The organism is Citrobacter sp. Marseille-Q6884 (assembly GCF_945906775.1).
In the GTDB taxonomy this organism is placed as follows: domain Bacteria; phylum Pseudomonadota; class Gammaproteobacteria; order Enterobacterales; family Enterobacteriaceae; genus Citrobacter.
On sequence record NZ_CAMDRE010000002.1, the window covers coordinates 800,308 to 854,486 of the forward strand.

General features: G+C 52.2%; 69 protein-coding genes, 3 tRNA genes and 1 pseudogene (2 of these 73 only partly in view). 50 read left to right on the forward strand and 23 right to left on the reverse strand.

What is annotated here, in order from left to right; genetic code table 11:
• The 5 genes from tcyJ to sdiA all read left to right on the forward strand — a co-directional run.
• Positions 1–187 carry the 3' end of a cystine ABC transporter substrate-binding protein gene (tcyJ, locus tag N7268_RS18970; RefSeq protein ID WP_260864066.1) on the forward strand. The gene continues 614 nt to the left of window position 1, outside the view, so only the last 187 of its 801 coding nucleotides appear in the window; the start codon falls outside the window, past its left edge; it ends in the stop codon at positions 185–187.
• A 107-nt stretch (positions 188–294) separates the two neighbouring features.
• On the forward strand, positions 295–1,281 hold the full coding sequence (dcyD, locus tag N7268_RS18975) for a D-cysteine desulfhydrase (protein WP_260864067.1): 987 nt from the start codon (positions 295–297) through the stop codon (positions 1,279–1,281).
• 21 nt (positions 1,282–1,302) lie between these two features.
• A complete protein-coding gene (gene tcyL, locus N7268_RS18980; protein ID WP_198903801.1) occupies positions 1,303–1,971 on the forward strand; it encodes a cystine ABC transporter permease in 669 nt (222 codons plus the stop codon).
• On the forward strand, positions 1,968–2,720 hold the full coding sequence (tcyN, locus tag N7268_RS18985) for an L-cystine ABC transporter ATP-binding protein TcyN (protein WP_260864068.1): 753 nt from the start codon (positions 1,968–1,970) through the stop codon (positions 2,718–2,720). Before tcyL ends, tcyN begins: the two co-directional genes overlap by 4 nt.
• A 229-nt stretch (positions 2,721–2,949) precedes the next feature.
• Positions 2,950–3,672, forward strand: a complete 723-nt coding sequence (gene sdiA, locus N7268_RS18990; RefSeq protein ID WP_260864069.1) for a transcriptional regulator SdiA — start codon at positions 2,950–2,952, stop codon at positions 3,670–3,672.
• A gap of 66 nt (positions 3,673–3,738) precedes the next feature.
• On the opposite strand, the gene N7268_RS18995 is transcribed toward sdiA, so the two are convergent.
• Together N7268_RS18995 and N7268_RS19000 are read right to left on the reverse strand one after the other, a co-directional pair.
• Positions 3,739–3,963, reverse strand: coding sequence for a DUF2594 family protein (locus N7268_RS18995; protein WP_198903804.1), 225 nt, complete (start codon positions 3,961–3,963; stop codon positions 3,739–3,741).
• A 19-nt stretch (positions 3,964–3,982) separates the two neighbouring features.
• Positions 3,983–4,126, reverse strand: a complete 144-nt coding sequence (locus tag N7268_RS19000; RefSeq protein WP_260864070.1) for a hypothetical protein — start codon at positions 4,124–4,126, stop codon at positions 3,983–3,985.
• A gap of 296 nt (positions 4,127–4,422) precedes the next feature.
• On the opposite strand from N7268_RS19000, the gene uvrY reads away from it, so the two are divergent.
• From uvrY to N7268_RS19030, 6 genes are all read left to right on the forward strand, one after another.
• Entirely contained in the window at positions 4,423–5,079 is a 657-nt protein-coding gene (gene uvrY / locus N7268_RS19005; protein WP_198903805.1) for a UvrY/SirA/GacA family response regulator transcription factor, read from the forward strand.
• Positions 5,076–6,908, forward strand: coding sequence for an excinuclease ABC subunit UvrC (uvrC, locus tag N7268_RS19010; protein WP_260864071.1), 1,833 nt, complete (start codon positions 5,076–5,078; stop codon positions 6,906–6,908). The genes uvrY and uvrC overlap by 4 nt, the downstream gene beginning before the upstream one ends.
• 55 nt (positions 6,909–6,963) lie before the next feature.
• Entirely contained in the window at positions 6,964–7,512 is a 549-nt protein-coding gene (gene pgsA / locus N7268_RS19015) for a CDP-diacylglycerol--glycerol-3-phosphate 3-phosphatidyltransferase (protein ID WP_003030490.1), read from the forward strand.
• A 151-nt stretch (positions 7,513–7,663) separates the two neighbouring features.
• Positions 7,664–7,739, forward strand: a tRNA-Gly gene (locus N7268_RS19020).
• Positions 7,740–7,790: 51 nt separating this feature from the next.
• Positions 7,791–7,864, forward strand: a tRNA-Cys gene (locus N7268_RS19025).
• 12 nt (positions 7,865–7,876) lie between these two features.
• A tRNA-Leu gene (locus N7268_RS19030) sits at positions 7,877–7,963 on the forward strand.
• 128 nt (positions 7,964–8,091) lie between these two features.
• Here the strand turns inward: N7268_RS19030 and N7268_RS19035 are convergent.
• From N7268_RS19035 to N7268_RS19050, 4 genes are read right to left on the reverse strand one after another with little or no spacing between them, the layout of a single operon-like run.
• Entirely contained in the window at positions 8,092–9,099 is a 1,008-nt protein-coding gene (locus N7268_RS19035; RefSeq protein ID WP_039268413.1) for a tyrosine-type recombinase/integrase, read from the reverse strand.
• The gene (locus tag N7268_RS19040) at positions 9,096–9,962 is read right to left on the reverse strand and encodes a BRCT domain-containing protein (RefSeq protein WP_101701024.1); all 867 of its coding nucleotides are present in this window, start codon (positions 9,960–9,962) and stop codon (positions 9,096–9,098) included. The genes N7268_RS19035 and N7268_RS19040 overlap by 4 nt, the downstream gene beginning before the upstream one ends.
• Positions 9,963–9,978: 16 nt before the next feature.
• Positions 9,979–10,608, reverse strand: coding sequence for a membrane protein (locus tag N7268_RS19045; protein WP_039268412.1), 630 nt, complete (start codon positions 10,606–10,608; stop codon positions 9,979–9,981).
• 13 nt (positions 10,609–10,621) lie between these two features.
• Positions 10,622–11,011 (reverse strand): helix-turn-helix domain-containing protein, encoded by a 390-nt coding sequence (locus tag N7268_RS19050; protein ID WP_101701044.1) that lies wholly within the window; start codon positions 11,009–11,011, stop codon positions 10,622–10,624.
• A 310-nt stretch (positions 11,012–11,321) separates the two neighbouring features.
• Here N7268_RS19050 and N7268_RS19055 point away from each other — a divergent pair, with 310 nt between their 5' ends.
• From N7268_RS19055 to N7268_RS19105, 11 genes are all read left to right on the forward strand, one after another.
• Complete coding sequence (locus N7268_RS19055; RefSeq protein ID WP_024142410.1) at positions 11,322–11,525, forward strand: hypothetical protein; 204 nt, start codon at positions 11,322–11,324, stop codon at positions 11,523–11,525.
• A 70-nt stretch (positions 11,526–11,595) separates the two neighbouring features.
• Positions 11,596–11,736 (forward strand): DUF4761 family protein, encoded by a 141-nt coding sequence (locus N7268_RS19060; protein ID WP_239509506.1) that lies wholly within the window; start codon positions 11,596–11,598, stop codon positions 11,734–11,736.
• 175 nt (positions 11,737–11,911) lie between these two features.
• Complete coding sequence (locus N7268_RS19065; protein ID WP_260864073.1) at positions 11,912–12,145, forward strand: phage filamentation protein Fil family protein; 234 nt, start codon at positions 11,912–11,914, stop codon at positions 12,143–12,145.
• Positions 12,146–12,358: 213 nt separating this feature from the next.
• On the forward strand, positions 12,359–12,631 hold the full coding sequence (locus tag N7268_RS19070) for a hypothetical protein (protein ID WP_057063507.1): 273 nt from the start codon (positions 12,359–12,361) through the stop codon (positions 12,629–12,631).
• Between the two features lie 67 nt (positions 12,632–12,698).
• Positions 12,699–12,923, forward strand: a complete 225-nt coding sequence (locus N7268_RS19075) for a hypothetical protein (RefSeq protein ID WP_149691540.1) — start codon at positions 12,699–12,701, stop codon at positions 12,921–12,923.
• The gene (locus N7268_RS19080) at positions 12,920–13,471 is read left to right on the forward strand and encodes a 3'-5' exonuclease (RefSeq protein WP_260864074.1); all 552 of its coding nucleotides are present in this window, start codon (positions 12,920–12,922) and stop codon (positions 13,469–13,471) included. Before N7268_RS19075 ends, N7268_RS19080 begins: the two co-directional genes overlap by 4 nt.
• A gap of 10 nt (positions 13,472–13,481) precedes the next feature.
• Positions 13,482–14,447, forward strand: coding sequence for a DNA adenine methylase (locus N7268_RS19085; protein ID WP_016155220.1), 966 nt, complete (start codon positions 13,482–13,484; stop codon positions 14,445–14,447).
• Positions 14,447–14,653 carry a hypothetical protein gene (locus N7268_RS19090; RefSeq protein ID WP_003835835.1) on the forward strand — a complete coding sequence of 69 codons (207 nt, stop codon included), beginning with the start codon at positions 14,447–14,449 and terminating at the stop codon, positions 14,651–14,653. Before N7268_RS19085 ends, N7268_RS19090 begins: the two co-directional genes overlap by 1 nt.
• Complete coding sequence (locus N7268_RS19095) at positions 14,650–14,823, forward strand: hypothetical protein (RefSeq protein WP_016155221.1); 174 nt, start codon at positions 14,650–14,652, stop codon at positions 14,821–14,823. Before N7268_RS19090 ends, N7268_RS19095 begins: the two co-directional genes overlap by 4 nt.
• 74 nt (positions 14,824–14,897) lie before the next feature.
• The gene (locus N7268_RS19100; RefSeq protein WP_260864075.1) at positions 14,898–17,537 is read left to right on the forward strand and encodes a replication endonuclease; all 2,640 of its coding nucleotides are present in this window, start codon (positions 14,898–14,900) and stop codon (positions 17,535–17,537) included.
• A gap of 112 nt (positions 17,538–17,649) precedes the next feature.
• On the forward strand, positions 17,650–18,348 hold the full coding sequence (locus N7268_RS19105; RefSeq protein WP_260864076.1) for a DNA adenine methylase: 699 nt from the start codon (positions 17,650–17,652) through the stop codon (positions 18,346–18,348).
• Between the two features lie 392 nt (positions 18,349–18,740).
• Here the strand turns inward: N7268_RS19105 and N7268_RS19110 are convergent, their stop codons facing one another.
• Together N7268_RS19110 and N7268_RS19115 are read right to left on the reverse strand one after the other, a co-directional pair.
• Positions 18,741–19,793 carry a phage portal protein gene (locus N7268_RS19110; protein WP_260864077.1) on the reverse strand — a complete coding sequence of 351 codons (1,053 nt, stop codon included), beginning with the start codon at positions 19,791–19,793 and terminating at the stop codon, positions 18,741–18,743.
• A 2-nt stretch (positions 19,794–19,795) separates the two neighbouring features.
• Complete coding sequence (locus tag N7268_RS19115) at positions 19,796–21,517, reverse strand: terminase large subunit domain-containing protein (protein WP_260864078.1); 1,722 nt, start codon at positions 21,515–21,517, stop codon at positions 19,796–19,798.
• Positions 21,518–21,677: 160 nt separating this feature from the next.
• On the opposite strand from N7268_RS19115, the gene N7268_RS19120 reads away from it, so the two are divergent.
• From N7268_RS19120 to N7268_RS19195, 16 genes are all read left to right on the forward strand, one after another.
• Positions 21,678–22,511 (forward strand): GPO family capsid scaffolding protein, encoded by an 834-nt coding sequence (locus N7268_RS19120; protein ID WP_008500366.1) that lies wholly within the window; start codon positions 21,678–21,680, stop codon positions 22,509–22,511.
• A 23-nt stretch (positions 22,512–22,534) separates the two neighbouring features.
• Positions 22,535–23,584 (forward strand): phage major capsid protein, P2 family, encoded by a 1,050-nt coding sequence (locus tag N7268_RS19125; protein ID WP_000430111.1) that lies wholly within the window; start codon positions 22,535–22,537, stop codon positions 23,582–23,584.
• A gap of 46 nt (positions 23,585–23,630) precedes the next feature.
• Positions 23,631–24,494 (forward strand): phage terminase small subunit, encoded by an 864-nt coding sequence (gene gpM / locus N7268_RS19130; protein ID WP_131445423.1) that lies wholly within the window; start codon positions 23,631–23,633, stop codon positions 24,492–24,494.
• 103 nt (positions 24,495–24,597) lie between these two features.
• The gene (locus N7268_RS19135; protein ID WP_023305074.1) at positions 24,598–25,095 is read left to right on the forward strand and encodes a head completion/stabilization protein; all 498 of its coding nucleotides are present in this window, start codon (positions 24,598–24,600) and stop codon (positions 25,093–25,095) included.
• Positions 25,095–25,295 carry a tail protein X gene (locus N7268_RS19140; protein WP_000864915.1) on the forward strand — a complete coding sequence of 67 codons (201 nt, stop codon included), beginning with the start codon at positions 25,095–25,097 and terminating at the stop codon, positions 25,293–25,295. The genes N7268_RS19135 and N7268_RS19140 overlap by 1 nt, the downstream gene beginning before the upstream one ends.
• On the forward strand, positions 25,286–25,567 hold the full coding sequence (locus tag N7268_RS19145) for a hypothetical protein (protein ID WP_000420349.1): 282 nt from the start codon (positions 25,286–25,288) through the stop codon (positions 25,565–25,567). Before N7268_RS19140 ends, N7268_RS19145 begins: the two co-directional genes overlap by 10 nt.
• Positions 25,564–26,115 carry a lysozyme gene (locus tag N7268_RS19150; protein WP_204192080.1) on the forward strand — a complete coding sequence of 184 codons (552 nt, stop codon included), beginning with the start codon at positions 25,564–25,566 and terminating at the stop codon, positions 26,113–26,115. The genes N7268_RS19145 and N7268_RS19150 overlap by 4 nt, the downstream gene beginning before the upstream one ends.
• Positions 26,112–26,507 (forward strand): hypothetical protein, encoded by a 396-nt coding sequence (locus N7268_RS19155; protein ID WP_039268396.1) that lies wholly within the window; start codon positions 26,112–26,114, stop codon positions 26,505–26,507. Before N7268_RS19150 ends, N7268_RS19155 begins: the two co-directional genes overlap by 4 nt.
• A 141-nt stretch (positions 26,508–26,648) precedes the next feature.
• The gene (locus tag N7268_RS19160) at positions 26,649–27,098 is read left to right on the forward strand and encodes a phage tail protein (RefSeq protein ID WP_260864079.1); all 450 of its coding nucleotides are present in this window, start codon (positions 26,649–26,651) and stop codon (positions 27,096–27,098) included.
• Positions 27,095–27,736 (forward strand): phage virion morphogenesis protein, encoded by a 642-nt coding sequence (locus N7268_RS19165; RefSeq protein ID WP_010835078.1) that lies wholly within the window; start codon positions 27,095–27,097, stop codon positions 27,734–27,736. Before N7268_RS19160 ends, N7268_RS19165 begins: the two co-directional genes overlap by 4 nt.
• Positions 27,736–28,320 carry a phage baseplate assembly protein V gene (locus N7268_RS19170; RefSeq protein ID WP_260864080.1) on the forward strand — a complete coding sequence of 195 codons (585 nt, stop codon included), beginning with the start codon at positions 27,736–27,738 and terminating at the stop codon, positions 28,318–28,320. The genes N7268_RS19165 and N7268_RS19170 overlap by 1 nt, the downstream gene beginning before the upstream one ends.
• On the forward strand, positions 28,317–28,685 hold the full coding sequence (locus tag N7268_RS19175; protein ID WP_010835080.1) for a GPW/gp25 family protein: 369 nt from the start codon (positions 28,317–28,319) through the stop codon (positions 28,683–28,685). The genes N7268_RS19170 and N7268_RS19175 overlap by 4 nt, the downstream gene beginning before the upstream one ends.
• Positions 28,672–29,568: a baseplate J/gp47 family protein gene (locus tag N7268_RS19180; protein WP_260864081.1), complete on the forward strand. Its 897-nt coding sequence runs from the start codon at positions 28,672–28,674 to the stop codon at positions 29,566–29,568. Before N7268_RS19175 ends, N7268_RS19180 begins: the two co-directional genes overlap by 14 nt.
• Complete coding sequence (locus N7268_RS19185) at positions 29,561–30,175, forward strand: phage tail protein I (RefSeq protein WP_008500379.1); 615 nt, start codon at positions 29,561–29,563, stop codon at positions 30,173–30,175. The genes N7268_RS19180 and N7268_RS19185 overlap by 8 nt, the downstream gene beginning before the upstream one ends.
• Entirely contained in the window at positions 30,165–31,499 is a 1,335-nt protein-coding gene (locus tag N7268_RS19190; protein ID WP_260864082.1) for a phage tail protein, read from the forward strand. Before N7268_RS19185 ends, N7268_RS19190 begins: the two co-directional genes overlap by 11 nt.
• The gene (locus tag N7268_RS19195; RefSeq protein WP_260864083.1) at positions 31,499–32,092 is read left to right on the forward strand and encodes a tail fiber assembly protein; all 594 of its coding nucleotides are present in this window, start codon (positions 31,499–31,501) and stop codon (positions 32,090–32,092) included. The genes N7268_RS19190 and N7268_RS19195 overlap by 1 nt, the downstream gene beginning before the upstream one ends.
• On the opposite strand, the gene N7268_RS19200 is transcribed toward N7268_RS19195, so the two are convergent.
• Both N7268_RS19200 and N7268_RS19205 read right to left on the reverse strand, forming a co-directional pair.
• A complete protein-coding gene (locus tag N7268_RS19200) occupies positions 32,064–32,489 on the reverse strand; it encodes a tail fiber assembly protein (protein WP_177711822.1) in 426 nt (141 codons plus the stop codon). The genes N7268_RS19195 and N7268_RS19200 overlap by 29 nt on opposite strands.
• Position 32,490: 1 nt before the next feature.
• Entirely contained in the window at positions 32,491–32,844 is a 354-nt protein-coding gene (locus N7268_RS19205) for a phage tail protein (protein ID WP_260864084.1), read from the reverse strand.
• Between the two features lie 123 nt (positions 32,845–32,967).
• On the opposite strand from N7268_RS19205, the pseudogene N7268_RS19210 reads away from it, so the two are divergent.
• Positions 32,968–33,536, forward strand: a pseudogene (locus tag N7268_RS19210) (recombinase family protein).
• 7 nt (positions 33,537–33,543) lie between these two features.
• On the opposite strand, the gene N7268_RS19215 reads toward N7268_RS19210, so the two are convergent.
• Genes N7268_RS19215 through N7268_RS19240 form a run of 6 tightly spaced genes read right to left on the reverse strand, consistent with a single transcriptional unit; the run spans position 33,544 to position 38,978 of the window.
• Positions 33,544–34,032: a phage tail protein gene (locus N7268_RS19215; protein WP_260864085.1), complete on the reverse strand. Its 489-nt coding sequence runs from the start codon at positions 34,030–34,032 to the stop codon at positions 33,544–33,546.
• Between the two features lie 9 nt (positions 34,033–34,041).
• On the reverse strand, positions 34,042–36,765 hold the full coding sequence (locus N7268_RS19220; protein ID WP_260864086.1) for a phage tail tape measure protein: 2,724 nt from the start codon (positions 36,763–36,765) through the stop codon (positions 34,042–34,044).
• Positions 36,755–37,003, reverse strand: coding sequence for a GpE family phage tail protein (locus N7268_RS19225; RefSeq protein ID WP_149022286.1), 249 nt, complete (start codon positions 37,001–37,003; stop codon positions 36,755–36,757). The genes N7268_RS19220 and N7268_RS19225 overlap by 11 nt, the downstream gene beginning before the upstream one ends.
• On the reverse strand, positions 36,928–37,227 hold the full coding sequence (locus N7268_RS19230; RefSeq protein WP_010835089.1) for a phage tail assembly protein: 300 nt from the start codon (positions 37,225–37,227) through the stop codon (positions 36,928–36,930). The genes N7268_RS19225 and N7268_RS19230 overlap by 76 nt, the downstream gene beginning before the upstream one ends.
• Before the next feature lie 53 nt (positions 37,228–37,280).
• Positions 37,281–37,796 (reverse strand): phage major tail tube protein, encoded by a 516-nt coding sequence (locus N7268_RS19235; RefSeq protein ID WP_010835090.1) that lies wholly within the window; start codon positions 37,794–37,796, stop codon positions 37,281–37,283.
• A complete protein-coding gene (locus N7268_RS19240; protein WP_010835091.1) occupies positions 37,797–38,978 on the reverse strand; it encodes a phage tail sheath subtilisin-like domain-containing protein in 1,182 nt (393 codons plus the stop codon).
• A gap of 151 nt (positions 38,979–39,129) precedes the next feature.
• Between N7268_RS19240 and N7268_RS19245 the strand changes: the two genes are divergently transcribed.
• A complete protein-coding gene (locus tag N7268_RS19245; protein ID WP_010835092.1) occupies positions 39,130–40,284 on the forward strand; it encodes a phage late control D family protein in 1,155 nt (384 codons plus the stop codon).
• Between the two features lie 45 nt (positions 40,285–40,329).
• The gene (locus N7268_RS19250; RefSeq protein WP_008500389.1) at positions 40,330–40,578 is read left to right on the forward strand and encodes an ogr/Delta-like zinc finger family protein; all 249 of its coding nucleotides are present in this window, start codon (positions 40,330–40,332) and stop codon (positions 40,576–40,578) included.
• Between the two features lie 291 nt (positions 40,579–40,869).
• Here N7268_RS19250 and N7268_RS19255 read toward each other — a convergent pair whose 3' ends face one another.
• On the reverse strand, positions 40,870–41,766 hold the full coding sequence (locus N7268_RS19255) for a LysR family transcriptional regulator (RefSeq protein ID WP_260864087.1): 897 nt from the start codon (positions 41,764–41,766) through the stop codon (positions 40,870–40,872).
• Between the two features lie 104 nt (positions 41,767–41,870).
• Between N7268_RS19255 and N7268_RS19260 the strand changes: the two genes are divergently transcribed.
• Entirely contained in the window at positions 41,871–43,286 is a 1,416-nt protein-coding gene (locus N7268_RS19260) for an aldehyde dehydrogenase family protein (RefSeq protein ID WP_260864088.1), read from the forward strand.
• Between the two features lie 36 nt (positions 43,287–43,322).
• On the opposite strand, the gene N7268_RS19265 is transcribed toward N7268_RS19260, so the two are convergent.
• The gene (locus N7268_RS19265) at positions 43,323–43,667 is read right to left on the reverse strand and encodes a hypothetical protein (protein WP_260864089.1); all 345 of its coding nucleotides are present in this window, start codon (positions 43,665–43,667) and stop codon (positions 43,323–43,325) included.
• 165 nt (positions 43,668–43,832) lie between these two features.
• Here N7268_RS19265 and N7268_RS19270 point away from each other — a divergent pair, with 165 nt between their 5' ends.
• A complete protein-coding gene (locus tag N7268_RS19270) occupies positions 43,833–44,540 on the forward strand; it encodes a LolA family protein (RefSeq protein WP_260864090.1) in 708 nt (235 codons plus the stop codon).
• 12 nt (positions 44,541–44,552) lie between these two features.
• Positions 44,553–45,023, forward strand: a complete 471-nt coding sequence (locus N7268_RS19275) for an SRPBCC family protein (RefSeq protein WP_260864091.1) — start codon at positions 44,553–44,555, stop codon at positions 45,021–45,023.
• Positions 45,024–45,051: 28 nt separating this feature from the next.
• Here the strand turns inward: N7268_RS19275 and N7268_RS19280 are convergent, their stop codons facing one another.
• Positions 45,052–46,290, reverse strand: coding sequence for a patatin-like phospholipase family protein (locus tag N7268_RS19280; protein ID WP_260864092.1), 1,239 nt, complete (start codon positions 46,288–46,290; stop codon positions 45,052–45,054).
• Between the two features lie 135 nt (positions 46,291–46,425).
• Between N7268_RS19280 and N7268_RS19285 the strand changes: the two genes are divergently transcribed.
• The 4 genes from N7268_RS19285 to N7268_RS19300 all read left to right on the forward strand — a co-directional run bounded on the left by N7268_RS19285 (position 46,426) and on the right by N7268_RS19300 (position 49,031).
• The gene (locus N7268_RS19285) at positions 46,426–47,568 is read left to right on the forward strand and encodes a transglutaminase-like domain-containing protein (protein ID WP_260864093.1); all 1,143 of its coding nucleotides are present in this window, start codon (positions 46,426–46,428) and stop codon (positions 47,566–47,568) included.
• Complete coding sequence (locus N7268_RS19290; RefSeq protein ID WP_260864094.1) at positions 47,546–47,902, forward strand: hypothetical protein; 357 nt, start codon at positions 47,546–47,548, stop codon at positions 47,900–47,902. The genes N7268_RS19285 and N7268_RS19290 overlap by 23 nt, the downstream gene beginning before the upstream one ends.
• Entirely contained in the window at positions 47,899–48,180 is a 282-nt protein-coding gene (locus tag N7268_RS19295; protein ID WP_260864095.1) for a heavy-metal-associated domain-containing protein, read from the forward strand. The genes N7268_RS19290 and N7268_RS19295 overlap by 4 nt, the downstream gene beginning before the upstream one ends.
• Before the next feature lie 185 nt (positions 48,181–48,365).
• The gene (locus N7268_RS19300) at positions 48,366–49,031 is read left to right on the forward strand and encodes a YecA family protein (protein ID WP_260864096.1); all 666 of its coding nucleotides are present in this window, start codon (positions 48,366–48,368) and stop codon (positions 49,029–49,031) included.
• Between the two features lie 30 nt (positions 49,032–49,061).
• On the opposite strand, the gene tyrP is transcribed toward N7268_RS19300, so the two are convergent.
• Complete coding sequence (gene tyrP / locus N7268_RS19305) at positions 49,062–50,273, reverse strand: tyrosine transporter TyrP (RefSeq protein WP_198903846.1); 1,212 nt, start codon at positions 50,271–50,273, stop codon at positions 49,062–49,064.
• 234 nt (positions 50,274–50,507) lie between these two features.
• Here tyrP and N7268_RS19310 point away from each other — a divergent pair, with 234 nt between their 5' ends.
• Complete coding sequence (locus N7268_RS19310; RefSeq protein ID WP_198903847.1) at positions 50,508–50,747, forward strand: YecH family metal-binding protein; 240 nt, start codon at positions 50,508–50,510, stop codon at positions 50,745–50,747.
• A gap of 45 nt (positions 50,748–50,792) precedes the next feature.
• Here the strand turns inward: N7268_RS19310 and ftnA are convergent, their stop codons facing one another.
• Positions 50,793–51,290, reverse strand: coding sequence for a non-heme ferritin (gene ftnA, locus N7268_RS19315; protein WP_260864097.1), 498 nt, complete (start codon positions 51,288–51,290; stop codon positions 50,793–50,795).
• Between the two features lie 196 nt (positions 51,291–51,486).
• Entirely contained in the window at positions 51,487–51,822 is a 336-nt protein-coding gene (locus tag N7268_RS19320) for a YecR-like lipofamily protein (protein ID WP_198903849.1), read from the reverse strand.
• Between the two features lie 269 nt (positions 51,823–52,091).
• On the opposite strand from N7268_RS19320, the gene N7268_RS19325 reads away from it, so the two are divergent.
• A complete protein-coding gene (locus tag N7268_RS19325; protein ID WP_260864098.1) occupies positions 52,092–52,730 on the forward strand; it encodes an RpiB/LacA/LacB family sugar-phosphate isomerase in 639 nt (212 codons plus the stop codon).
• Positions 52,731–52,765: 35 nt separating this feature from the next.
• On the opposite strand, the gene N7268_RS19330 is transcribed toward N7268_RS19325, so the two are convergent.
• Positions 52,766–54,179 carry the 3' portion of an MFS transporter gene (locus tag N7268_RS19330; protein ID WP_260864099.1) on the reverse strand. The gene runs 8 nt beyond the window's last position, so 1,414 of the gene's 1,422 nt are visible here — the last part of the coding sequence; its start codon lies off the right edge, out of view — the gene reads right to left on this strand; its stop codon occupies positions 52,766–52,768.

Here is a 54,179-nt window from a genome sequence, read left to right on the forward strand (position 1 = left end):
GAAGAAAACTAAAGATACGCTGGCCGTGACCGGTGAAGCCTTCTCCCGCCAGGAATCAGGTGTTGCGCTGCGTAAAGGCAATGACGATCTGCTGAAAGCGGTAGATGCGGCGATTGCGGATATGCAGAAAGACGGAACGCTGAAAGCCCTTTCTGAAAAATGGTTCGGGGCTGATGTGACGAAATAATCGTCATCCAGATAAAAAAGGCGCCTTTAACAGCGCCTTTTTTTATTTCATTGCGCCTGAATGTGCATAATAAAAAGAACATCACAACAACGAATACCGGAGGCTGTATGCCGCTGCATAACTTAACGCGCTTTCCACGTCTGGAATTTATTGGCGCGCCAACACCGCTCGAATATCTCCCACGCTTTTCTGATTATCTTGGTCGCGACATTTTTATCAAACGCGATGATGTCACGCCGATGGCTATGGGCGGCAATAAGCTGCGCAAGCTGGAGTTTCTGGCTGCCGATGCGCTGCGTGAAGGCGCCGATACGCTGGTCACCGCGGGCGCCATTCAGTCTAACCACGTTCGTCAGACGGCGGCGGTGGCGGCAAAGCTGGGGCTGCACTGCGTGGCATTGCTGGAAAACCCGATTGGCACGACTGCGGAAAACTATCTCAGCAACGGCAACCGCCTGCTGATGGATCTGTTCAATACGCAGATTGAAATGTGCGATGCGTTGACGGACCCGAATGCACAACTCCAGGCGCTGGCGACGCGATTAGAAGCGCAAGGGTTCCGCCCGTACGTGATCCCGGTTGGTGGCTCTAACGCGCTGGGGGCATTGGGTTACGTCGAAAGTGCATTAGAGATCGCTCAGCAGTGTGAAGGGGCGGTGGAACTCTCTTCGGTGGTGGTGGCGTCAGCCAGTGCGGGTACGCATGCGGGCCTGGCGGTCGGCCTGGAACAACTGATGCCGGGTACTGAGCTTATCGGTGTCACCGTTTCGCGCAGTGTTGCTGATCAAAAACCCAAAGTTGTCGCATTGCAGCAGGCTATCGCCCAGGAACTGGAGTTAACGGCGTCAGCCGATATTCTGTTATGGGATGAGTATTTTGCGCCGGGCTACGGTACGCCTAATGAAGAAGGCATGGAGGCAGTAAAACTGCTGGCGCGTCTGGAAGGGATCTTGCTGGATCCGGTCTATACCGGTAAAGCGATGGCGGGTCTGATTGATGGCATCAGCCAGAAGCGCTTCAAAGATGAAGGGCCAATCCTGTTTATTCATACCGGTGGGGCACCAGCGCTGTTTGCCTACCATCCACACGTATAACGGCAAGGTAGAAAAACACGCATGCAAGAAAGTATCCAACTGGTCATTGATTCGCTGCCTTATTTGCTTAAAGGCGCGGTCTTTACGCTCCAACTGAGTATCGGCGGGATGTTTTTCGGCCTGGTGCTGGGGTTTATCCTGGCGCTGATGCGCCTGTCTCCGCTGCTGCCTGTCCGCTGGCTGGCGCGTTTTTATATCTCTATTTTCCGCGGAACGCCGCTGATAGCGCAGCTGTTTATGATCTACTACGGTCTGCCGCAATTTGGCATTGAACTGGACCCGATCCCGGCGGCGATGATTGGTCTGTCGCTGAATACCGCAGCTTATGCGGCTGAAACGCTGCGCGCGGCCATCTCCTCCATTGATAAAGGGCAGTGGGAAGCAGGAGCCAGTATCGGTATGACGCGCTGGCAGACTATGCGCCGGGCGATCCTGCCGCAGGCTGCGCGTGTTGCGCTGCCGCCGCTGAGTAACAGCTTTATCAGTCTGGTGAAAGACACCTCTCTGGCGGCAACGATCCAGGTACCAGAACTGTTCCGTCAGGCGCAGCTGATTACCTCGCGGACGCTGGAGGTGTTCACGATGTATCTGGCGGCCTCGCTGATCTACTGGGTGATGGCGACGGTGCTTTCCGCACTGCAGAACTATTTTGAAGAACAGTTGAACCGCCAGGAGAAAGAGCCGAAATGAGTGCTATCGAAGTCAGAAACCTGGTGAAAAAATTTCACGGGCAAACGGTGCTGCACGGTATCGATCTTGACGTTAAACCCGGTGAAGTGGTGGCGATTATCGGGCCGAGCGGCTCGGGGAAAACCACACTGCTGCGTAGCATTAATTTACTGGAGCAGCCGGAGGCCGGGACGATCAAGGTCGGTGAGATTACCATTGATACCGCGCGTTCGTTAAATCAGCAGAAAGGGCTGATTCGCCAGCTGCGCCAGCATGTGGGGTTTGTGTTCCAGAACTTTAATCTGTTTCCGCATCGCACGGTGCTGGAAAACATCATTGAAGGTCCGGTCATCGTAAAAGGGGAGCCGAAAGCCGAAGCGACAGCCCGCGCGCGTGAGCTTCTGGCGAAGGTCGGACTGGCAGGTAAAGAGACCAGCTATCCACGGCGTTTATCCGGTGGTCAGCAGCAGCGTGTGGCGATTGCCCGGGCACTGGCCATGCGCCCTGAGGTCATTCTTTTTGATGAGCCGACCTCCGCGCTCGACCCGGAACTGGTTGGCGAGGTGCTCAGCACGATTCGTCAGCTGGCGCAGGAAAAACGCACCATGGTGATTGTGACGCATGAAATGAGTTTCGCGCGCGATGTTGCGGACCGGGCAATCTTTATGGATCAAGGACGCATCGTCGAGCAGGGACCGGCGAAATCGTTATTTACTAACCCTCAACAACCCCGCACTCGCCAGTTTCTTGAAAAATTTTTGATGCAATAAACTGTGCTTAAGCACTCACTGAAATCGTTTTCGGTGAGTGCTAATCGCATAACTATTTATAATTATTGCTTTAATATTAAGCTGAAACGCTGATGACATTATCTTGCGTAGAGTCAGGCTCAAGTAATTTCATTCATGTCCGATAATTTGCATATATAAAATACATTTATGTGTTAGCGTGTTCATACATTCGTGATGATTATCAATCTCAGGGGCATTACCACTTAGTATGCAGGATCAAGATTTCTTCACCTGGCGACGGAGCATGCTGTTACGCTTTCAGGAAATGGCGACGGCAGAGGATGTCTATAATGAATTACAGCACCAGACGCAACATCTGGAGTTCGATTTTTACGCACTCTGTGTCCGTCATCCCGTCCCGTTCACCCGACCCAAAACGTCATTCCACACGACGTATCCCAAAGCTTGGGTCGCGCATTATCAATCGGAAAACTATTTCGCTATCGACCCGGTTCTGAAACCAGAGAATTTCAATCAGGGGCATTTGCCCTGGAATGACTCTTTATTCCGCGATGCTCAGCCACTGTGGGATGCCGCGCGTAATCACGGTTTACGTAAGGGGATGACGCAATGCTTAATGTTGCCAAACCGGGCGTTAGGCTTTTTATCCGTCTCGCGTGCGAGTGTGCGCAGCAGTCGTTTCGCACAAGATGAAATAGAGCTTCGGATGCAATTGCTGGTACGTGAAAGTCTGTCAGTGTTAACGCGGCTGGAAGATGACATGGTCATGGCGCCGGAAATGCGTTTTAGCAAACGGGAAAAAGAGATTTTAAAATGGACAGCGGAAGGGAAAACGTCTTCAGAGATAGCGATGATTCTGTCGATTTCTGAAAATACCGTTAACTTCCATCAGAAAAATATGCAGAAGAAGTTTAATGCGCCGAACAAAACACAGATAGCCTGCTACGCGGCAGCAACCGGACTTATCTGAGTATATTATCGTTCTGAGTGTCAGACGCAAAACCGGCTGAGAGCATCGCTGTCAGCCGGTTTCTTATTACTGACGGTAGGCCTGTTTAATTTGTTTAACAGTGCTGGAAAATACTGCAGCCTGTGTTTCGTCCTCAATCAGCGAGATCTGTTTTTCCATCTTAAGAATCACGCGTCCTGCATCAGCTTGTCCCATTGCCTGCAGCATCAGCGTTAACATGGCTTTCAGGCAGGTAACTTCATTAGCCAGTTCTTGGTTATTCTCGGCAGTGGAAAAGTCAGGCGTACTCATTTATTTTCCTCGTTATGTTTCAATGAAAAAGTGCGATGGCAAATGTCAAGGCGCGGGAGTATACCATAAGCTTTGCTAAAAATAGGAGTGGTTGTTTTTTGTGCAAGCCAGAGACGGCGGCATTAAAATAAACAACAAGCGGCAGCGCATATATTTTCCCCATCCTTTGTATATTTTGAGTTTTTTACTCGTTAATTATTGTTACAACTTTTCTCTTCTATTTAGCATTCCGTGGCTGAATATGAATTTTTTGTCACTATTCTGAAACTGTTATGCAGATATAACCCCGGCAGCAGGCTTTATGCGGTGAAAGTTTCCACGCGTCGTACAATCTAATTTCCAAAAACGAGAGCAAAATCGAATGACAAGCGTTTTTTACAATTCAAAGTTGAGATAAAACCCGTTAACATAGGAGAGATTAACCATCGGTAGCGTTATCCCTATTCTGGAGATATTCCTTTGATCAACGTTTTTCTTGTTGATGACCACGAACTGGTGCGCGCAGGGATACGACGCATTCTTGAAGATATTAAAGGCATTAAAGTTGTCGGCGAAGCGTGCTGCGGTGAAGATGCGGTTAAATGGTGCCGCTCCAATTCCGTAGACGTCGTGCTAATGGACATGAATATGCCTGGTATTGGGGGGCTTGAAGCAACCCGTAAAATTGCGCGTTCAACGGCTGACATTAAAGTGATCATGCTGACCGTCCATACCGAAAATCCGTTGCCGGCCAAAGTCATGCAGGCAGGCGCGGCGGGGTACCTCAGTAAAGGGGCGGCGCCTCAGGAAGTGGTTAACGCGATTCGTTCGGTTTTTTCCGGGCAACGTTATATTGCATCCGATATCGCCCAGCAGATGGCGCTCAGCCAGATCGAGCCTGAGAAAACGGAAACGCCGTTTGCCAGTTTGTCTGAACGCGAGTTGCAGATTATGCTGATGATCACCAAAGGCCAGAAGGTCAATGAGATCTCAGAACAGCTGAATCTCAGTCCTAAAACGGTGAACAGTTACCGCTATCGAATGTTCAGTAAATTAAACATTCACGGCGACGTTGAGCTGACTCACCTGGCAATTCGCCATGGCCTGTGTAATGCGGAGACATTAACAAGCCAGTGACCGATCAGTTTGATGCAAAAGCTTTCCTGAAAACCGTAACCAGTCAGCCCGGCGTTTATCGCATGTATGATATCGCCGGGACGGTTATCTATGTCGGTAAAGCGAAAGATCTGAAAAAACGACTTTCCAGCTACTTCCGTAGTAACCTCGCCTCGCGTAAAACCGAAGCGCTGGTGGCGCAAATTCAACAGATTGATGTCACGGTGACGCACACCGAAACCGAAGCATTATTGCTCGAGCACAATTACATCAAGCTGTACCAGCCACGCTACAACGTGTTGCTGCGTGACGATAAATCCTATCCGTTTATTTTTCTCAGTGGCGATACCCATCCGCGTCTGGCGATGCATCGTGGAGCGAAGCATGCCAAAGGCGAGTACTTTGGCCCGTTTCCCAACGGCTATGCCGTGCGCGAGACGCTGGCGCTGTTGCAGAAAATTTTTCCGATTCGCCAGTGTGAAAATAGCGTTTATCGCAATCGCTCGCGTCCTTGCCTGCAGTACCAGATTGGCCGTTGCCTCGGTCCCTGTGTGGCGGGGCTGGTGAGCGAGGATGAGTATGCGCAGCAGGTGGATTACGTCCGGTTGTTCTTATCTGGCAAAGACGATCAGGTTTTAACGCAATTGATCGCCAGGATGGAGAAGGCCAGCCAACAGCTTGAGTTTGAAGAGGCCGCGCGTATCCGCGACCAAATCCAGGCCGTACGCCGCGTAACAGAAAAACAGTTTGTGTCTAATACTGGTGATGATCTGGACGTCATCGGTGTGGCGTTTGATGCCGGGATGGCCTGCGTACACGTTCTGTTTATCCGCCAGGGTAAAGTTTTAGGAAGCCGTAGCTACTTCCCGAAAGTGCCGGGTGGAACGGAACTGGGCGAAGTGGTGGAAACCTTTGTTGGACAATTCTATTTACAGGGCAGCCAGATGCGCACCTTACCCGGTGAGATCCTGCTTGATTTTAATCTTAGTGATAAGACGCTGCTGGCGGACTCGTTGTCTGAGCTGGCCGGACGGCGAATCAACGTACAGACGAAACCGCGTGGCGACCGCGCCCGTTACCTGAAGCTGGCGCGTACCAATGCGGCAACCGCGCTAACCACGAAACTGTCACAGCAGTCCACCATTACGCAACGCCTGACAGCGCTGGCGTCGGTTCTGAAATTACCTGCCGTTAAACGCATGGAGTGTTTTGATATCAGCCACACCATGGGTGAACAGACGGTGGCGTCCTGTGTGGTTTTTGATGCGAACGGACCTCTGCGTGCGGAATACCGCCGCTACAACATTACGGGTATTACGCCCGGTGATGATTATGCCGCGATGAATCAGGTTCTGCGTCGGCGCTACGGTAAGGCGATCGAAGAAAGTAAGATTCCGGACGTTATTCTGATCGATGGTGGTAAAGGCCAGCTAGGGCAGGCAAAAGCCGTTTTCGCGGAGCTGGATGTCGCGTGGGATAAACAGCACCCGTTACTGCTCGGTGTGGCGAAAGGAGCCGACCGTAAAGCCGGTCTGGAAACGCTGTTTTTTGAGCCGGAAGGCGAGGGGTTTAGCCTGCCGCCTGATTCGCCGGCATTACACGTTATTCAGCATATTCGCGATGAATCCCACGATCATGCCATTAGCGGGCACCGTAAAAAACGGGCGAAAGTGAAAAGCACCAGTACGCTGGAAACGATTGAAGGCGTTGGACCTAAACGCCGGCAGATGTTGTTAAAGTACATGGGCGGGTTGCAAGGCCTTCGTAACGCGAGTATTGAAGAAATTGCAAAAGTGCCGGGTATTTCGCAAGGTCTGGCAGAAAAGATCTTCTACTCGTTGAAACATTAGGCCCTCTGTAGCAACATAGGGGTAATTTCTCTGACAACAGATAGTTATCCGCCCTATGCAATTTAATATCCCTACATTGCTCACGCTGTTTCGCGTCATTCTGATCCCATTCTTTGTATTGGCGTTTTACCTGCCATTCACCTGGGCACCTTTTGTCTGTGCGCTGATTTTCTGTATCGCGGCGGTCACTGACTGGTTTGACGGTTTTCTGGCGCGTCGCTGGAACCAGAGCACGCGTTTTGGCGCCTTTTTGGATCCGGTTGCCGATAAGGTGCTGGTGGCTATCGCGATGGTGCTGGTGACGGAACACTATCATAGCTGGTGGGTAACATTACCCGCCGCCACGATGATCGCGCGTGAAATCATTATTTCAGCTCTGCGTGAATGGATGGCTGAACTCGGCAAGCGCAGCAGCGTGGCAGTCTCCTGGATCGGTAAAGTGAAAACCACATCACAAATGGCGGCGTTAGCATGGCTGTTGTGGCGTCCGAATATTTGGGTTGAGTACGCCGGGATCGCACTTTTCTTTGTCGCCGCGATACTGACATTATGGTCAATGTTCCAGTATTTGAGCGCTGCACGTGGAGATTTGCTTGATCAGTGATCGTTTCGCCGCAAATTTCAGCAAACGATCATCGGTGGTGAAAAATATCGTTGACTCATTGCGTCAGGTAAGTAGAATGCAACGCATCGAACGGCAGCACTGATTGCCAGACGATAACAAAATCAAGTGATTAACAAAGTTACTTGGTGATGCGGGAATAGCTCAGTTGGTAGAGCACGACCTTGCCAAGGTCGGGGTCGCGAGTTCGAGTCTCGTTTCCCGCTCCAAATTAAAAGCACTGGCGTTTGCGGGTGCTGGCTGAAAAGCCTGAAGATTTCGGCGCGTTAGCAAAGCGGTTATGTAGCGGATTGCAAATCCGTCTAGTCCGGTTCGACTCCGGAACGCGCCTCCAATTTCTTCCCGAGCCCGGATGGTGGAATCGGTAGACACAAGGGATTTAAAATCCCTCGGCGTTCGCGCTGTGTGGGTTCAAGTCCCACTCCGGGTACCATGGGAAAGAATAGAATAATCAAAGCAATAAGCAGTGTCGTGAAACCACCTACGGGTGGTTTTTTTGTTTTTGTCGTTTGCCAGTGGCAGCAAAATGGCAGCAGCGTGGCAGCATATTTTTGTGTTTGTCTATTTTGCCTCTTGGCGGTTATCGAACGGGTTAAGTGCTACCGCAGCATCAAGGTGGTTTGGGGCAAAATGCGCATACCTCATTGTCATCATGATCGTGCTGTGCCCGAGAATTTGCTGTAACACCAAAATATTCCCACCTCGCATCATGAAGTGACTCGCGAATGTATGACGTAGTACATGGGTACGCTGTCCTTTGGGTAGCTCTATACCTGCGCGTGCGAGAGCTGCCTTAAAAGCCTCGTATGCGGGTGAGAAGAGGGCACCACGCTTTTTAGGGAGCATCGCCTGTAGTTGTTGTGAAATTGGCACTGTGCGGTTCTTCTTGCTTTTGGTTTGCGTAAACGTCAGACGACCAGGAAGGATTTGAGATTGCTTTAAGTCTTGAGCCTCGCTCCATCGTGCACCGGTCGCCAGACAAATCCGTACGATAATCCCTAAATCTTTATTTGCGGACTGGTCGCATGCTGCAAGCAATCGGTCAATTTCTTCCTCATACAGAAAAGCCAGCTCCTGATCACCTTCTTTGAACTGCCTGATTCCAGACAGCGGGTTATCTCCTTCCCATTCCCCCAGCCGCTTCATTTCCGAGAATACTGCATGCAGATAAGACTGCTCGCGGTTTACTGTCGCTTCACTCAGCTTCTTCTTGCCTTTCTGATTCCATTCACCACTCAAACGCCGTTCCCGGTATACAGCGAAAGTGTTTTTATCAAAGTGAGAAGCCAATGGATCACCAAGACGTTCGCATATGGCCAGTAATTTCACCTTTCTTTCATCACCAGATGAGAGCGTTTTGCCATGCATCTCGTACCAGCGTTCAACGAATGCCGAAAGAGTCACAGCGCTGTCGTTTACCGGCTGGTTTGCAGCGTTATTCATTAAACGGCGCTCATGGGAGAGCGCCTCCCCTTTGGTAGCAAATTGCTTACGTATGCGTTTCCCATCACGCCCGTAAGGGAAGCACTGACAAAGCCATTTACCGGAGGGTAGTTTTCGGACGGTCAATTACTCACCTCTGCATCATCATCAGATCCTGCATACGCGAGTGAAATGAACATTTCCGCAGCGTTATCAAGATGTGCATAGGTTGATGTAAATTCGATATCTCGACACCTACAGACGAATGGGCGCGTTTGATTTTCTGGTTGGAAGGATAAACTTACAACTGGAGTTTTGCGTGGTTTACCATTTTTGAAAAAGTCACAGACATCCAAACGATTGCAAAGGCCTGCATCATCTTGATAAGTAGCAACATGCCACCCCATACCATGAAGTGTATCGGCAAATGCTAAATGCACTTCTTCGATATTTTTATATAAGCCAACGGAGTATTGTTTTTTCTTACTCTCATTACGTTTTCTTGGCAGGGATGGGAGCCTTGCTACACCAGGTATTTCAATTTTTTCCAAGCTGAATGTTTTTACCGGGTGAGTCGGAGATGATAGGTCCGCTGCTCGCAGCGTAAAGTTATCAAGCAATGTCAGAGGAAGGATATCTCTTGCTGCTCCGGATCGTTCACCTCCGTGATAAATGATTGATAAATTATCTTTGGTATCAATTGACGACCAGATCAGGTCCAGAAGAGGGTGTTCATCATGGATTGTAAATGTTGGTGTATTGCCCTTTTGACCTTCTATATTTTGCGCATCCGACAAGGGGGATAGGTTAAGAAATTGCTCGGTCGACAGCACCTCTGAACCTTGCTGAGATGCCTTTTTTATTTTGCTCGGACCAGCATTTTCACCGCAACAGAGATAGTTAAGATCCTTGGTGACATCACTTCTAACGACATATCCACGAGCCTTAGCAATTTCAATAAGCTCATTTTTGTCTTTTTTCCCAAAACCTGTAAAACAAATAGTCCTCATATAAAACCCCACGAAGTCAGAAAAATAATGAACCTAACAGGAAACCAATTAAGAAGATGACAATGAATTCTTTAGCGTGGGATCGCAGCAATGTAGTGACATCCAATGGAGAGTGATTCTCTCTCGGGGGAGAAGGCGGAATATCTTGTGTTTGCTGGTCCAGCCACGATAAACACATTTGAAGCTGGTTGCGTGTTAGGTCATTCAGTCGACCAGTTCCGAAGTTAACATGGCAATAACGAATCAGTTTCTGCCTCAATTCGCTGTCTTCACTATTTCGAAGGAGAAGGCTAACAAGTGCTTTACTTGCATCTTTATCCTTAGCGCGTTCGAGCATGGACTGCAAAAAGCTAACTGCAGTCTGATATTGGTTGACGGTCATTTCTTCGATACTCGAAACGCCAATCTCTGCATGCAGCTTTTGCCAGATCTCATATGCTTCATTGCCGTAGGAATCAGAAACAAGCGCTACTAGGGCATTAAGTTCTTTTCTCTGCGCCCTAACCAAAGGACGCTCATCGTGAGTATCTGAGGGAATCGCAATGTTGATGGTGTGACGACCATCAAATTTATCGATCTGAACGCGGTTTTCTGTGAAGTCGCGTCCAGCGGTGCGGTTTTGATCTCCAGAGGAATTCACTTCCATACTGCTTCCCTATTTATTTTTTTTCGTTGTAATCCCTGCCAGCCACTCGGTTGCCATTTCCTGACACATTGACTGAGTTTGAGACGGAGTTGCCAGCCGTTAAGGCTGCAAATACAGCAGCTTTGATGGCTAATGGGGCGTTTCTGAAATGATTAATTAGATCATGCTCGTCCCGTGTTAGTGCAACACCACCAGATTCTTGCCCTGTCAAAATGAACTGGACGTTAGCCCCATTGAGGGCGAAGGAACACAAAACATTGCCGCCGGGAACGGCAGCGCCTCGCTCATACTTCCCCCAAATTTCTCTGGATATACCGCAAAGTTCTGCAATGGAGGCTTGATTAAAGCCCAATCTTTTCCGTTCATTTTTCAATCTGATAGCGCATTGAGAATCAAAGTTCATAAAACACCGTTTGACAATGAGAACTACTGTTCTCATAATGTTTTTCACAGACACTTAGCAGATCACAATATACCACTATGACACAAGCACAAAACACACAGCGGGCGCGTACGCCCAAAAACAGCGTAGCGGGAGGGTCTTTACCGCTACGTCTGTCACCTGAAGAACGCACTGAAATTGAAGCAATGGCAGAGGCTGAATGTCGATCTGCTTCAAACATGGTTCGCATAGTTTTTTTGCGCGGGCTTGAGTGCATGAAATCCACACATTTTCCGCAATCTGGTAACTGATACTAGCGTGTGAGGTAGAAATGACGGGCGTGACCATTAATATGAATGTTGCTGCTCCTTATGTATCTCTCAAGGAGTATTCCAGACTAACCGGCATTCCATTTGACACATGCAGGTTAATGGTTCGCGACGGAAGGATAATTATCAGACCTAAAGAGCTATCAGGGGGCAAGGTGGAAGTAAACATGATAGCCATGCTCAAGGATGCCATCGCAAACAGTTGACAGGAAAATCATGAATCATCTAATCCAACTGAGTCGACATAGTTATGTATATCGGGGATTCACTATCCACATGTGTCCTAAAAACTCCAGAACAATGCAGCGCGCATATCGCGTGATGAATGATGGGAATTATTTCGGCAGAGACTTTGCATTAGCAGAGGCAATGCGAACCATTGATAAACTAAAAAATGGTGGAAGAAATGAAACTTGAAATGGCTATCGGGCTTTTTATTTTTGCCGTGTTTGTTTTGAGCCTGATTCAGATCCTGATAAGAATGCACTGTAAAAAGATAAAGCAGAAAAAAGATTAAGCATTATCTGAATTTAGGTCGCGACGTGAAGAAGTGGAGCGCAAGGCGCGAAGACAATTGTAATAGGGGCATTTTATGAACGATAACACGCCGTCACTTGCCAGCCTGTTAAAGCATGGTTGTCAGGTTACGCATTACAGTAACACTCGCGGATGGATTGAAACTCCTGACGGACGTTTCTTTAAGCCAGAACCTAATAAGGTTCGTTTTATTAAAGAAATGAATAAACCGTTTGTTTACACGGTAAAAATAAATAAGGGTTTATTGAGTGCTGTAATCCACCTTTTTAAAAAGTGGGGCTGTAAATGAGTCTGATCGGAGCGCACCAGCTTTCGCAAGCTACCCAGCAAGCAATGCGGAAAGCTCGAAGAGTTAGAGTAGCAAAGGCGGAACTTGCACTACTGAGGATTCAATCGCTTCTTGGCCTGAGTGATAACGAGCTGGTGCATGCCGCTAAAAGAGTGGCAGAACTGGATGTAGTTGCTGAACCATGTATGCCACCAAACAAACCATGAGGTTTATATGTTTACAGAAGAGAAAACATCGTGGGAACGGGAAATGCTGATTCGCGAAGCAGTGGAGAACGCGGAGAAAGGCTTTACTGTTAATTTAAAAAATGGTGCGCGCATTGTTGTAACTCCTGACAGCCCATCAATTGATTTAATCATTTATGGTCTTGAAAAAACAATTCGCGGGAATCATGAGCGGGCGCGAATGACCTTTATTGATTTTCTTTATTACTGGCACGAAAGGTTGTTTAAACAGGTTAAAAGAAAACCTCGCCCTAACCACTAATTAAGCAGGCTTAAATTAACGGCATTTATTTTGCCGGGGATTCGTTTTGCCTTTTTCAGGAGGTTGCATGTCGGTTAAGTCAATAAAGCTGGATGGCGAAATAAGTGATCCGGAGTTTGTAGAGATAAGCACCAACGCACGAAAACACGAGCGCGCCCACCTTTTGGGGTTGCTTCGTATTTTTGTTAGCCAGCTGAAAAAGGAAAGCGCCACACCAGAAGAGATTTATTCATCAGTCGAGCGGTGGATCGCAAGCCGCGAATTAACCATTAACGAGGGTAACAAACAATGAATAACTTCATGTTAGATATTCGCGCGCTGGGGAAAGCGCCAGACTCACCAATCTTTGCTGTTGAGTGCGTTTTCTTCGAGCCCTCGACAGGTCAGATTGGCCCGCAGTTCTATCGCGCCATAAATATCAGGACGGTAGGGGGCATTTATCCTGAAGCTGTTTTGCAGCTCATGAAGGGAGACAACGCGCAGCGCGCTGAGGTTATCAGTGCAACTTGCAGCGAGATTGACGCCATACAGTCCGCCTGCCGGTTTATTAATACCACTGCATCAAAACACGAAAAACTCTATTGCTGGTCTGCGAGCAATTCAGCTGATGTGGCTACGCTGGCTCATGCTCTCTCCCGCTATGGAATCCCAGACCAGGTTCTGCCGCCTTTCGAGATTCGGCATCTCTCTACGTTAATCCACATCGCCGGTATCACCGGATATACGCCGCACCCGCGCCGCTCGACGGCAACCTACATGCTGACCGATGCGGTATATCGGGCTGAGCAGGTTTGCGAGGTCTGGCAGCGCCTGACTTCCCCACACCTCGAATCGTTGTGAGGGCAAGATAATGATCAGATCACCAATCAAATGGGCGGGCGGTAAAACTCGCGTTATGCCGCAGCTGCTGGAGCACTTGCCGAAGGCCGATTGTCTGATTGAGCCATTCGTTGGCAGCGGTACCGTATTTATGAATACGGATTACCGCCGTTATGTTCTCTGCGATAGCAATCGCGCGCTGATTAACTTCTTTCTTCAGTTGAGGGATGACACAGAGCGCCTGATCGCTGTTGCTAGGGACATGTTCAAGCACGGCAACAGTAAAAGCTGGTATTACGGCGAGCGTGACCAGTTCAATACTCTGTCATGGGATGACTCGGAAAGGGATTGTTACGCGACGTTGTGGGCGGCGTCTTTCTTGTACCTGAATCGTCATTGCTACAACGGCCTGTATCGTACGAATAAAAAGGGCGGCTTCAATGTCCCGTTTGGCAGCTTCAAGGCACCCTATTTTCCAGAAGTTGAAATGCGCATGTTTGCCGAAAAGGCGCGGGACACTCACGCAATCTTTCTTTGTAATGACTTTCGCACCTCCATTCCATACATCGCGAAGAACAGCACTGATTCTGTAATTTACTGCGATCCGCCGTACATCCCGACCAGCAAAACAGCCAATTTCACCGCCTACGGCAAGCCGTTCACGTTAGATGACCACCGCGCGCTTGTTTCAATCCTGCTTGATGTTAATCGCCAGCACGACACGCGATCGGTGATCTCCAACAGCGATACCCCGGAAACCCGCGAGATCTATTCCGCTTTCAATCTCCACGCCCTCAGCGTTCGTCGCTCTGTTAGCGCCAAAAGTCGCGATATGGCTGGCGAAGTTATTGGCGTTCTTCGCGTGTGTGATGGTTGCGGCCGTGCTGGCGGTGGTTTCTGCCCGGATTGTGGCCCGGTAATGGGGAATGCGACTTACGACGAGATGTTTTTAGGATTCGACCCTGCCAAAGGCTGTGAAACACAGGAGCCTTTCTGATGACCATCAAAAAGACTCATACGGGCATAGTTATTACCAAAGACGGCCCGCAGCGCAAGAAGTTGCACCAGACGGAATCCATGTGGGTAGTCGGTAAAACAGAGTGCTACCGGAAAGACACTGGCAAACGTCACTTTGCCGAACGTACCCGCCGTCGACTGCTGCTTGATTCAATCGAAGAGATTCGGGAGGTCGCCACCCGATGAACACAGTTGATGCAGTGATCACTCGCGTGCTCGACGTTCGCCCATACCGTCATTTCTGGATCGTTGAGGTGGAGGTGTTGAGCTGGGGCAGGTACAGCAGCACGACCATTATCCGTGATACCGAAAAAGACGCCCGGCAGGTTAAGCCCGGCGACACCGTGACGGTGTAGGTGGTGCGCGATGACGGCTTATTACAACGAAGCGGCGGCGGCATTCATAAGTGCTTATATGGCGACGGTGAGTTATGTCTGATCTCGCCGCGCTAGCATGGGAATGGAATACCAAACGGCAGGCCATCAACCCCCATAAAACCGAAAGTTCAGCCATTGAGTATCTGACACCGAAAGGCGAGCGCAGAGCGCTCGCTTATGGCGATCTGGTTGATACGGTCTACCGCGCACCATTGCGCCCGCGCGAGGGCGAGGCGTGTGAGGCATTTGATCGCAATGGCCGCGCTAACTACCTCCGCCGCCGGGTGCAGGCGCTCCCGGCGTTTATCCGTAAGCGCTTCTCGCAGCACCTTGAAAACCTCGAACGCAGCAAGCCAAAAGACGTTGTGCGCTGGCTGTTCGGTACGTTTGAGCGGCATGTTTTACGCCGTGTTGATGCGGTTAACGCGCAATACCTCCCACAAAGTACGCTCCCGGCGATCCTTCTCCCACTGCGCGATGACTTCCACCTGTTGCCATGGGCAGACAAAAAACGCCTGAAAAGACTGGCGTATAAGCTTGCGAATCTGATGAAAAGCGAGTTTATGCGCGAGTTTGATTTTCAGTATGAGCAAACATCCGATCTCGATTTTTCGTCGATTTACGCGTATGGGGCTATAGCGAGCAAAGCGGCGACGCTCAATATCGCGATCCCCGGATGGGCGCGTTATTGCGATGAAGAGTTGGACGCCGACGAGGCCCTGCGTGCCGCTGGCAGACTTCATTCCGAAAAATGGTGGCTTAACAAAATCCGCCGCATCCATGACTGCTGGCGCGAACATCTAATGATCGCGACCGGCTACGTCAGCAAAGTGGCTTCACCATATTGCTCTGATCCCTGCTTCAGAGAATGGGTGGCGCAGAAAAAAGCGAACTTCGAATTCCTTCAGGCGATGGAGCTGGAAGACCAGGACACCGGCGAGCGCAGCTCATTACTGGATAAGGTGATGGGTAGCGTTTCCAACCCGAAGATAGCGCGGCATGAGCTGATGGTGCGCATGCGCGGGTTTGAGGATATGGCGAATGAAATGGGGCTGGTTGGCATGTTCTACACGGTGACAGCGCCGTCGCGTTACCACTCAACGCATGTCCAGTCAGGCAGACGAAACGATAAGTACCAGCACGCCAGTCCGCGTCAGACGCAAAAATACCTTTGCAAAGTCTGGGCGCGCGTCAGAGCCAAATGGAGTCGCGAAGGTATTCGCACGTTTGGTTTTCGTGTTGCAGAGCCTCACCACGATGGAACCCCTCACTGGCATCTGTTGCTCTTCCTCCGTCCTGAGGAAGTAGAGAATGCAACAGCCATTTTCCGCAAACACGCCATGAAAGAGGACGGTAACGAGAAAGGTGCTTCAGAGCACCGTTTTACCGTTACGCCGATGGACGAGCAATTTGGGTCTGCAACAGGCTATATCGCGAAATACATCTCGAAAAACATCGATGGCTACGGCATGGATGGTGAAGTGGATCTTGAGTCAGGCCAGCCGGTCAGGGAGATGGCAAAGCGTGTACGCGCCTGGGCTTCACGCTGGAACATCCGCCAGTTTCAGCAGATTGGCGGCGCGCCGGTGACCACCTGGCGGGAGCTGCGCCGGTTAGGTGACCGTGAGTTGGTATTGCATCCGGAGCTGGAAGCGGCACGCGCCGCAGCCGATGCACCAGACTGGCCGGGATATACCAACGCTCAGGGCGGGCCATTTGTCGCGCGCGATTGCCTGCGCGTTCGGCTTAACTATGAATTCACCGAAAACGGCAATGATTATGGTGACACGGTCGCCAAAATTACTGGTGTTTATTGCCCTTATACGGGCAGCGAATCCGTCATTTTCACCCGCACCACCGATTACAAGATTGTGCCGAAGCGTAAGCCGTCGCCGGTCGAGATTTTGACCTTAGAAGGCCGCGCAGCGGCCCCTCGGAGTTCTGTCAATAACTGTACGGGGCGCTCCGGAACGGACGAAAAACCACCGTTAAAAGTGGCGGTGCCAGCTGGTACCACACCGTCAAAACCGACGATGCATGCCGGTATTGATCACCCGGACAGTCAGATGACAGAACTTCCGCTGAATATCGAAGATTTGCGCCGATATTCACGCCAGCAACGGCAGGAAATCACCAGCAGACTGAAAAACTTTGGCCGCGAAAGCTCAGATCAAGCCTTCGAGCGTACCGCGCGCGGTCTGCGCACGTCTGTTGATGATGAAACTGCGTTGACGTGGGGGCCAAAAGTGGCCGCAGCGAAAGATATGAGCCTGACACCAGAAGAGGCAGAACAGCGTTGGCGACAACAGCTGCGGACCGAAGCGGAGCTGCGTGCGGATAACTATGCCGCCGCAGTTGCGGAATACCAGAAGAAAAAAGCCGAAGCGGCGCTGCGGCAGGTACAGAAAAGAGAGGCTGCGAAACAAGGCGGGGTCAGCCAGGAAACCATCGCCAGCATCGGCGCGCAGCTGCGTAGTTGCAGGATTTTCGTCAGCGATGATGTTGTGAGGTCGATTGCTGGCGGTGCCCGCGTTCGCCACGGCGGCGGACTGCTCGCCATGAATAATGGCCGGTTGCAGGAAGTGAAGGCATGGCGTGCCGGTGAGAAAGATAAACTGACGTCTGAATACGTGGCGGTGTGTGACCTGGTCACGCGCTGGAAGAAGGCGGCTAAACGAAAAAGACAGGATTGAAGCAGTGAGTGAGATGGTCAGCCATGGTCGCTTTTGACGGTTCTGGCCATTCTATCGAGCAACGTCATTTTAGGCGGTGCTGCAGGTTGGTTTTTTTGGGAACGAGAAAGTTATGAGCTATCTGGGAAGCAAAGCGGCGAGCGGTGTTTATCAAAAAATTATTGCCGAGATGCCACCGCATGACACGTACATCGAAACTCACTTGGGCGGTGGCGCTGTCATGCTACGTAAGCCACCGGCGAAAGTCAGTTGGGGGATTGATATTGATCCGCTGACCATTGAGGCATTTAACCAGAGTAATCATGAATTTCTGGATGCTCTGGGCGATAGTCTGTTTATTGACGTCGGCGACGCGGTGACGTTTTTGGAGCGCTTTGATTATTCTTATGCTGGCCGGGTGCTGATCTACGCTGATCCGCCTTATCTGCATGAAACGCGAAGCAGCTCTGCGCGCTATCGGTGCGAGTATTCTGTTAAAAACCATGAACGATTGCTGACGCGTTTACGCGATCTCCCGGATAACGTCAGCGTAATTTTATCGGGCTATCCGTCAGGATTTTATGACCGCATGTTACATGACTGGCGCGCCCGAGAGTTTCAGGCAATGACGCGCGGCGGGGTGAGGACAGAGAAGATCTGGATGAACTACCAAGAGGGGCGCGCTTATTCGCATACTTTTGCAGGTAAAAATTACAATGATCGCTATCGAATCAAGCGAAAGGCGCAGCGCTGGAAGGAAAAATTTGCAGTGTTACCGCCTGCTGAGCGCCTGGCGATTATGGTGGCGCTCGGCGAGGTTGATCAGGTGTAAAAATGGGGGCCGCGCGGATGCAAAAAGATGCACAAATTTGCACAATTTTTGAAACAACGTTTTTTCCATGCCGCCCCAGCACTGGCGGGGCTTGGGCGGACTGCACAAAGTGCACAAAAAGAGGTTGGTTTAGCGCGCAGGCGAGGCGGGGGAGCAAGCGCGCGCAAAGGGGGTCAGGCAGGGGGTCATATCATCCGCCATTCGCCGCCTGTCGGGCGCTCATGTTGATGGTTGAGCGAAGCGGCAGCGCGAGAGAAGTCGCGCCAGAAGCCCGCTGGCTGCGTCTGGTAGGGGGTGTGGTTTATTTGTGTTTCGCGAGTGGCCGATATGGCCGGAAATGATGGTGCTGCGGGTGGTACCGCACCGCCAGAAATGACGATGCGGCCAGGAGATCACTTCGTGGGTTCAAGCAATGCGTAAGGGTTGAAGCGAATCACCTCCTCACCCAGCCAGTCGTTAACATGCTTCATGGCCTCCATGCAGGGTGTCAGCTCGTTGACGGCGAACACGCGAGCCGCTTTCTCAATATCACCGAATGAACCGTTCCCTTCCGGAATGGCTCCCATCAGTTGCGGCGGCACCCGGTGCGCTGCCAGCATGTCATCGCGGGTGGAAGACTTCACCCCCACAAACTCATCCTTAGCCGATATCTGGCTGAATGGCAGTATTTGCACGGAGTCTTTGCCGCCGTTAGGTGCGTGCAGAAGGATGTTCTTAAACGCCCCGCCGCGCCGGGTATCCGTCAGCGTCTTTTTGAGCTTATCAAGGCTCTCCTGGTCGGCCATCGCGCTGTTAACGTAGACGATGCAGCCAGCGTGCGAGCCGTTGTCGTAGTAGAGCTTTCTGAACTTGTCAGCAGAATGGGCCAGGTTTGCAGACAGCAGGCCAGCGAAATACTCAGGCATGCCGTATATTTCCTGGTGAATATCCGGGCTGAGAACGTGACATACCGAACCCGTTGAAAACATGTGATCCTGTAGCCCGGCCTGAATAAACCAGTAAGTGTCCAGGTCAGAACCACGGCGTGTGTATTTCGCCAGCGAGTGACGAAAGCCAAAGGAACCACCAAGCCGGTTTTTTCGCATCTCAAGATAGCCATTCCCGAAGACAAACCAGTCCAGTGCGAAGGCGGAGAACACCTGGCGGGAAAGAAGTTTGTGCGGGATAAAGCATCCGGCAAGGACATTGCGCTTGAAATAAAGCGCCGACTGGTGCCAGCTCGCATAGCCAAACTGACGGGCGAGGCCATACCAGTCAATAGGGGTTTCGTAGTATCGCCCGTTGTCTGCGCAATACATGTTATCAAGCAGGTCGCTGGCACCACTCACCGGCCATGGGCCGTCGAAGGTGAATGAGTTCATCTCCGGTGACGCTTTCAGTGAGGCGGCGAGATCTGCCTGCTCCCTGGCATACTTCCTGCCGCGTGTGGGTCTTTGTTTGCTCAAGGTTAATACTCCGTAACTGTCATACTGCTGCCGCCTTCTTGTCCCAGCGGTTCGTTAATGGTGGCAAGCATCGTCGCCCATGCGAGATCGCCATGACTGACGCCGCGAGAGCGGTCCGTGTCGTAAGTGACAACGCCTCCAGGGGTAACGATCTTGCGGACAGAGTTGAATGCACCAACCAGGTCAAGCTCACCACGATCAAACTCCCAGCGCCCGCCACGAATCAGCTGTTGCATCTTCAGCACGAGCATTCGCTTGCTGGACGGTGAGAACTGGTAACAAACCGCTGCCGGGAAATGCTTTTTAACCAGCTGATAAACCGCTTCACCAATACCGGTGCCATCGATCCCAATGTGCTGCACGTTGTACCGGGTGAGCATGCCGATAATTAGATTGGCCTGCTCTTCGAACTCCATCCCTCGTATGCGTAGTGTCTCAATCGTGCGGAACTTGCCGCCGGGCACCATCGGCACAGCGTTAACGGATATGGCTCCACTGTCCCCCTTGCCGCTGGCGCCGTTCGGGTCATAGCCAATCCAGACGGGACGATCAGCCATGGGGCGGGCCGCATATGGCCGCCAGTCGGGCCAGTCGTCATAACCATCAGCGCCGCATGCCAGTAGCCTGTTATAGTCAAAGGCGCTTTCACCGCTTTTGATGAACTGGCATCCGTACAGGTTGTCGTATTCCTCCGGGCTGTTCTCTTCCCGGATTTCGTCGATATCAGTCAGATCCCATCCATGGTCGATAGCATCCTGCAACGTGACAATCTGCCTCCAGATCTTGTCCGGGCACATCAGGCCGCTGTTAAGCGTTTTCCAGGATGTATCAAATTCAATGCGCTTGCCATGGCTGCGACCTTTGTTAAATGCTTCACCTGTCCAGAATGGATAAGCCTCATGGCTTTCTGCTGAAGGGGTGGAGAAATAGGTACGCGTTAGACCTTTTAGCGTTGCCATGGCGCCCGCGACTTTTTTCAGGTTGGCAAACTGGCCTACCCAAAAGAATTCGTCGAAATACAGGTTGCCCGTGTATGACTGAGCGGTAGCCGCTGACGTGCCAAGAAAATGCAGCTCGGCGCCGTTGAACAGCTGGATCATGTCGCCGCCCTTGAGCTCCACGTCAACTTCTTCGGCGGCCGAGCGAATGAAACTACGAAACTGGTACGCCTGGCGGCGGCTTGCCGATAAAAAGATTTGGTTGCGCTGATGCTTATATTTCACATCCTCAGACAGGGCGCGCACGAGAGCTTCACGTGCGAAATACCACGTCGCGCCAACCTGACGGCTTTTCAGGATCATGCGATTGCGCCAGTGGTGATTGTCATACCACCCTTTCTGGTGCCAGTGCAGAGAGCCGAGAATGTTCTCCCGCAGCGCGGCAATCTGCGACTCTGAGAAATAGTTTTGCTTTTTGCGGATCTTTTTCTTCGGCTGGGTGGCTGCTGTGCCGTTATCCAGCTTTTTTAGCTGCCGGGTGAGCAGGTCAATCTCTTTGAAATCACCGCCGGTCTTTTTTTCTTTGCCAGTGAGCTGAATTAGCCTGGCATCAATGGATGTTGTCACGCGCTGGATCGGCGGTGTGGTGTCCCATTCATCTCGCTTTTTCCATGAGTAAACCGTGTTCTGGTTGATCCCCATCAGGCGTGCGATCTCTGCTGGCGGGTAGCCCTGCCAGTAAAGCTGTCGTGCACGCTGCATGATGAATGCTTCTTCAATCGCCATTAATCCTCCTCGCTTCCTGCCGGGGAGATTAACCCGCGCGCGCGTACCCTTGCGCTCGCTTTAGGTTGTGGTGCTCCGCTCACAACAACAACGCGTTGAGGGGGGATGCGTCCCCCTGCCATCATCTCCGGGAACTCAGAAAACAAGCGAGTAAACGAACATGGCAGGCACAGCAAAACCACGTAAGAAGTTTCGCGTGGCCGTCTCCGGAAATACCGTTGACGGGCGCGAAATTCAACCGCAGCACCTTCGCGATGCGGCAGCAAATTACAACCCTGAGGTGTATGGCGCGCGGGTCAACATTGAGCACTATCTCTCTATGTTCCCGAATAGCGATTTTGGCGCGATGGGGGATGTGGTAGCCCTCAGCACCGAAGACATCACCGAAGGTGCACTGGCGGGGCGTACCGCGCTTTATGCCGAAATCGAACCATCCGAGCGCATGGTGCAGATGACCGACAAAGGGCAAAAAGTCTATTCCAGTATTGAGCTGCATCCGCAGTTTGCCCTCAACGGCAAAGCCTATGTTGTCGGGCTGGCAATGACCGATACCCCGGCGAGCCTGGGTACTGAGCGTCTTAAATTTGCCTCACAGCAGCGTGCATCGGTGATGGCCTTCAATAACCAGCAGGGTGAGGCGCCGATGTTCACCGAAGCGCTTGAAGCAGAGGTGATCGAGCTGACCGCCCAGCGCAGCGATGAGGGTGCCAAGTGGTTTAATCGCGTGATGAGCATTATTGGCAAAGGTCAGAAAACGGACGATCAGCGCTTCAGTCAGATGCATCAGGTCGTTGAGGCAGTAGCGCAATCGCAATCCGAGCAAATTGATCGCTTCAGTGCCGCAGAGCAGGAGCGACAGGAGGATAAGGCCGCTATCCAGAAGCTGACCACTGAGCTTGCGGAGCTGCGCCAGAAGCTGGGGAGCACTGAAGCTTCCTTCAGTCAGCGACCACCTGCGAACGGCGGCGCCAACGCGCAGCTGGCTGATTACTGATATCCACTACGAGAGCAGAGAACATGGAAAACAATACCCGCCAGCTGTTTGATCAGTACATTGCGCGCCAGGCGCAGTTAAACGGCGTATCGACTGCGGCAGTCGCTGCGAAATTTGCGGTAGACCCGGCGCGTCAGCAGCGCCTGGAGCAGGCCGCACAGGAGAGTGATTCTTTCCTGAGCAAAATTAACGTGTTTGGCGTTAACCAGCAGATTGGTCAGAAAGTGCTGATTGGCAGCAAAGGCCCGATGGCTGGCGTTAACAACAGCACCACCAACCGTCGTAATCCAGGGGCTAACCATTCAATGGAGCCGTTTGATTACATGTGCCGCAAGGTCAACTACGACTACGGGATCAGCTATGAACAGCTTGATGCCTGGGCGCATATGCCGGAATTCCAGCCCCTGATCAGCAAGGCGATGGCTCGCCAGATGTCACTTGACCGCATCATGATTGGTTTCAACGGCACCAAATACAGCGATCCATCAGACCGCGCGGCTAACCCACTGTTGCAGGATTGTGGCATTGGCTGGCTGGAGAAAATCCGTACTGAAGCCTCACACCGCGTGATTTCCGGCGTCACGATCACTTCCCGTGATGAAGATAACAAGGTTATTGCGAAAGGGACTTACGGCAACCTGGGTGCGGCGGTGTACGACGCCAAAAACAGCCTGATGGATGAATGGCACAAACGTAATCCTGACAACGTGGTGATCCTGGCAGGCGACCTGTTGACCACCGGCAACTTCCCGGCGATTAACGCCATGAGCCAGACCAACCCGAACACCGAAATGCTGGCCGGTCAGCTGATTGTTGCGCAGGAACGTGTCGGCAACATGCCGACCTTCATCGCGCCGTACTTCCCGGTCAATGGCGTACTGATCACGCCGTTTAAAAACCTGTCCGTGTACTACCAGCGCGGTGGACTGCGCCGGACGATCAAGGAGGAGCCGGAATACAACCGTATTGCGACTTATCAGTCATCGAATGATGACTTTGTGATCGAGGACTACGGCAACGTCGCATTCATTGACGGCATTACCTTTGCCGAGGCGCCGGCAGGCGGCGCATAACCGCACACTGGCGGGCTTCGGCCCGCCGTTCATCGGGGAAGAAACAATGCTGACACCGGCACAACGACATTTTCAACGAGTCATGGCTGAACGCCATGGCAAGGCAGATGATCTGTCAGAAACAGCGCGTACTGCGCACGAGCAAATTCTGCACCGCATGCGTATGGATATGAGTGCGCTGAAGAAAATTCAGGGCGAACAGGCAAAAGCCGCGCTTAAACGCCAGCTGCTACCCAATTACGAGGGGTGGATTGAAGGAACGCTGGAGGGAGACAGCGGGCGACAGGATGAAGTGATCACGCGCCTGATGATTTGGGCGATTGATATTCGGGATTATCCGCTGGCCGTGCGCATCGGGCGGTATGTCATCGCGCACAACCTGGCAATGCCAGACCGGTTTAACCGCACGGCAGCGACAGCGCTGGTCGATGAGATTTGCGATCCCATTCTGGTGCAGGTCAAGGCGGATGACAGCACTGATATTAAGCCATATCTGGCGGTGCTCGATGAGGTCCAGGAGATCACTGAAAACAGCGATATGCCAGACGTCGTACGGGCCAAGCTGTATAAAGCCCGCGCTTTTGCATTGTGCAACGGCACTGCGGATGAACAGGCGACTGCGCTGGAGTTGTTGCGTCGCGCTCTGAACCTCGACTCCGGCGCCGGGGTGAAAAAGCTGATCGATAAGCTTGCCAGGCAGGTAAAAAAAGCCTCTGCGGAAAATGCATCAGGCAGTGAGGGTGCAGACCAGAGCGGGGGCGAAGGGGGCAATAATCAGGCTGCAGCAACGCCGGAAGTGACGGTGCCAGCTGCCAAAAAGCCAGCCACCAAAAACAACCCCGGAAGCACAACACGTAAAACGGCGGCCCGCAAAACAACGACGAAAAAGCCCACCGCCGATAAAAAATAACCGACTTGCGCCCCGTGCGCTGGCGGCGCGGGCGGAAATCTGCAACGCATCGCGTTAGCTTTTCTCCGTCCGCTCACCGCCAACCTTTTCTGGAGACTACACGATGAGCCTTGTGGCCCCTCGCACAGTTACCTCCTCTGCGGAGGATGTGCCGGACGTGGATGACGGCGGAGAGAAAGTCACCGCCGGGGAGTTCTGGCCCGAGATAGTACTGAGCAACGTCCGTAAGGAGATGCGGATCACCGGTGCGGTTACCACTTCGCGTTTAAAGCAGGTGGTCATTGAAGCCGTAGCCCACACAGCTGATCAGCTGAAGCAATGGCAGGCTGAACAGATTGGGGCCGGATATGCCAGTTTGGCCGCCGTACCGGCCATGGTGATTAACGACGAGAGCGTAAAGGTATATCGCTGGCGCCGCGCAGTTTACAGCATCTCGCGGGCCCTTCTGATCGAGACTTTCCGCGATGTTGACACCACGGGTGACGCGGGAGAGAAGCGCGCCGCCGCACTCGCAACCCAGGCGAATGATCACTGGCGTGATGCGCGCTGGGCTATCTCGGATATTCAGGGCGTGGTCCGTAACTCTGCGGAGGCGTTCTGATGAAAGTGAAGGCATTGCAGGGCGATACAGTGGATTTGTTGTGTCAGCGTCACTACGGCATCACCCAGGGCGTGACCGAGATCGTACTGGCTGCGAATCATGCGCTGGCCGGTCAGATCTTCCTTGATGCCGGGCAGGAAGTTGAACTGCCTGACGTCGACACCTCTGCGACAAAGGAGACTGTTCAATTATGGAGCTGATAAACCGCCTCTGGAACTGGACGGTGTACCTTTGGTCGATGCTGCTGACGGGCGTCGGCATGATGACGCAGAAGGACTGGCTGGCTTTCATTGCTGCGCTCACCGGGATCGTGGTTGCCGTGCTGGGTGAGCTCCATCGCCGCCGAATGTCCCGCATCCATGAAACCAATAATGTTCTGCTGAATGAATTGATCGATGCGATTCGGGACGATACCGAGAACCGGCAGGACGTGAAGGAGTTAATTCGGACTATCAGGGAGTCACCGCGATGAAAAGAGGAATTATTGCCTGTTCTGTTGCGGCGATTGTCTCTCTCGCAGCAGCACTCTGGCCGCAGACGCTGCGCACAAGTCCTGAAGCGCAGCTGAAGATGGCGAAATACGAGGATTGCCGAAAGACGCCGTATTACTGCCCGGCAGGTGTGCTGACCGTAGGCATGGGGTCGACCAGCAACGTGCAGAACCGCGAATACGCCGAGCGCGAGATCGCCGAGCGATGGGTGAATGACCTGTTTCGTGCTGAGAAATGCGTAAACCGCGAGTTTAATGGCGCAGCTGCACCACAACGGGTTTTCGAAGCGCTCACTGACGGCGCATTTAACGTCGGTTGTGGTGGTCTTGGCTGGTACACCAACAAAAAGGGCCAGAAGGTCAGAACAACAATCTGGCGCAATGCGCAGGATGGTAACTGGCAGGGCGTTTGCGAGCGACTCACAGACTTTGTCAACTCCGGCGGAAAACGTATGCCGGGGCTGGAAAGGCGCCGGGAAGAGTTTCGGGACTGGTGCCTCTCAGAGCCTGAGCTAAAGGGGGGGAAATGAAAGCGCTGGGTGTATTTACCGTTTTTATTTCCCTTCTGCTGGTCCTTGCAGGCGTCAGGCTGACGCTGGAGAGCAGTAAACGAGAGGCCGCAGAGACGGCACTTGGAGAAGCTAACCAGAAGCTTAAGCAAACCGGTGATGTGCTGGACGAGGTCAGGGCGTTACGTAACGACGTGAACGAAGTGGCTGCTGGTCTGAAAACACTGGCTCAGAAGCGTAGCGATACAGGGGAAAAGCGCCGTGAAAATATCAAAACTGAGCTGGCCGGTGATAAATGCGCCGCTGTGCCTGTGCCTGACCGTGTGGCTGACAGCCTGTACCAGCGAGCCGCCGAAGTTGGCGCCGGTGATTATTCAGGAACCTTTACCGGAAAGCCTGACGGCAAAAACTGAAACGCCAGCACCGCCAAAACCAATGACATACGGGAGCCTCGCTCCGTGGTCCGATGCGCTGCTGGATGCGCTGGACACATGCAACGCCGATAAGGCGGGTATCAGAGAGCTGGAACTGCGGCGAATCGCCAGGGGGATAAAGTGAAAAAAGCAGAGTTGATGCGTGAAGCCCTGATAGCCGGTAACACCTGGTGTAAGGCCAACCCGGAGCAAATCACCGTCTGGGTGGAAAAAGGCAATATCGGGATTGAAGCGACCGGCGAACCGTCTTTCATGTACCTCTACACCATCAATATTCTCGCCGTGGAATTCCCAGGGGCGGTTGATGATCTGATGCTGCCGATCATGGCCTGGGTCTGGCAATATCAGCCTGATTTACTGCTGAATCCTGACAATAACCGCAAGGTGGAGTTTGACGCTGACATTATCAGCGACGACCTGGCCGATCTTCTGTTCAAGGTGCCGGTCTGGGAGCGCGTCATGGTGGAAACCGTTGACGGGAAGCCCGTCGCGAAGCACCTGAGCGAAGACCGCCCGCGCATCAATGGCGGAGAGTGGGAAGTGGTATTTGGCGGAGGAGAGCTGGCATGACCGATGATGCCGCGCTGTTTCATCAACTCGATCAGGTTTTTGCAGACATCCTGTCCGCAATGGCGCCAGCGAGCCGGTTGCGTACTGCGCGCGGAATAGCGACTACATTACGCCGTAGCCAGAGCCAGCGCATCGGGAAGCAGACAGCTCCGGATGGCACGAAATACCAGAAGCGTCATCGCCGCGTCTTACGCTCCCAGGCTGGGATCGGGTTTGTCTGGCAAGGTGAGGAGCGTCGTCTGAGGAACTGGCGGGCAACCCGTGGAAGCCGGGGACGCATGCTGACAGGCTTTGATGAGGGGAAAGGGGCCGTTCGCTCGTTCTATCGCTCTGATATTGAGCGTTATCTTGATATCAGTTTCAGCGAGACGCGCCGTGATACCACGAAAAGCGATCCTATGTTTCGCCGACTGCGCACAACCCGTTTTCTGAAAGCAAGAGCGACTTCTGAGGGGGCTGTAGTTGGTTTTTCGGGCGCTGCTGCCCGCATCGCCCGCGTTCACCAGTACGGGCTACGGGACAGGGTAAACGACAGTGGCGCGATGGCCAGCTATCCGCGCCGTGAGTTGCTCGGCCTGAGCAAGGCGGACCGCATGGCTATTGCCCGGCAGGTCATTGATTCTCTGGGGGTGAGCTGATGGATCTGGCTGAAGTCATTCGCCTGCTGGAAAACATCGTTCGCACCGGTATGGTGACGGAGATTGACGAGGAAAAGTGGCGGGTAAGGGTAAAAAGCGGAGAGCTGGATTCCACCTGGCTGCGCTGGAACGCACAGCGTGCAGGCGCTTTCAGCTTCTGGGTGCCGCCGTCTGTTGGCGAGCAGGTATGGTTCCTGTGCCTTGGGGGTAACACTACCGCTGCGATCATCGGGGGAAGTCTTTACAGCAACGACAATCCGGCGCCAGGTATATCGGCAAAAGAAATGATCGTGACCGCGCCGGATGGAGCGAAGTTTCGCTATGACGCAGAAGCAGGGGCTTTGCAGGTCAGCGGCATCAAATCAGCAACGATTGAGGCGTCGGTTAAGGTCTTGCTGAAAACGCCGCTGGTCGAGTGTACCGAGATGCTGAAAACCAAAAATTTCACCGTTACGGAAGGCGGCAAAATGCAGGGGGACTTTACGCACTCTGGTGGTGCGTTCATCTCAAACGGTGTCCAGGTTGATGATCATGGTCATGGTGCCGTGCAGCGTGGTGGAAGCTGGACGGAGGGCACGAAATGACGGTGCGCTATACCGGGATGAATCCTGATGGCACGGGAACGCTGACGGATGCCGCCCACGTGTGGCAGTCAGCCAGTGACATTCTTAACACCCCGATTGGATCGCGGGTCATGCGCCGTGACTACGGCTCTCTCGTTCCTGATCTGATTGATGGCCCACAAAACGACGTTACACGCATGCAGCTGATGAGCGCAGTGGTTATTGCGCTGGCGACATGGGAGCCGCGGATCACACTGAGCATCGTGGATGTGCGTTATTCGCAGTCAGGAGCAGTGGAGGCGGGATTGTCAGGGGCTCTGACGGAATCTATGGAACAGCAGACGACAACCTTAACACTCAGGAAAAGCAGCAATGGCAACAGTTGATTTGGCGCAGCTACCGCCGCCGCAAATTATTGAGGTGCTGGATTTTGAAGTGATTCTGGCGGATGTCAAAGCCGTCATGATCGCGGCTTTCCCTGATGAACAACAGGCTTCTGTTGCCGCTGCGTTAAAGCTTGAGTCTGAACCCCTGACCATACTGGCGCAGGTGATTGCCTACCGGGAATTAATGCTGCGCCAGCGAATCAATGAGGGGGCTGCGGCCTGCATGTTGAGCCATTCCGTCTCCACCGATCTTGATAACCTTGCGGGTAACCTGAACACCGAGCGCCTGGTTCGTATTCCGGCTACCGAAACCACCGATGCAGAGATGGAAAGCGATACCGCACTGCGTCTGCGCGCGCAATCCGCTTTTGAAGGGTTGAGCGTTGCTGGCCCTACCGGTGCATACGAATATTTTGCGAAGAGTGCCAGCGGAAAAGTTGCAGATGCCAGGGCAACCAGCCCCTCACCCGCTGTTGTCGTCGTGTCCATTCTGTCTACCGAAGGGGATGGCACGGCGAGCGACGAGCTGATCGCAACAGTAAACGACACGCTCTCAGCGGATGATAAGCGGCCTGTCGCCGACCGGCTAACCGTCCAGTCAGCGGAGATTGTGAATTATGAAATTGACGCTCTGCTTTATCTCTATCCGGGGCCGGAATCTGAGCCGATCCTGAGTGCGGCAGATAATGCACTGCGGACATGGCTGGGAGCGCAGGGGAAAATCGGTCGCGATGTTGCGCGTTCGGCCATTATGGCCGCTCTGCATGTGCAGGGGGTGCAGCGCGTAGTTTTGCTGAATCCTCAGGACGATATCGTGATCGATGATACCCAGGCGGCACGATGTATTTCGCACACCATCAGCGTAGGGGGAACGGATGAATAACAGCCTCCTGCCGCCTTCAGCCAGCACCTTCATGCGGAATGCGGAGAAACCGACGGCGCGGATCAGCGGTATTCCTGTCGACCTTCGAAAGCTCTGGAATCCGGATGAATGCCCCGTGGAGTTTTTACCCTATCTGGCCTGGGCGTTGTCTGTTGATCGCTGGGATAAGCGCTGGTCTGAACAGACCAAGAGGCAGGTAATAAAAGCCTCTTGGCTTGTCCATCGCCACAAAGGCACGATTTCAGCGCTGAGGCGCGTTGTTGAACCTTTCGGCTATTTGCTGAGGGTGATTGAGTGGTGGCAGAACGGCGAGGAGCCAGGCACTTTCCGGCTTGAAATCGGCATTCAGGATGAGGGGATCACCGAGGAAACTTATCGGGAGCTTGAGCGCCTGATCGACGATGCAAAACCCAGAAGCCGTCACCTCACCGGCCTTTCGCTTTCGCTTCAGTCTCAGGGTTATATCGAGATAGGGGCGGGGTGTTACGTGGGTGATACGCTGACGGTATATCCCTATTTTCCTGAAACTATCGCTGTGGGTGGCAATGACTACACCGGCGCAGCAATCCATTTAATTGATACCGTGGAGATCGCAAGTGGCGACTAAATATCTTGCCCTGTTGACCAATATCGGGGCGGCAAAACTGGCAAAAGCCACGGCGTTGGGTACGAAAGTTGAGATTACCCAGCTGGCCGTTGGTGATGGCAATGGTGTACTGCCTACACCGAATCCGGCACAGACTGCCCTCGTACATGAGTTACGCCGCGCCCCTTTGAATATGTTGACGGTGGACCCGGCGAACGCCAGCCAGATCATTGCGGAACAGGTCATACCGGAAGACGTCGGCGGGTGGTGGATTCGTGAGATCGGCCTTTTCGATAAAGATGGCGATATGGTGGCGATTGCCAATTGCGCTGAAACCTATAAGCCTCAGTTGCAGGAGGGGAGCGGGCGCGTTCAGGTTATTCGCGTGATCCTGATTGTCAGCAGCACCGAAGCCGTTACGTTGAAGATTGATCCGGCTGTTGTACTGGCAACACGCCAGTATGTTGACAGCCAGCTGCGCGCGCATGAGCAGTCACGTAATCACCCGGATGCGTCAACGACAGAGAAAGGTTTTGTGCAGCTCAGCAGCAGTGTGACCAGTGACAGCGAATCGCAGGCGGCAACATCGAAGGCCGTTAAAATTGCGATGGACAATGCGAATGCTCGGCTGGCTAAAGAACGCAATCTCGCTGATTTACCTAATCCGGCACTGGCCCGCCAGAATCTGCAACTGGGTAACAGTTCGACGAAAAACACCGGTACAACTGCCGATACCGTTGCGGCGGGTGATGATGCACGTATCACCGGCGCGATGCAGAAAAACCAAAACGGCGGGGATATTCCTGACGTGGCGAAGTTTCTCCAAAACCTTCGTTTGGGAGTTGGCGCTCCTGCCATCGGGATTCCGTTCTTCTGGCCGTCCTCGGCGATGCCTAATACGGTCATGACTGAATGGGCTGATATGGTGTTTCTGAAATTTAATGGGGCGACGTTCTCCGCGTCCACTTACCCTAAGTTAGCACTGGTGTTTCCTGGGCTGACGCTACCTGAATCACGCGGCGAATTCCTTCGTGTTTGGGATGACGGGCGTGGAGTTGACAGTGGACGAGCACTGCTTTCCGCACAACTTGACGCGATGCAAAATTTAACAGGCAATATCGGCGATGCCCAAACATCAGTCAATGCTGCTGTTAAATTTACTATCGCGAGTGGTGTTTTTTCCGCTGTTACTGGTGTGAGGAATTCAATTGGCAATACAACCATAATTGCAGACACTCCAAATAACCCATCATATGTTTCTTTTGATGCTTCACGGCAAGCAAGAACATCCACTGAAAACCGTCCGCGTAATATTGCATTCAACTTCTTGGTAAGGGCTAAATAATGAAACCTGTTTTTGATGAAAATGGCCTGGCAAACGAAGCTGGTGATATCCGCTGTTTTTACTTCAATCCTGTAACCTTCGAATATACCGGCTGGTCTGATGAATACATTAACGTTGGCGTAAGCATGCCTGGGCATTCAACAGACATTGACCCTGGTGATGAAGTGGCGGGGAAAGTAGCTGTATTTAAAAGTGGCGCCTGGAGTCAGGAAGAAGACCATAGGGGGGAGATTGTCTACTCAATCACTGACGGAATGCCATCCACCATTGATTATATTGGTCCTGTTCATGATGGCTACACTACCACCGCGCCTTCAGGCTCGTATGATAAATGGGATGGTGAGAAGTGGGTAACGGATACTGATGTTCAGCACGCGGCAGATAAAGAAGTAGCAAAACAACAACAGCAATCTCTGATAGATTCAGCATTGGCATCAATCGGCATGATACAGCTTAAATTACAGGCAGGGCGTAAATTAACCACTGCTGAAACTACGAGGCTAAATTCTGTTCTGGACTACATTGACGCGGTGGAGGCAACTGATACCAGCACCGCGCCAGATATTAACTGGCCTCTTCCCCCGGAGTGGTAGGCCAAACGGGGTTTTCGGTATCGACTCGCATCAGTAATACCCTGTATCTTTTCCATTCTGACAAAGCGGCGGTTTCTTCTTCCGTCGCTACTCCTGCATCAACAGCATCCTGACGCCAGTTAATCTCTGAGTCAGCCCGCATACGTAAGTTGGCCTTTTTTAATTCAGCGACAGCGCTAAGTTCTTCCTGAGTTGGTGGCGGAATATCTACCCATGCTGGCATTCCTGCTATTACATTTCTGTATTTGCCTTCAGGTGGCTCCTGCATGAATTCAGTTGCAACAGAGTCTTCTATTTCTATTCCATCATTTGGCCACTCTCCTGCCTTTTGATAGGACGACTTTAGCTCTACAGGAAAGAAAGCATTTTTCTTGGCACTGAATACATATTTTTGCATGTTAACGTCCTATAGAAATATAACTAAATCGGTATTGCTGAGAATTGTCACTCGTTGATACACGCCATGACGAATTGCTGATATGTTCAAAATTTACAGAAAGTACAGGCGTAAACGGTCCAGAAGGATTTGACTGGACGGCATCAGACATAACGCTGATAGAAATCAAGGGTTGAGTCGGAAACGGTATAGGGAAGTTACCGCTGATAAAACGAGTCGTGTTTCCTGAATATGTACCAAACTGCACAATGTGCCCGCTTGGTAATTTGAACCACCCTGTGCCAGATGCAAAAGCGCCCATATCCGGTATCTGATTTGTACCTGTCCCCACCTCTCTTTTTGCTGCTTCTTTCAAACCAACGTTTGCCGGAAGACATGGTTACTTCTGACGGTGCGGTACCTAACCTGCAGTACAGCCAGAAATGACGATGCTCGATACAATGCGAGGGACTATGGCATCTAAATAAAGGGGGTTTTTATGCTGATCGGGTATGTAAGGGTGTCAACAAATGACCAGAACACCGCGCTGCAAAGAAATGCACTGGAAAGCGCAGGATGTGAACAAATATTTGAAGACAAAATAAGCGGTACGAAAGCCGAGAGGCCGGGGCTTAAGCGTTTATTACGGACCTTATCGGAGGGTGATACGCTGGTTGTCTGGAAGCTTGATCGTCTCTGCCGGGTCAGCGCCACCTGGTGACCATGATCGAAGAGCTACGCAATCGCGGTGTTAACTTCCGCAGCCTGACAGACAGCATTGATACCTCAACACCTATGGGGCGTTTTTTCTTTCACGTCATGGGGGCGCTGGCAGAAATGGAGAGAGAGTTAATCGTTGAGCGCACCCGCGCCGGTTTGGTTGCAGCTCGTGCAGAAGGACGGATAGGAGGGAGGCGACCAAAACTGACAGAGCAGCAATGGGAACAGGCGGGAAGACTGATCGCCGCAGGGGAGAAACGACAGCGGGTGGCTATTATTTTTGATGTCGGAATATCGACACTTTATAAAAAGTTCCCTTCAACAAGAAGGGAACATGAAGGGGCTTAAGGCATTATTAAAACAGGCCGTTGAGCGAGTCTTTCACCTGGTTTATCGCATTATTTGCACTCGTCTTTAACCCGGCCAGGGCATCGCTGACGGTCGAGCTTTGCAGCTTCTCCCTGTAATCCGCATCGACACGGCTCAGGCTGAGGGTAAATTCGATTTTTTTTGGATTCCCAAATCGGTCGAACTCAGACTTTCCCCGCTCCAGACGTGTTAAAACGTACATACCATAAATACGCCCCGTACCCTCAATAAGCGGCCATGGGCGCCCTGCGTAGCCGACAGTTTCAAGGGCTGACAGCGAGAGATTTCCACCGGTGATTTCCGGGTAAAGGACGCCTGACAGCGTTATATTGTTATCACCAGCGCCAATGTACTGCCAACCGGCTGACTGGTTAACCCGCTCGTTTTTTACGTGCCTCCACTCCTGCGAGTGCTGGAGTTGCTGGTAAGGGGTGGTGCGCAGCATAAAAACGAACATTCCAAAAACCATCATCATAATCGTCACCTATTCTCTGTCGCGGAAAGAACCACGGTTAATTCTGCCGGTGCTGGCCATCGCATCACGCACAACATTGCGCATCATTCTTTCCAGCTCCTGATCCGTGCGTTTGCCAACATCGTTAAAGATAATGTTAAAAATTGGGGCGCCGCCGGTCGGAGCGGTAACGGGAGCTGATACCGGGGCCTGTGTGGCGGCTGTCGCGGAAATAATGCCGCCAGCTGCGGGCGTTGCCACTCGAGGTACTGATTGCGGTATGACACGCGCTTCCTGATATGCGCCCCGCAAAGCTAGGGCACGCGGCAGGTTTTTGAAAATAATGTCACCCGGTCCGACTTTCTTGGTGTTGTCAGCGGTTGCTTTTGTATTGTCTGCGATGCTTTGCAGACGTCGTTGCGTACCGGTATTTCCTGATAGCGGTGAGGCCGCAGGTGGTGCGCCAGTAGCAACTGGCGACTCTGCTTTTTTGGGGGACCAGTTCCATTCCTTCTGGACCATTTTCTTTTGCTGTGGGTCCCACTCCCATGAAACTGGTTTTTTGGGCGCGAGATCGTTGACTTTGGCTCTCGCAGCGTCAATTCCGGATGGAATTAAACCCAGCTTTTCCAGCAAAAGGCTGACTCCTTCAGTCAGCAGTCGCAGGGGGGTAAAGAGTAAATTCAATGCGGTACCGAGTACCTCACCAAATGTTTTCCCGGCACTGGCGCATTTGTCTAGAGCATCACGAGAAAAGTCTATAGGGGTGAATAACTGGCTAAACCAGCTCCATAACTTAGATACACCGATGCCAATTGCATCAAACAATGGGATTAAAAACGAAAACGACTGAATCAGTGGTGACAGACCCAGACTGATACCTGTAAACAGCCCGGAGAAAAACGCCTTGATAGGCTCCCAGAATCGCAATATGAGCAGGCCGGCGGCAACAAATGCCGCAACAATAAGGCCAGGAACGCCGAGTAACGAGGCGAGAATTACCCGTAAACCAGAGAACGCAACGCCAAGTGTCGATACGCAACTGGTCGCTGTGATCGATGATATACCAATCATGCTTAAGGCCAGCCGGAGCTTCGCCAATGGGCCGAGAATGAAACTCGCTGTTAAGCTTGCGATGCCAAGAGCACCGACAAGTACCATAATCGCGCCACCAATCAGGATAAATGTCTGTGTCAGGCGGGGATTTTCTTTAACCCAGGTGCTGGCGGCAGTAATCAAGTCGCTGAGTCCCTGAGTAAGCGATCGCAGAGGGCCATCGGTGGTCTCTTCGACCTGAATGCGGAAACCTTCCCATGCGCTGTCCAGGTTTTTCAGATCACCGCTGAGGTTGTCAGCCATGACCTTCGCCGCCTTCTGCGCTTCACCCTGAGAGCCTCGCAAATCAGCTAGGAGTTTTTGCAGCTCACCGCTTCCGGCAGACTGAACTAAAGTTTGAAGGGAGTTTGCAGCCTCTTCACCTGCAATATCTTTGAAAAACGAAAGTTGATCTGTATTTCCATATTTTTGCGTAGTCCTAAAAAGATCGGTCAATACGTTCTCAATAGGTCGCATTTTCCCTGTGGAATCTGCAACTGTAACTCCCAGTTCCTTCAGGGCATCTTTTGCTTTGCCAACTGGAGAAGCTAGACGTGAGAGAGAGGCCCTTAAACCAGTACCAGCCATACTGCCACGGATGCCCTGAGCTGCCAGCATTCCGACCATCGCGGCTGTTTCTTCTACGCTTATGCCTAATTTTTCTGCGCCAACACCCGCGTAAGTCATTGCTTCGCCAATTCCTCGCAGGTCGGTGTTTGTACGGGTAAATGCTGCGGTCAGCACGTCACTGACCCTGTTCATCTCCTGTGAGTCAAGGCGAAACTGCGTAAGGATGTTAGAGCCAATGTCGGCACTTTCACCAAGATCCATGCCACCGGCGAGCGCCATATTCAGAACGCCAGGCAATGCAGCCTGAATAGCAGCCGGAGTAAAGCCAGCCATTGCAAGAAACGCCTGCCCGCTGGCTGCATCGCGCGAAGTAAATGCGGTTTCGGCACCGAGTTTTTTGGCCTGCGCACGCAGGTCTGCCAGTTGGGAGGCGTCTTTGTTGAGTCGGGTTAATGCCTGAACGCGTGACATTTCCTCATCGAAACCAATCGCAGGCGCCAGGAATGATCCGCCAGCGTAGCCCGCAGCAGCAGTGCCTAGCATCATCCCCATGCCTGCCCCGCGAAGCTTGCCCGCAGTCTCTTTAGCTCGATCATACCCGGCCTGTGCTTTTTGGGTAGCAGCCAGCTGGCGACGTTCGCGCTCAAGTGTCTGGTTGTATTGCTCCGTACGCCTGATGGCACTTTGGATAGCGCCGCTCCCGGTGGTGAGGTTAACGCCATGCTGACGCACTGCCTGCGCGGCTGTGCGCAGCTGCGTTGTTTGCCTGCCGTAGGTTTCAGTCAGCCGGGAAAGTTTGGTACGAAGTGACTCAAGTCGCGCCGTCTGGGCTTCAGTAAGCTGACCGCCTTCGCGTTGTTTCTGGTTGAGGCCGTCAAAGGCTCGCTGGGTGCTTTTCAGCTTCTGCGCAGTATCATTGGCTTGCGAGCGCAACTTATCAAATGACGCTGCGCTTTTTTCCAGGTCTTTGATTGAGGACTGTGTTTTTTTGAGGGAGTCGGAAAGGCCGCCAATGGCTTTACTGGCGGCGTTGACCGGGCGGGTGAGCTTGTCAATTGCACTGAACGCAACGCGAATACTAAGATCCATCGTCGTCATCCTCCTTCTCATAGTTACCGCTTCTGATGGCCGCCCGTTCGCGCCAGGCCATCAGCTCGCGCAACTCCATGCTGTGCATTTCGGAGGGCGGCCAGTGAAATATCACAGCGATGTCGGCGATCAGATCGTCGACATCACTGAATACTGCCTCTCTTACTTGCTCGCCGTCGCCGCCTCGCTCGGTGCGGACGGCGCCGCTTTCGTCAAAAAAGGCGTGATTTCTTCGCACAGAGCTGTAAAGTCGCCGGTCGCCATTGAGGAAATATCGGTGGTTGTCAGCTGAGGCGCAGTGACGCGAGTCAGTAGAGTTGATACCGCGTCATAGTCGAAGTTGAGAACATCAACCAGACGCAGCCCGCGCAGTGAGCCAGCCTGCTTGATTGTGTCGGTGATTGCGACGGATTTAATTTCCTGGTCGCCGCGTTTAATGGGTTGGCTGAGAGTTACTGACATTATTCATTCTCCGGGCGGCCAGGCTGGCCGCCATTGGTAGTGGTTAAAAAAGATTACTGGCCGAGACCCAGGGCGGACGCAATGCGGTCCGGGTAGAGACTCTTGCCGTTGCGCTTGTAGATGAAGTTCAGCAGGTCGATTTCCAGCAAAGGCTTGTCATCCACGGACAGCTTGTAATACGTATTTTTGAGCGCATAAGTATGGCTGGTGTCATCACCCTGCTTGGCTTCGCCCTGGTCGACTTCGGTGATACGTCCGCGCATCTCGACTTCAAGCAGGGAGCTTGTACCGCCGCTGTAGATCTCACCGACAAAGCGCGTGCGTAGTTCGTCAATATCCCCACCCCATTTCAGGATCAGCTCCTCGACCATGCCGCCAACAACCATTGATGCATCCAGTGCGCCTGAATCAAGGCCGAGGTCAACAGCAGCGGAGCCAAGCATCCCGCCACCCTGGTAATCTTCCGTTTTACGGGTAATTTTCGGGAGCGTGACGCTGGGGATCTTCCCGATGTAGTTGTCGCCATCGACAAACATCGTGAACAGGCGGAGTTTCTTCGGAATAGCCATTTATGCACCTCCCAGCGATGCAAAGGCTGGTTCGTAATACTGATCGGTAAACGTCTGGACCAGCGTCAAGTTTTCCAGCGGTGGTACGGGGCTGTAGTTGTAGCGAACAACCGCTTTACCCTGGCGAATACCGGTGGTTGGGTTATCGACAATATCAAACCAACATGCCGCACCAATCAGTTTGCCAGCAGTGACCAGCGCCTGAAGCTTGGCATTGATCCCGCTTACAACGTCTTTGACGTTAGCCGGGGTAAGCGGTTTATCCACGGTGGTGAATTGTGCTTCCGCAATGCTGTCCGCAAGAATTTGAGCCGTCCGGGTAAACACCTCGAAAATATATTCTTCGGTGTCGGTGGTACGGTTACCCCAGAACCGGAAGCCATCGCGTTTGATCAGCGTGGTAATCTCGTTAGCGTTCAGCTCGTTAGCGTCGGAGTCCTCCGCCTGTAACGCCCAGAACACGTCTTTGGAGATACCCAGGACGTTTTTCACCGCAACGTTAGAAAGTGACTTGTGCCAGCCCTGCTCATTATCAATCAGTGCCCGCAGGCCAAGCGCATAGGCAACAGCCGGGAATTCTTCATTAACGCCGGTCTGCGGGTTGAAGGCGATGAAGTTGGGCCAAATCATCATCCCTTCACGCTCGGCGAACTGCTCGCGGTAGGTTTTTGCTTCGGCAATAGTCTCGCAGCCATCACAGTAGCTGTAAGAGAATGCACGCAGCTGTTTCGCAATTACGCGCAGCTGCGCGGTTACTTCCTGCGTGTCGTACATCGGAATGCCGAGGATGCGAGGGCGATAACCGGTTTTCTGCTCTGCGGTCAGCAGGGCAAACATCCCGGTATAGCTTCCGTCAGCCTGTGTGCCACCGATAATGAGCTGGGATTGCGTTTTGGCATTTTCTCCTTCCTTTGCTTCAGCGACACGAACAACAATTACACGCGTGCTGACCTGGTCGGAAATAGCCTTGAGAGATTTATACAGTGAGCCTGTTTTGCCCGCCTTACCCAGCACGCTAATCACGCGAGTGATCAGGACTGGCGTATCAAGTGGAAAGGTGAGGGGATCGGCATCATCGGCCACCGCAACCAGACCAATGACCGTTGAATCAATGTCATTGATCGCGGTCTGGAGGTCGGTGTTTTCTTTGGTGCGCGCCCCGTGGAAAAAGTTGTCGGTCATACTCTACCGCCATCATGTTTAGTGAGTTCATGGTGATATTCGCTGAATTCCGGGCGGCAGACACGTTGCGATGGATGTCGCAGAAAGGCGACAACAAAAGGCTGTTTGTCCTATCGCGCGCGCATGGAAATATTTGCGGGAGGAGAAAGCGATGGTACTGACAACTGACGCAATAGAGAGCGCAAAAAGCCTGCTGAATGCGGGTGCTGAGAAATTCAAAAATTATCCTGGCGACTTGTCACGTGTGCCAGCGTTTAACGTAACGCTTGGCGGCAGGGCGCTGATCATGCTGGATGAGAAACTGATCTCGTTAGAATTAACAGATAACAGGGGCTTTAATGCTGATGAACTGACTATCACTGTTGATGACAGCCAGGGAGATATTGAGTTACCGCCGCGTGGCGCTGAATTATCGGTAGCGATAGGCTGGCAGGGAGAAAAACTGGTACACAAAGGGATTTTCATCGTGGATGAAATTGCGCACTCAGGACCGCCGGACCGTATCGAGATCACGGCCAGAAGTGCAGATTTCCGCGATGAATTTAACGTTAAGCGGGAGGTGTCGTGGCATGACGTTACAGTAGAGCGCATCGTCTCTGCTATAGCTCACAGGTACAAGTTAAAACCTCTCATCTCAGAGCAACTGATGTCCGCCGAGATCGATCATGCAGATCAGACGCAGGAAAGCGATATGTCGTTTCTGACGCGCATGGCGGAAATGCTGGGTGCTATTGCAACTGTGAAAAATGGTTACCTGCTCTTCATCCTGCCTGGTGGCGGTGTCAGCGCAAATGGCAGAGCGTTGCCGGAGTTTTCCATCACGCGCAGCAGCGGAGATCGCCATTCTTTCCGGATTGCTGATCGCGACGCATACACTGGCGTGCAGGCGTACTGGCTTGATATGGATTTCGGGAAAAAGAAAAAGGTTACTGTTAAAAAGCGGAAGAAAACCGCAGACAAAAAGCCGCGTAGCAGCAGCCGGGAAGGGGACTATATTGCCGGTGAAGATGGTAACGTTTTTGTACTCCGTACGACGTACAGCAGTGAGATGGCCGCACAACGTGCAGCCGCTGCAAAATGGCAACAACTCCAGCGCGGAGCTGCTGAGTTCTCTTTAACCCTGGCTTACGGGCGCGCGGATCTGTATCCGGAGATGCACGGAACGGTAACGAAGTTCAAAGACGTCATTGACGGCCAGGACTGGATAATTGCGAAGGCAAGCCACACTATTGACGATAGTGGGTTTAAAACGCGGCTGGAGTTGGAAGCAAAAATACCTGAATGGATTGCAGAAACCGAATCATAGCGGCCATAATATGAGCGAGTTCAACTCCCGCCATGGGAGGCCATTATGTTTAAGTGTCCTGTTTGTGGTGCCGTCGCCCGTACGCGCACCAGTCGCCCTCTTAGTGAAATGACAGTCCGGCATTATCACCAGTGCCAGAATTTCGAATGCAGTATTACGTTTACTACGCTCAACAGCGTTGAGAAGCTGGTAACCAAGCGAGCACCACGCGATAAGTTACCAGCTGATTTCATTCCATCCGATGCTTTCCCCGCTTCGCACTATGGGAGGGATCAGCTTAATTTGGCCCTCTAAATAGTGGCAGCAAAAGTCCAGCCATTACCTGTGATTACCAGCGATTACCATCAAAGAGAGTCTTATTTATCATAAGGTTATGTTTTATAAGGCTCTCTAATAGTTTTTAAAATCCCTCGGCGTTCGCGCTGTGTGGGTTCAAGTCCCACTCCGGGTACCATGGGAAAGAATAGAATAATCAAAGCAATAAGCAGTGTCGTGAAACCACCTACGGGTGGTTTTTTTGTGCCTGAAATTTAATGTCCTGACGCGCTGTATATCTTGTCTCCCTATAAGCGGGTAGCCACCCGCTTATTTATCCCGCAGTTCTTGCGCTAGCGCGATAAACGCTTTCAACCTAGGTGGAACATGGCGCCTGCCGGGGTAGTAGAGGCGTAATCCTCCGAAGGATGGGCACCACTCTTCCAGTACGCTGACCAGTCGCCCTTGCGCGATATCCTCCTGCACAAACCACTCGGAAATAAATGCAATCCCCACGCCGCTGAGTACAGCGCGACGGATGGCTTGCATCTCGTTCAGTACGATACGCGGCGGGATGTTTAGTGAAAATTTTTGCTGATGGCGCTCCAGTTCCCAGTGATAAATACCGCCGTGCGACATGCGCATACCGATGCTGCGGTGTTGCAGTAAATCCTCTGGTGACTGCGGCGTGCCGTGTGTGGCGAAGTATTCAGGTGTGGCTACCACTAACATACGGATATCCGGTGTGAGCGAAACGGCAATCATATCTTGCGGCACCGATTCCGCGAGTCGGATCCCGGCGTCATAGCCTTCCGCCACGATATCAACCATTCTGGATTCACTGGTGATATCAAGACGCATGTGTGGGTAACGCTGCAGATAGACTTCAATCAGCGGCTGATAGAGCAGGGATACGCTCTCCTGCGGAGCATTGATGCGCAGCGTTCCTGTCGGGGTATCTGACGTTGTGGCGATCTCTTCTGAGACTCGCTGAATCTCAGCCAGCGCGGGCGCAATGCGTTCGATGTAGCGCTCACCCGCAGGCGTAAGGGCCACACTGCGCGTGGATCGGTTAAACAGACGTACTTTCAGCTGAGTTTCCTGGCTGGCGACGATTCTGCTGACGGCAGTAGCCGACATGCCCAACTCACGCGCTGCGGCACGAAAACTCAACCTGTTCGCGACGGCCAGAACCACTTCCAGTTCAATCAATCCACTACGATGCATAGATTATCCCGATTTTCGGTACACCCCGTGCAGGATAAACCCTCTTATCATGATGATCATCTGTTTTTATACTCGCTTCATCCACTGAACAGAGAGAGCCTGCTATGCAGCATATCGATAAAATTTACCTTAACGGTGAGTTCGTTACCCCTCACGGCGAAGAATATTTCACGCTTTATAACCCGGCCACTGAAGAAGCTATTGGTCGTGTACGTCTGGCTGATGAGGTCGATGCAGAGCGGGCAATTGCCGCCGCGAAAGCCGCTTTTCCCGGTTGGTCAAAAACCCGTAAAGCAGAGCGCATTGAGGTATTACAACGCATGCATAATGCGGTTGTGGCGTGTGAAGACGCGCTGCTTGACGCCATTGTCACTGAATACGGTGCACCGAAGGTAAGAGGACGCTGGATGGCGCAATATCCTGCCGATGTGATTGCTCAGGCTATTGAAACGCTGGAAAACTTTGAGTTCGTCGAGCAGGCCGGTCATGCGCAAGTGATCATGACGCCGGTCGGAGTGGCAGGGCTGATTACCCCGTGGAACAGCAATGCGGGTTTCATCTGCAATAAGCTGGCAACAGCGATGGCCGCAGGTTGTACGGCAGTGATAAAACCGAGCGAAATGAGCGCGATACAGACGCAAATTATTACGGAAGCTCTGCATAAGGCCAACATTCCGGCTGGCGTATTCAACATCATTACAGGGCGCGGTGAGGTCGTCGGCGATGTCATTAACCATCATCCCGACATTGCCAAAATCTCCTTCACCGGCTCGACGGCGGTCGGAAAACACATTGTCGCCAGCAGCGCGCAGTCGCTTAAGCGCGTGACGCTCGAACTGGGCGGGAAATCGCCGACGATTATCCTTGATGATGCGGATGTTGCGCAATCCGTACCGCTGGTGCTGGCGGCGGGCTTTATGAACAGTGGGCAGGCCTGCGTTGCCGGGACGCGTATTCTGGTGCCGCGTAGCCGTCAGACCGAGTTTGAGCGAGCCATCGTGGAAGCCATTAGTACGATACAGACGGGCGATCCGCGGGATGAAAAAACGGAAATAGGTCCGATGGTCAGCCAGAAACAGTGGCAGCGCGTGCAGGATTATATCCGTTTAGGCATAGAAGAGGGGGCAACACTGCTGGCTGGCGGTGAAGGTCGTCCTTGCGGGCTGGAGAAAGGCTGGTTTATCAAGCCGACGCTGTTTTGCGGTCATAACCAGATGCGTATTGCTCGCGAGGAGATTTTTGGTCCGGTGTTGGTGCTCATCCCTTATGACGATGAGGCTGAGGCGCTGGCGATTGCCAACGATACCCATTATGGCCTGAGCGCGTTAGTGCTCAGCGGTGACCATCAGCGTGGGATACGTCTGGCGCAACAGATTGAGTCCGGCAGGGTGATGGTCAACACGCTGGCCCACGAACCGAAAGCGCCTTTCGGTGGCTTCAAACAGTCGGGGCTTGGCCGTGAAATGGGGAAATGGGGGATGCAGGCTTATCTGGAAGCGAAAGCAATAATGGCAGGGTAAAATCCAGCCAGAATCTTCTCCACATGTCTGTCACAGTTACCTGCGCAGGGGTGCGTTATGCATAAAGCTCCCCCGTGCGGGATTATTCATAAATCCATCCCGGGCAGGATTGTAGTTATGATTCTGAAAGCCATTGATCATGATCGGATCGCCTGCGCCATCCAGGATCACAAACGGTCCGCGCATCCTGTTTCGTGCTTTGAACGTGAAGCCGATATCATCGTCGCCGCCAATCACGATGACACCGCTACCTGTCGCTAACGCGGCGCTTAATTCTCGCTCCCGGCTGGCCTGGTTCTGAAAAGCACTGGCTGCAAGAGAGGATGAGACCATCAGCAGGAGAACGAAGATGGCGTATGAGAATGCCGGTAGTCGCTTCACGATGAATACCTGAACAAAGTGTGGCTATTAAAGTATAGCGTTTAGCGGGTATCCCATCCGGGTTTTCACGGCTGTCATTGAGGGTCAGGAGGGGCAAATTAACCACTATAATGAAAACAGATAACAGGTCATTGCACCTGTCTGCAGACGATCCTGGTGTGGGAGGTGATTATTAAAGACTTACTTCCTCCGACGGTCATGTTTGCCACATTACTCGTCTTTAGCGGCATTGCGTATCCGGCGGCAAATAACATTAGCGTGGTACTGATGCGGTCAGAACAGACCATGACGACTGATCTTATTGTTTCAGCGCAGCAGCGTTTTAATCAAATTCGCACTTATCAAGTCATGATGCGCTCCTCGTCGCCCCAGGGTGAAAGTAAAATTATTCGATATAGCTACCAAAAGCCCGGTTACGTCAGGATGGATTTTACCCAACCGCATTCTGGTGCAGTGCTGATCTATAGCCCCGTCAGCGCAAGCGTGAAGTTATGGCCATTTGGATTGGGCACATTACCCGTTCTGACACTTTCACCCGCTAACTCGCTGATACAAGATGATCGCGGTCACCGGGTAGATCAGTCTGACATTGGTGTTTTATTGGGGAACATTCGTCGTCTACAACGTGATGGCACAACCACCCTCCTCGGTGAGGAGAAACTGTCGGGGCGGACCACAACACATGTCTCCGTGCGGGGACCTGCGACAATGTCCGTTGAGGGGGTTCACCGGTATGACATCTGGTTAGATAAATATCATGGACTTCCCGCCAAAGTGATCAGCTATGCGCCTGATGGACAACGGCTGGAAACGGTCCTGATGGATGCGATGGTCATCGACATCCGTTTTCCTGTGGATTTTTTTACCCCGTAAGGAGTCGGGTCTATGGCCGAATATCAGTTCTCCACCGTCTGGCGGGTTGAGGCTTCGTTGCAGGAGGTATGGGATGTTTTTTCTCATCCGGATCAGTGGCCGGAATGGTGGGCATGTCTCGAAAAAGTCATTGAAATTAAAAGCGGCGACAGCCAAGGGATTGGGGCGTTGCACCGTTATACCTGGAAGGGGGCACTGCCTTATCGATTAACGTTTGATATCAATGTATTGAATATTATGCCTTGTTATCGCCTGGAAGGTGAAGCCAGCGGAGAGGTCGAAGGGAGAGGGGTATGGTCTTTTTCTGACTACGGGGAGGAGACCATTGTCAGGTATGACTGGCATGTCCGGACGACCCTTCGCTGGATGAATTATCTTGCGCCACTGGCGGCTCCCGTATTTCGCTGGAATCACGATACGGTCATGCGTGAGGGCGCAAAGGGGCTGGCGCGCAAATTAGGCACCCGCGTACGTGAGTTTTAATGTTGCCGAATAAACAGGCGATAAAGTATCAGTCCTTGCCCTGATACGTAAACTCACCGCCGTTTTTTATTAATAAGGCGGCGATATCGTCTAACGTTTTATCTAATTCCTGTGCATTTTTTATTCCTGCGTTGCGTAACTTCTCTAAGTTTTCTCGTGATGCGTTATCCAGCGCTGGATCGGCATCATACAATTCAGGCTGTATCCGAAAATATTTAGATTTAGCATCATCTACCGTTGAGGCTATCTGTTGCAAATAATACGCAGTCATTTGTGGTCCACCTTCGAGCGCGATATCAATGGCAGGTTTTGCCCAACCGAACGGTCCCCAGTCTTTAACTTCTGAGAACGAATAACTTTGTAACTTTTTACCGGTACCCAGCGAGATAATAATCATGTCTTTGATGCCTGCGACATTGCTAAATTTGATGGCCTCGGAATACGCGCAGAGTGCGGGATCGTTTGCGACCACACCCCCATCAACCAGTACGAATTTTTGTGCCAAAGGCGGCAATGAGTAAATACGTGCCGCTTCGAAATAGGTGGGGGCTGCAGAGGTTCCCCGTAAGGCATCTCTGACCAGAAAATTCATATTCTTCGCCACTGCCGAATGCTGCTTGAAAATGATTGGCTGACGACGGCTCACATCATAAGAAACAAAGCAGGTTGGTTTTAATAATTCACTTATTTTGGTTTCACCGAAGGCCGTTTTTAATACCCGTTCAAGCTCTTTTGCAGAGTATTTTTCATCGCTGACGCCCCCTAATGAACCAATCGCTTTCCAGACACCAACATCAAAAATGTCATCGCCGTCTTCAAGGTAGAAATTGACGGCTTCCTGAGCAGAATATTTAGGTTTGCCTTTGGCATCAGGGTACACGTAGGCGGAACAAAGAATGGCACCAGTACTGGTGCCGGCGACAAGGTCGAAGTAATCGGCTAATCGGGAGGCGGGTTTTTTGGATAGCTTTTGTAATTTTTTCTCCAGTTCGACCAATATCATACCCGGCAGAATGCCTCTTATCCCACCGCCATCAATTGATAATATTCTCATTGCCATTTTATCTTCCCCACAGGACAGGAAACGTGAACGAGGATTAATGCGGAAATCGGTTTTTACCGGCTCTACGGGTTTATATAAGCAGATTTTGAGCTGTTCGGCGTTAATGAGATTGCGTGATCTTCCTGAGAGCACCCCACGTCGCGACTGTACTTTTATGCCGGTAAATGGCTTAATGACGGCTGCGTAGTCGCTTTTTTCATTCACAGTTAACAGGTCTGTTATTGATGAATAATCACCATCGATCCACCTTCTTATACCAGCGTCTGTCTGCTGTGATGATCGCGTACGGCTTGTACTCCTTTAGCCGTCATTTCACTCATAAAACATGGACAGACAGCAATGCAACGTCGCCAATTTCTCAAAAATAGCGTTCTCCTTTCCGCCGCCGGTTTGGTAGGCCCCTCAATGGTGAGCCAGACGGTACACGCCGCAGAGTCATCAGTGGCTCCCGTGGCGCGTCGGCGTTTTGTGCTATCGCAAACCTACAAGCTGAACCCACCGCAAGGGTCAAGTGGTGAGGTCAAACTGTGGATCCCACTGCCGGTAGACACGGCGTTTCAGCAGATGACTGAACTGGCCTTTAGCGGCAACTATACGCAGGCTTACGTCACCACCAATAATACCTATGGCGCGAAAACGCTCTTTGCCCGTTGGCCCCATTCGCAGGGTGAACTGCTGATCAAGGTGGATATTGATATTGAAACCACCGACTGGGAGCCGCTGAAACAGGATGCGCTAAAAACCTGGCAGGCACCGGAGCAGATTGTTTACCCGCTGGACGTGAAGCCCTACTTATTGCCGACAGCGCATACTCCAGTTGACGGACTGGTACAGGAAACTGCGCGTAAAATTACCGGCAGTGAGCACGATCCATTGAAAAAAGCCCACCTGATCTATAACTGGGTCAGTAGCCATATGGAGCGCGATAATGACGTTATCGGCTGCGGGACGGGGGATGTTGCGGAGATCCTGAAGAGCGGCAAGCTCAAGGGAAAATGCACTGATATGAGTTCTGTTTTCGTGGCACTGGCGCGCGCCAGCGGCATTCCTGCGCGTGAGTTGTTTGGTATTCGCCTGGGACGAGCCAATAAACTTGAGCGCTATTCGAAAAGCGCGTTTGGCAAAGCCGATAGTGCCGGCGTTGCCGATGTCAGCGGAGGACAGCACTGTCGCGCAGAGTTCTATCTGGCCGGTTACGGCTGGCTGCCTTGTGACCCGGCGGACGTCACGAAGATGCGTCTGGCGGAGAAAAAAACGCATCAGGATGCCGATGTACAGGCGGTGAACACCTACCTGTTTGGTAACTGGGAAATGAACTGGGTGGGATTCAACTACGGACGCGATTTCGAACTGTATCCGGCAACAGAGCAGGGCGCAATGAACAACTTTGGCTATCCCTATGCGGAAGTGGATGGCGATCCGATCAATTTCTATGACCCTAAAGCGTTCTCCTACAGCTATGTCGCAACAGAACAACGCTAAAGGGGCTGGACTCACCCTTCTGACGGCCGCTGCGGCTGCCGTCACCGCGGGATTATGCTGTGTCGGGCCGCTGTTATATCTACTGTTTGGCATATCAGCGGCGAGCTTTACTGTCTTCACTCGCGTTGAGTTTTTACGTCTTCCCCTGATGGTGCTGACGTTAGGGTTATTGCTCCAGGTGTTCTGGCGGCTCTACTTTTCCAAACGCTTGTGGTGTTCCCGCTGGCTGACCTTAACGCAGATGCGCATTTTCTACTGGTGTGCCCTGGCGTTGATTGTGCCTGTCTTATTTTACCCAACGCTGGTGGCCTGGTTTTATGAGGTATTTGAATGAAAAAATTTGCGCCGATCGTGTGCCTGTTGCTGCCGTTATGGGCGCAGGCCGCCAATCAAAAAGTGGTGCTGGATATACAAAATATGACCTGCTCACTGTGCGTTATTTCCGTCAACCAGGTGCTACGTGAAACCGAGGGCGTGATCAAGGCAAAATCTTCATTAAAGACCCGGCAGGCTGAAGTGATTGTGCCTGAAAACTTCTCTACTGAAACGCTGGTCAAAGCAGTGGCGAAAACAGGATATACGGCCACGCTCAACCATATTGAGCAACAATAAACCACCTACGGGTGGTTTTCCCTCCATAGACCGGTGTTTTTGTGTATTAACTACCAGAATTACCCGCGTTTCCTGTTACCCTGAACAGGCGGTATCTGTTATCCGCTCATGCCCGGTTGTATCTGTTATCCCACCAGCCATGTAAGATAATCACAGGCAAGAATTTTTGACTAAGGAAAAGCGTTATGAAAACGGGACCATTAAACGAGAGCGAGCTGGAATGGCTGGATGATGTACTGACGAAGTACAACACGGACAAGGCAATTCTGGATGTGTCAGAACTCGATGGCTTGCTGACGGCGGTGCTGAGCTCGCCGTATGAAATTGAGCCAGAGCAGTGGCTGGTTGCGATTTGGGGAGGCGCGCAGTATGTCCCTCGCTGGTCATCTGAAAAAGAAATGACACGTTTCATGAATCTGGCGTTTCAACATATGGCCGACACGGCCGATCGTCTTGATGAATTTCCCGAGCAGTTTGAACCGCTGTTTGGATTGCGTGAAATAGAAGATCAGGAGCTGACGATTGTCGAAGAGTGGTGCTTTGGCTACATGCGGGGCGTCGCACTGTCGGACTGGTCTGCATTGCCGGATTCGTTAAAGCCTGCGCTTGATGCCATTGCGTTGCACGGTACGGAAGAAAACTTTGAGGTTGTTGAGAAACTGACCCCGGAAGCCTTTGAGGAAAGCGTGGATGCCATCCGTCTGGCCGCGCTGGATCTGCATGCCTACTGGATGGCGCACCCACAGGAAGCGCCCGTGAAGGTGCCGGTAAAGGTGGATGCCAAAGTCGGGCGTAACGACCCATGTCCGTGCGGCAGCGGTAAAAAATATAAGCAGTGTTGTCTGCACTAAGTAAAAAGGGGGCATAACGCCCCTTTTTACTTACCCCACTTCCGGTAGCAATCCTGCAGCGATAGAAAACTGCACGCCTATCACCACAATCCCGCAAAGAAAGACCAGGGCGAGAGCCGGGGTTCCACCTGCGACACGCCAGCTCGCCTGCGGGTTGAGCTTTCTGCTCTGCCAGACCAGCATGGATGGAATGAGCAGCGCCAGCACCGCCAGGGCAACGCCGGCATAACCCAGCGCCATCACGAAACCACGCGGGTAGAAGAGGGCGAAGGCCAGCGGTGGCAAGAACGTCACAACGCCAGTTTGCATTCTGCCTGCGACGGTATTACGGCGTTGGAAAAGATCCGCCAGATAGTCAAATAAACCCAGCGCAACACCGAGGAAAGAGGTTGCCAGCGCGAGGTCGGCAAACAGATGTACCGCCAGTTCAACGTGCGGTGAGGCAACGACTTCACGTAACGCCTGCAACAAGCCGTTTAAACCGGCATGGTTGGCTAACAGCCCCATAAATGTTGATGAGTTGATGCTGCCAAGTGTCGCCAGTTGCCAGAAAATATAGGCGACCAGCGGAATGGCGCTGCCCGTGATAAACACCCAGCGGAGTTTGCGGATATTGCCGTTCATATAGCTGACAATACTGGGGACGCTGCCGTGAAAACCGAACGAGGTGAAGATCACCGGAATTGCGGAGAGTGCAAGCCCTTGCTGGAGTGGTAGCGTCAGAAGGTTCACTTTATGGATATGCGGCATCAGCAAAGCGAGCATCACCACCAGGAAGATAATCTTGGCGCTGAATAACAGGCGATTAAACAAATCGACCAGCGATGTCCCGACACAGACAACGCCTCCGGCAACAAAGGTGAACAGCAGTACCCCCATCGTGGGAGAGATGCTGGTGCCCGTCCAGTCACTGATGCTTGACGCCAGCAACTCGCCTGCGCCGCTAATATACGCTGCCGTCAGCGCATACATCAAAAACATCATACTAAAGCCCGTCACCCATTGGCCGTAACGACCAAGATAACGTTTTGCCAGCGTGCCAAGCCCCGTATCCGCAGGCACATGCTGATACACTTCCAGCAGCAACAGCGCGGTGTAACACATCAAAGCCCACAGCCCGACCAATAACACCAGCGTGACACTAAATCCCACGCCTGCCGCCGCCAACGGCATCGCCAACATACCGGCGCCAATCGTGGTTCCCGCCACGATAAAAATACTACCCAGAGTTCTATTCTTCACGCTTTCCTCTGTCCCAGAGATAATCAACGGTTATATCTGCGGCGCAGGTTAAGGCATTACGTTATTTTCGTCAAATGACCGTTACAACTACTGTACAAAAATATTTACGATAATCAGGGCGGTAAGGTGTATTAAAAATGTCATTTATCTGTGCATTGCCAGCACAAACCTGTGTTAGCGCAAAGCAACGTCATTGGGTTCACATTAGGCTACGCACTTTATTGAGGAGGGTGTATGGATTCTATTCACGGTCACGAAGTGCTTAACATGATGATTGAGTCTGGCGAGCAGTATTCAAATGCCAGTCTGGAAGCGGCGATTACGGCCCGTTTTGGTGAAGGCGCGCGTTTTCATACCTGTTCAGCTTCGGATATGACTGCGGCTGAGTTGGTGGCGTTTTTAGCGGCAAAAGGGAAGTTTATTGCGAAAGATGACGGCTTCTCAACGCACGAAAGCAAGATCTGCCGCCATTAAGACGATGAAATAACGGTGGCAGGGCGCCGCCGTTATTTCACGAAATTAGTTTTGAGTATCCAGCGTGGCCAGTTCTTTATCGATGAAATAAAGACCTTCGCCGCTTTTCCCTGCCAGCGTTAACTTATCAATGACAGATTTAAATAATTTCTCTTCTTCATGCTGCTCGGCAACATACCATTGCAGGAAATTAAAGGTTGGATAATCCTGGTGGGTCATTGCCGCATGTGCCAGCTCATTAATTTTCTGTGTGATCAGCTGTTCATGTTCATAGGTCACGCGGAACAGTTCATCCAGAGAAGCATATTCAGCGAACGGTGATGGCACGGTATTAATACACGGCAGGCTACCGGTATCGGTCAGGTAATCGAACAGACGCTGCATATGTGTCATCTCTTCCTGGGCGTGGCGACGCAGAAACGCGGCCGCACCTTCGAAGCTGTGATAGCTGCACCACGCGCTCATCTGTTGGTAGAGCAGAGATGAATAAAGTTCAAGATTCATTTGCTCATTCAGTTTGTCGATCATTTCTGTTTTCAGCATGGTTCTGCTCCACGAACGTTAATTATATATTTACGTGGCGCCACTATAATTTGTTATTTAATTATTTGCAAAAGGTAAAATAATAAATTTAATTATTAAAAATGCGAATGGGAATAAAACGCATTAATGATCTTAAGACGACGGTATCAATGACGAAAATAATAAAAGACCAGCATAAATGTGCTGGTCAGAAAGATTAATAATTGAAAGAGGGGGATTGTGATACCGCCACCCCGTGGCACTGCCAGGCGAGCGTGATTTTTGTATTCAGACACAGAGAGCCTGCATAAACGCTACAGGTTGATACCGGTTGACCAAACGCAACGGCGCTGGCGTACCCCATCCGCTGGCACGCTCTCGTGGCTGTGCCCTGGGCGACATAGTCGTCGGTACGTGCCGTCTGCAGCATCGCTTGATTGTAAGTAAGACGCACCACGCCAGTGATGGCGCTGGCCTCGCTGACCTGAGCCTGTTTAGTGATAGTGCACCCTGTCAGCATGAGCGGCAAAAGGGCAAGGATAAAGGTCTTCATGATCTCGCTCTGAAAGTTCGGTGATACGCTATCCTCGCTTAAACAGTGACGAGTCAATGGGTTGAATAACGTAAAGATCACCAGCGATTAATCACAACGACGCCTTCCTGCTGGCAAATTACGGCGGTTTCGCGGGAAAAGTGTGAGCACATTATTACTTTTTGAAACAAAATTTCATTAAATTTGAAAGTGCGTTTGCAAGATAGTAATGTGACCTAAATGTTATGACTCACGGCGGAACTCCCGCGACGCATTCAGGAGAATACAGAATGAAAATTGCATTGATGATGGAAAACAGCCAGGCAAGCAAAAACGCGATCATTCACAACGAACTTAAGGCCGTTGCGGATGAGAAAGGCTTCCCGGTCTTTAACGTCGGGATGAGTGATGAGCATGACCATCATCTGACCTACATCCACCTCGGCATCATGGCCAGCATTCTGCTCAATTCCAAAGCCGTAGATTTTGTGGTTACCGGTTGCGGTACGGGGCAGGGCGCGATGATGTCGCTCAATATCCACCCGGGCGTGGTGTGTGGTTACTGCCTTGATCCGGCGGATGCGTTCTTGTTCGCACAGATCAACAACGGGAATGCGCTCTCCCTCGCATTCGCAAAAGGTTTTGGCTGGGGCGCCGAACTGAATGTGCGTTACATGTTTGAAAAAGCCTTTACCGGTCGCAACGGCGAAGGCTATCCACCAGAGCGTAAAGAGCCGCAGGTACGTAACGCGGGTATTCTGAACCAGGTGAAAGCGGCAGTAGTAAAAGAAAACTACCTTGATACCCTGCGCGCTATCGATCCTGAGCTGGTGAAAACGGCCGTATCAGGCCCGCGCTTCCAGCAGTGCTTCTTTGAAAATTGCCAGGACAAAACGATCGAAGCCTTTGTCCGTGAAATTATTGGCTAATGATGTTGTCAGCCCGGTGCGAGATGACACCGGGCTTATCTGTTTTTGTTTGACACCGCACTGCCAGCATCACGGGTCAGTCGCAAGGTATCCATCATCCCAATCAGACAAATCATCGCGATCGCCACAAATGCCAGACGGAAACTGATCCCGGGAATATGGCCCAGCGTCAGCCATTCACTGATTTTATCGCCAATTCTGATCCCAATCGCCGCCAGTGAAATCCCCAGACCTACCGCGAGTTGTGTTGCCGTACTGAACAGCGTATTGGCATAGCTCATCTGTTGGGCTGGGACATCTGCGAACGCCAGCGTGCTGACGCCGGTAAATTGAATCGAGCGGAAAACCCCACCCAGATACAGCACCAACAAAATGACCCACACGGGCGTTTGCGGGGTAATCAACGCACAGGCCAACAGCGCCAGGACGTTAAGCGCGCCGTTAATTAACAGCAGTTTCTTAAAGCCCAGCCAGCGTATCAATGGCGTGGTGGCGGGTTTTATCGTCAGATTCCCCACAAACACTGCCAGAACCAGTGAACCGGCATGAAACGCGTTCATACCAAATCCCACCTGAAACATCAGCGGCAGCAGAAAAGGGACGGCGCTGATGGAGGCGCGAAACAGTGACCCGCCGTACATCGTAACGCGAAACGTGGGGACGCTCATGGCATCCAGGCGAATCATCGGCCAGGTGGCGTGGCGAAAATGGCGCAGGGAAAACAAGAACGTGACGATGCCCAGGGCGAACAGCCCGAGGGTAAGCCAGCCCTGCGGTTGCTGTGACCCCAGTAATTCCATGGCATACACCAGGCTGACCATCGCGACAGACGTGGCCATAAAACCGGGTAAATCGAACGGGCGGCGCTCATCGTCACGAATATTCGGGATAAAACGCAGCGCCAATGCGATGGCCAGCAGGCCCAGCGGCACATTAATGAAGAAGATCCAGCGCCAGTTGGCGTAGCTGGTGATAAACCCGCCGAGCGGTGGGCCGATGATTGGGGCAACCAGCGCGGGCCAGGTCAGGGTGGCAATCGCGGTGATTAATTGATGTTTGGGGGTGGTGCGCAGCACGGCGAGGCGACCGACCGGCACCATCAACGCGCCGCCCACGCCCTGGAATATTCGCATGGCAACAAAACCTTCGAGGCTATCCGCCAGGCCGCAAAAAACGGAAGCGAGGGTGAAGATTGCCAGCGCCAGGGTAAACACTTTTCGGGCGCCGAAGCGATCGGCGATCCAGCCACTGGCGGGGATCAGTACCGCCAGTGTGATCAGATAGGCGCTGATGCCAATGTTTAAATCCACCGCCTGCACGCCAAAGCTTTTGGCCATGTCAGGCAGAGCGGTGGCAATCACAGTGCCATCAATAAACTCCATAAAAAACGCCCCGGCAACCAGTAAGGCCGCCGGGGAAAGACCGCGTTTGTTCTCAACCGCTAAATTT

Coding starts and splice junctions, on each gene's coding strand:
- gpM (WP_131445423.1), top strand. CDS start 23,631: ATGCTGACACCGGCACAACGACATTTTCAACGAGTCATGGCTGAACGC.
- N7268_RS19260 (WP_260864088.1), top strand. CDS start 41,871: ATGCAGCATATCGATAAAATTTACCTTAACGGTGAGTTCGTTACCCCT.
- ftnA (WP_260864097.1), bottom strand. CDS start 51,290: ATGCTGAAAACAGAAATGATCGACAAACTGAATGAGCAAATGAATCTT.
- N7268_RS19135 (WP_023305074.1), top strand. CDS start 24,598: ATGAGCCTTGTGGCCCCTCGCACAGTTACCTCCTCTGCGGAGGATGTG.
- N7268_RS19290 (WP_260864094.1), top strand. CDS start 47,546: ATGTCGCAACAGAACAACGCTAAAGGGGCTGGACTCACCCTTCTGACG.
- N7268_RS19100 (WP_260864075.1), top strand. CDS start 14,898: ATGTCTGATCTCGCCGCGCTAGCATGGGAATGGAATACCAAACGGCAG.
- N7268_RS19185 (WP_008500379.1), top strand. CDS start 29,561: ATGAATAACAGCCTCCTGCCGCCTTCAGCCAGCACCTTCATGCGGAAT.
- N7268_RS19295 (WP_260864095.1), top strand. CDS start 47,899: ATGAAAAAATTTGCGCCGATCGTGTGCCTGTTGCTGCCGTTATGGGCG.
- N7268_RS19050 (WP_101701044.1), bottom strand. CDS start 11,011: ATGAACTTTGATTCTCAATGCGCTATCAGATTGAAAAATGAACGGAAA.
- N7268_RS19070 (WP_057063507.1), top strand. CDS start 12,359: ATGTTTACAGAAGAGAAAACATCGTGGGAACGGGAAATGCTGATTCGC.
- N7268_RS19045 (WP_039268412.1), bottom strand. CDS start 10,608: ATGGAAGTGAATTCCTCTGGAGATCAAAACCGCACCGCTGGACGCGAC.
- N7268_RS19255 (WP_260864087.1), bottom strand. CDS start 41,766: ATGCATCGTAGTGGATTGATTGAACTGGAAGTGGTTCTGGCCGTCGCG.
- N7268_RS19200 (WP_177711822.1), bottom strand. CDS start 32,489: ATGCAAAAATATGTATTCAGTGCCAAGAAAAATGCTTTCTTTCCTGTA.
- N7268_RS18995 (WP_198903804.1), bottom strand. CDS start 3,963: ATGAGTACGCCTGACTTTTCCACTGCCGAGAATAACCAAGAACTGGCT.
- N7268_RS19245 (WP_010835092.1), top strand. CDS start 39,130: ATGGTACTGACAACTGACGCAATAGAGAGCGCAAAAAGCCTGCTGAAT.
- N7268_RS19120 (WP_008500366.1), top strand. CDS start 21,678: ATGGCAGGCACAGCAAAACCACGTAAGAAGTTTCGCGTGGCCGTCTCC.
- sdiA (WP_260864069.1), top strand. CDS start 2,950: ATGCAGGATCAAGATTTCTTCACCTGGCGACGGAGCATGCTGTTACGC.
- tcyN (WP_260864068.1), top strand. CDS start 1,968: ATGAGTGCTATCGAAGTCAGAAACCTGGTGAAAAAATTTCACGGGCAA.
- N7268_RS19180 (WP_260864081.1), top strand. CDS start 28,672: ATGGCAACAGTTGATTTGGCGCAGCTACCGCCGCCGCAAATTATTGAG.
- N7268_RS19230 (WP_010835089.1), bottom strand. CDS start 37,227: ATGTCAGTAACTCTCAGCCAACCCATTAAACGCGGCGACCAGGAAATT.
- N7268_RS19285 (WP_260864093.1), top strand. CDS start 46,426: ATGCAACGTCGCCAATTTCTCAAAAATAGCGTTCTCCTTTCCGCCGCC.
- N7268_RS19275 (WP_260864091.1), top strand. CDS start 44,553: ATGGCCGAATATCAGTTCTCCACCGTCTGGCGGGTTGAGGCTTCGTTG.
- N7268_RS19215 (WP_260864085.1), bottom strand. CDS start 34,032: ATGATGATGGTTTTTGGAATGTTCGTTTTTATGCTGCGCACCACCCCT.
- N7268_RS19235 (WP_010835090.1), bottom strand. CDS start 37,796: ATGGCTATTCCGAAGAAACTCCGCCTGTTCACGATGTTTGTCGATGGC.
- N7268_RS19175 (WP_010835080.1), top strand. CDS start 28,317: ATGACGGTGCGCTATACCGGGATGAATCCTGATGGCACGGGAACGCTG.
- N7268_RS19080 (WP_260864074.1), top strand. CDS start 12,920: ATGAATAACTTCATGTTAGATATTCGCGCGCTGGGGAAAGCGCCAGAC.
- N7268_RS19115 (WP_260864078.1), bottom strand. CDS start 21,517: ATGGCGATTGAAGAAGCATTCATCATGCAGCGTGCACGACAGCTTTAC.
- N7268_RS19165 (WP_010835078.1), top strand. CDS start 27,095: ATGACCGATGATGCCGCGCTGTTTCATCAACTCGATCAGGTTTTTGCA.
- N7268_RS19155 (WP_039268396.1), top strand. CDS start 26,112: ATGAAAGCGCTGGGTGTATTTACCGTTTTTATTTCCCTTCTGCTGGTC.
- N7268_RS19240 (WP_010835091.1), bottom strand. CDS start 38,978: ATGACCGACAACTTTTTCCACGGGGCGCGCACCAAAGAAAACACCGAC.
- N7268_RS19000 (WP_260864070.1), bottom strand. CDS start 4,126: ATGGGGAAAATATATGCGCTGCCGCTTGTTGTTTATTTTAATGCCGCC.
- N7268_RS19085 (WP_016155220.1), top strand. CDS start 13,482: ATGATCAGATCACCAATCAAATGGGCGGGCGGTAAAACTCGCGTTATG.
- N7268_RS19060 (WP_239509506.1), top strand. CDS start 11,596: ATGTGTCCTAAAAACTCCAGAACAATGCAGCGCGCATATCGCGTGATG.
- N7268_RS19095 (WP_016155221.1), top strand. CDS start 14,650: ATGAACACAGTTGATGCAGTGATCACTCGCGTGCTCGACGTTCGCCCA.
- N7268_RS19150 (WP_204192080.1), top strand. CDS start 25,564: ATGAAAAGAGGAATTATTGCCTGTTCTGTTGCGGCGATTGTCTCTCTC.
- N7268_RS19220 (WP_260864086.1), bottom strand. CDS start 36,765: ATGGATCTTAGTATTCGCGTTGCGTTCAGTGCAATTGACAAGCTCACC.
- N7268_RS19090 (WP_003835835.1), top strand. CDS start 14,447: ATGACCATCAAAAAGACTCATACGGGCATAGTTATTACCAAAGACGGC.
- dcyD (WP_260864067.1), top strand. CDS start 295: ATGCCGCTGCATAACTTAACGCGCTTTCCACGTCTGGAATTTATTGGC.
- N7268_RS19075 (WP_149691540.1), top strand. CDS start 12,699: ATGTCGGTTAAGTCAATAAAGCTGGATGGCGAAATAAGTGATCCGGAG.
- tcyL (WP_198903801.1), top strand. CDS start 1,303: ATGCAAGAAAGTATCCAACTGGTCATTGATTCGCTGCCTTATTTGCTT.
- N7268_RS19040 (WP_101701024.1), bottom strand. CDS start 9,962: ATGAGGACTATTTGTTTTACAGGTTTTGGGAAAAAAGACAAAAATGAG.
- N7268_RS19300 (WP_260864096.1), top strand. CDS start 48,366: ATGAAAACGGGACCATTAAACGAGAGCGAGCTGGAATGGCTGGATGAT.
- N7268_RS19145 (WP_000420349.1), top strand. CDS start 25,286: ATGGAGCTGATAAACCGCCTCTGGAACTGGACGGTGTACCTTTGGTCG.
- N7268_RS19325 (WP_260864098.1), top strand. CDS start 52,092: ATGAAAATTGCATTGATGATGGAAAACAGCCAGGCAAGCAAAAACGCG.
- pgsA (WP_003030490.1), top strand. CDS start 6,964: ATGCAATTTAATATCCCTACATTGCTCACGCTGTTTCGCGTCATTCTG.
- N7268_RS19195 (WP_260864083.1), top strand. CDS start 31,499: ATGAAACCTGTTTTTGATGAAAATGGCCTGGCAAACGAAGCTGGTGAT.
- N7268_RS19140 (WP_000864915.1), top strand. CDS start 25,095: ATGAAAGTGAAGGCATTGCAGGGCGATACAGTGGATTTGTTGTGTCAG.
- N7268_RS19250 (WP_008500389.1), top strand. CDS start 40,330: ATGTTTAAGTGTCCTGTTTGTGGTGCCGTCGCCCGTACGCGCACCAGT.
- N7268_RS19055 (WP_024142410.1), top strand. CDS start 11,322: ATGACGGGCGTGACCATTAATATGAATGTTGCTGCTCCTTATGTATCT.
- N7268_RS19170 (WP_260864080.1), top strand. CDS start 27,736: ATGGATCTGGCTGAAGTCATTCGCCTGCTGGAAAACATCGTTCGCACC.
- N7268_RS19125 (WP_000430111.1), top strand. CDS start 22,535: ATGGAAAACAATACCCGCCAGCTGTTTGATCAGTACATTGCGCGCCAG.
- N7268_RS19310 (WP_198903847.1), top strand. CDS start 50,508: ATGGATTCTATTCACGGTCACGAAGTGCTTAACATGATGATTGAGTCT.
- N7268_RS19065 (WP_260864073.1), top strand. CDS start 11,912: ATGAACGATAACACGCCGTCACTTGCCAGCCTGTTAAAGCATGGTTGT.
- N7268_RS19320 (WP_198903849.1), bottom strand. CDS start 51,822: ATGAAGACCTTTATCCTTGCCCTTTTGCCGCTCATGCTGACAGGGTGC.
- N7268_RS19105 (WP_260864076.1), top strand. CDS start 17,650: ATGAGCTATCTGGGAAGCAAAGCGGCGAGCGGTGTTTATCAAAAAATT.